Here is a 57,671-nt window from a genome sequence, read left to right as displayed (position 1 = left end):
TTGAGAAATATTGATATAATCCATATTTTCTACTAAAGCTACAGTTTTTCTAACACCTTTAGATTTTGCAACTAAACAAGACATGATATTCGTTTCAGAGTCACCTGTAACTGCTATAAACGCATCCATATCTCTAATGTTTTCTTCTTCTAGCAACTCTAGCTCTCTACCATCACCATTAATAACTAGGGTAGTTCTTAAATCTTCAGCAAGTGTTAAAGCTTTATCTCTATCTTTTTCAACTAATTTTACCTTAAAATTATCTTTACAAAGATTTCTTGCCGTTTTTTTACCGATACTACTACCACCAAGTATCATTACATTTTTAATGTCTAAATGCTCTTTTCCAATAATAGGGTATAATTTTTCTATGCTATAGTTAGGAACAGAAAAATATACTTGGTCATTCATCTTGTACTCAGTATCCCCTCTAGGGATAATTGTTTGAGCAATACCTTCTCTTTTAATTGCAATGGTAATAAAATCAACCATGTTGAATTTCTCCTTGGCTTCTTTTACAGAAAGGTTTACAATAGGTGATTTATAACCTAAAGTAGTTCCCATGACATTAAATAAGCCATTCTCAAAAGCAACAGTATCATTGAAAGAAGATTGATGTAATAAAAGTTTAATTTCTTCAGCGGCTAATTCTTCTGGAGAAATCATAAAGTCAACACCAAAATCTTGAAAGTTTATAGCTTCACTATTTAAAAATTCAGGATTTTTTATTCTAGCAATTGTTTTGTTCACTCCTAAAGCTTTACCAATTACAGAAATAGTAAAGTTTGTGTTTTGATTCTCAGTAACTGCCAATAGTAAATCAGCGTTTCCAATACCTATTTCTTTTAAAAGTTTTATAGAAGTTGCATCTCCTTTTTTTGTGATAACATCTAAGTGATTATTGATATAATTCAGCTTATCGCCATCTAAATCGACAATATAAGTATCCTGAGATTCGTATGATAGGAGTTTAGCCAGATGAAATCCAACATCACCAGCTCCGGCTATTATAATTTTCATATTAAAAATTAATGTATAGGCCACAAAGATACATTTTTAACATTAAAAAACTAGATGATTTACTTAAAACTGGAAAATAAAATGAAGAAAAAAGCAGCGAATTAATACATTAAAATCTTACGAAATCGAAATAATTCTAACTCTTTTTACAGGAGTTTTTACACATTTATTTATCAGGTTTTTTCTCTATAAATATCAGTGCTTACGCTTTATAAAGTTCTTTAAGAAGCAATTAAGTTTGTAACTGTAAAATGCATGCAAAATTACAAATGGTGGAATCTGAAAAACCTTCAAAAGAGTAAGAATTTATATTAAATCAATAATAATGAAAACTATTTTTAAACTTAAACAATTTGTAATTTTATTCGTTCTTGTATTTGCGAGTTGCCAGCAAGAACAGTTAGTCACAGAAGAGACTATTAATTCAGAAAACTCAAACGATCTACTTGCAAAGGAAAACACAGAAGAGATTGTTAAAGTTCAGCATAATTATGATTACAGAGGAAAGAAATTCTCTGTTGTTTACGTATTAAATACTATTGAGGAAGAAGTATTAGAGGTAGCTGGAGATGTTGAGTTAGCTAAAGAGATTTTTGGTAGAGAAGACGCTCCTCAAAATTTACTTTTTAAAGCTCCAGAGAAAGGAGATTTACAAAATACTATTGAAGTAAAAGTGTTTGATACTACAGAAGAAGTTGATGAATTTTCTAAAACAGTAGCCAAAGGTTTTTCTGCTAATGTAGAAGCAGAAGAAGTTAAAGGAAGATTTGTAGCTAAAAAAGATTGTTTTGATTCTAGTGTTTATGGTAATGGAAACTTTTATTTCTATTATCATAGTTTTTATAATGCTGAAATGACTGGTATTAGAAGAACTAATAGAAGATACTATCAAGATTGGTCTTTAGGAGGATATAACGATCAAATGACTTCTTTAATTGCTACAAAACCTTATGGTACACATTCTTATGTAAGATTATTCCAACATAGCTGTTACAGAGGTAGAACATTAAGTTTTTATGCGCCAACGTATTATACAGCAATGGGAGTGCCTAATTTAAGCTATTATACATTATCAGGATGGTGGTTCTGGAGAAAATCATGGAATGATAAAGTTTCTTCATACAAAGTGTGGAATTGGTAGTATTCTTCACTAAAAATCTATAAGGAAGTCAATTATTGACTTCCTTTTTTTATTTTTGATCCTAAAATTGAAAATGAAAAAGTTAAGTATAAAGTCTTGGGCTATTGATGATAGACCAAGAGAAAAATTGTTGCACAATGGAAAAACTATAGTCACCAATGCAGAATTAATTGCGATTCTGATAAGTTCTGGTAATAGAAATGAAAGTGCTGTAGAATTATCCAAACGCATTTTAGCCTCAGTAAATAATAGTTTAAATGACTTATCGAAGCTTTCCATACAAGAATTAATGAAATTTAAAGGTATTGGAGAAGCAAAAGCCGTTAGCATTATCACAGCTCTCGAATTAGGCAAAAGACGTCATTTTGAAGAAGGTAAAATTGTTCACAAGATTAAATCATCAAAAGATGTTTTTAATTTTATGCAACCCATTGTTGGAGATTTACCGCACGAAGAGTTTTGGGTATTGTATTTAAATAATTCAAATACAATTTTAGATAAATATCAAACAAGTAAAGGAGGGTTAGTAAGTGCTTTAGTCGATGTTCGGTTAATTTATAAGAAAGCTTTAGAATTAGGAGCAATTGGTATTGTTTTAATTCACAATCACCCTTCTGGTAAACTATCACCAAGTACATCAGATATTCAGCTTACAGAAAAGATAAAAAAAGCAGGTAAGGCTTTAGATATAAAAGTTCTCGATCATTTAATTATAACTGAAAAAGCTTACTTTAGCTTTGCAGACGAGGGAATACTGTAATGGCAAACAAATACAAATTGTTATTTAACAATAAAAGTTTTGGTTTGCTGAGTGATATATGTTTGCTGATGATTGATAATTGAAAACAGAGACTTGATACTAGTTTACACACATAAAGTTACCCCAAGAGTACGCTATATATTTAAACATATTTTTACGCGTACTTTACAAATAGAAGTCGATTTTACCTCTAAAGTAGAAGACTTTGTTGCTTTTGCTGGTCCTAAAATGTCCTACACTAAAGTACCTTTAGGAAATGAGTTTTTTATAAAAAGTACTAACTTATTATTTGAACAGGGCGTAAGTGATGTACAAATAGATGTTTCTGTTTGGGAAGATGTTCCTTGTTTCTTTTTTCAAGGTCAGAAATCAACCATACCATTTGATGTCTTTTCGGCAAGTTTTTTCTTGATTACAAGATATGAAGAGTACTTACCACATATTAAAGATCAATACGGTCGTTTTCCCGCAAACCAAAGTTTAGCCTTTCAAAATGGATTTCTAGAAAAACCAGTGATAGATATTTGGGCGTATAAACTTTTAGATAAAATTAAAGAACGATTTCCAGATTACGAGTATAAAGAAAGAACATACCAATACATATCTACAATAGATGTTGATCATGCTTATGCTTACAAATACAAAAGTTCAATTAGAGCCATAGGCGGTTTTCTAAAAGATATTTATAAACTTAATTTTTTACATGCAATAGATCGTATAGCTGTACGATTTAATCTACGTAAAGATCCTTACAATACTTTTGAGGAAATCATTTCTCTAAAGAAAAAATATCAAGTTAGAACAATTTTCTTTTTTTTAATTGGAGATTATTCCACTTATGATACTAACGTTTCTGCGTCAAAAAATAAATTTCGATTATTGATAAAAGATATGGTAGATTATGCAAGGGTTGGATTACATCCTTCATTTTATACCATGAATGATGTTGAAAAATTGAAAACAGAGAAAGAACGTTTAGAAGGTATTACTAATATGCCAATTTTTAGATCGAGACAGCATTATCTTCGATTCGCTTTACCAGATACGTTTCAGAAATTAATTGATTTAGAGATTCATGAAGATTATTCTATGGGATACGCAAGTCATGTTGGGTTTCGAGCAAGTACATGCACACCTTTTTATTTTTATGATTTAGATTTTGAAATTCAAACACCATTGCGAATTTTTCCTTTTGCACTAATGGATACAACATTAAATGATTACATGAAACTTACACCTAAACAATCTTTAGGAAAAATTAATGATTTAAATAATGAAGTAAAAAAAGTAAAAGGAACCTTTATTACATTATTTCATAACGAAAGTTTAAGTGGTTACATGCGTTGGAAAGGTTGGGGAAGAGTATATGAATCTATGTTGAAAATTATTACAAATTCATGATTAAATTAATATCTAGAAAAGATCTAGAGGTACAGAAATACAATAATTGTGTTGAAGCGTCAATACAATCAAATGTATTTGGTTTTTCATGGTATTTAGATCAAGTTGCTGAAAAATGGAGTGTTTTAGTTTTAAATGATTACGAAGCTGTAATGCCAATTCCTTGGAGAAGAAAGTTATTTGTAAAATATGTTTATCAACCTTTTTGGACAATTCAACTAGGTATTTTTTCTAAGGAAATTGAAGACGAGAATGAATTTTTAATAGAATTGTTTTCAGAGTTTAAATATGTGAGCATTCGTATGAATATTAAAAACTCACTAAGTATGTTTCAAGATTATGGACTTCAAAAAGAATTGCAAGTAATTCCTTTTACAAAAGAATATGCTAAAATTTTAAACAGCTATAATAGAAATAGGAAAAGAGAGTTGAAAAAAGCTAAGCAAGCCGATTTAACTGAGAAATGGGATGATTCCCCAAAAGTATTAATAGAACTATTTCAATCGAATGTAGGAAAGCGCGTACAAAAAATTAAAGATCAAGATTACTTGAAACTTTACAAATTAATGAATGTATGTATTGAAAAAAAAGTAGGAGAGTTGTTAACTGTTTATGATGAAAATAATCAATTAATATCAGGAGCTTTTTTCTTGAAGTACAAAGGAAGAGTAACAGAATTGGTTTGTTCGTCAGATTTCAACAACAGAAATAACGGAGCCAATACATTTATGAATGATAGAGCAATATTTAAATACGAACGTAATTTCGATCTGTTTGATTTTGGTGGCTCTTCTATGGAAAATATCGCAAAATATTACCATAGTTTTGGAGCTGAAGATCAATATTATTATCAGTTACACTATAACAAATTACCTTTTTTATTGCGCTTATTTAAGAAATAGAACTCTTTCTTTTATAGTATATTAAGAAGAAGATAAAAGAAGCAATTCCTGTAAACCATTGCAAACTTGCAGAAGTGATAGCAGCACCTTTAATTCCATATTCGGGAATTAATTTTTGATTAGCAAAGTAATTTATAAGTAGGGCAGCCAATGTAATGTAGAAGTTAACTTGTACTAAACCTAACGAAGAAAGTAAATTTCCAAATAATCCTCTCAAGATTAAAATTCCACAAATCCCTATGTTAAGAATTAAAAAACTTTCTTTGTAATCAACAAAAGATGTATCCAATAGATTCAAGAAAAAGTCATCAAAAGCATAAAAAAAAGAAATATAGATTATGCTAATTACTAAGAACAGCTTACAATAATTTATACAGTAGTTTTTTATAAAAGTAGTGTTATTAATCTTCTCAGTTAATGTAACAAAATCAGTAGTTATAAAAGCTCTTGGTAAGAATAAAATACTAAACGGTAATAATGAAATATACCTATAAACTGTAACTTTTTCTGGCTCTTGTAAAATATTTCCTATCAGAAGAATATCAATAGCAAAGAGTAATATAGTTGCAACATTTGAAAGTCCGCCAAATACACCATATTTCCAAAAACGGATATCGATAATATTTAATTTAGGGCGTGTTAATAACTGTAAAACGCCTTTAAATTCTTTGAAATAAAAAGCGACACAAATAGAGGGAGATAACAACAGCGCGATGATATATCCAATTTCTTGAAACGTAAAACTTAAAATAGTAACAAGAGTTACCATAATAAGCGAATATGAAATATCTATAAAAGCATGTTTTTTGTTTTTGTGAAGTAATCGAGTTTTTATTTTTAAAATTTCAAACAAGAAAAAAGGGACAAATATTAATGAGAAAATAGCTAAATACCTTCCTGAGTTATCTATTGAAAAATCGAAACTAAATCCAAATATAGCAACAAAAAAGCTCATGATTAGAGATATTAAAACTCCTCTTTTTAAAACATAAAACAGTAGTTGTTCTTTATCTTTTTTGGATTTTAATAAAGCTCCGTATCGAATGTAACTTTGGTGTAAACCTAAGCCAACTAAAGGCAGAATAAATGTTATAATATTCCAAGCATAAAGAACTTCTCCTAAAGCTTTTTTAGAAATTAATTGTAAAGCAATCCAAGAGGTAACAAAAGATAAACCTCTTGCAATTATTGTTGCGCCTAAAACAAAACCTCCTGATCGGTTAAAAAAATCTTTTATGTAATTGATAAACTTTTTCAAGATATACAGGTTTTGTAAAGTTCAGAAAAGCGTTTGCCAATGGTTTCATAATTGAAGTTTTGTTTTGTGTAGTTGTGCAAAACAGTACTGTCGATTTTTTCTTTGTTATGGTAAATATCAACTAATGCTTTAACCAGTTGATTTTCATTTTTTGACTCAATTAAAATTCCATGATCTTTCGGGAAAAATTCAGAAACACCTCCAACATTTGTGCTAATTACAGGTGTTCCACAAGCAAAACTTTCTAAAATCACACAAGGTTGATTTTCATAATTGCTAAAAAGCACAAAAACATCAGCCTGTTGCATTTGTCTTTTAACTTCTTCATGTGATACATGATCTATAAATGTAATGCGGTCAGTAATTTTTAATTCATTAGAAATCAGTTGATATTGATCAGAATTTTCTCCAACTAAAACAAGCTCAAACGGAATTTTTTGTAGCTCAAAATTTTTAATAGCTTGAATAATTCCTGAAACATTTTTATGAGAATCTACCATATTAGAAATATGGAGTATTGTGTATTTCTTGTCGGATTTTATAGTTGGTTTAAAAATATTGGTGTTTACTACATTAGGAATAACAGTATAATTTCCCTTTAAACCTAATTGCTCCATAGATGATTGAAGGTCTTTGGAAACCGGACAAATATATTGCGCTTGTTTAGCGATTATTTTAGAAAGCTTTAAAGTCGTGTGAGAAATTTTTTCAGATAAAGGTTTATGATAACCTGTCCAATGTTCTGAAACAATAAACTTCTTCTTCTTAAACCATTTTAAATACAGAGCTAACATTCCAAAAGGAAATAATTCATTTAAATGTACAATGTCAAAATTGCCAATCTTTTGGAGTAGTAACCTAAAAGCTTGATAAAAACGAAAAGCTTTTACTATTTTATTTTTTGAAGGTTTTATGTAGGCTATATGAACATTTTTGCTACTAACAATTTCTATATTCTTTTTACAATTTGAATCTGTTATGATATGTATTACAGAAACGTTGTGATACAATTGAACAGCTTTTGCATGTCGCTCAATGAAATCACCATTATTGGGTAATACCCGAGATGGGAACCATCCACAAAGAAATAATATATGTTGTTTTTTAGAATTCAAAATAATATCGGGTCTAAAATAACTAATAAAGGCTTTGTTAACATAACGCCTTTGATATAAAGTTTCGTTTTTTAGTTTTTAATACAGTATCAACTTTAGTATAAGACTAAATAAGCTGCTTTTATCTAAGTTATTTAATTAGCACTCAGACATTTTTCTCAAATTCAAATAAATACATTAATTTTGTGCAAAAGAAAAAATTGTATTGAATAACTAATTGCTAAAAGCCATCTATTTATGAGAAAATTATCATTCAGTATTTTTATGCTGTTATCTTTCGTGTTTTGCTATGGTCAAGGATCAGCTCCTGAGTTACCAACAATAATACAACCTAGTCCAGAGGCTAGAAAAATGATAGAATATGGAAATATTCCTGTTAATTATAATACGGGTATTCCTAGTGTAGAAGTTCCTATTCATTCTCTAGCTGTTGAAGGGAGTAGTTTTCCAATAGCTTTATCTTATCATGGAGGAGCTGTTCGTGTTGGAGATGTCGATGGAATGTTAGGGTTAAAATGGACGCTTACTAATGGAGGGGGAAGAATCAGTAGAAGTGTAAGAGGAAGACCAGATGAAGATAATCTTTATAATAATTCAGGTTGGTTAAAGTCAGGAGTAAATGTTGATAATCTTGATATTACTCAACTTTCTTTAGATGAGAAAACTCAGATTAAAGATGGATGTTGGGATTTACAACCAGATATATTTAATATTATGCTTCCAAATGGAAGATCTTTAGAGTTTATGTTCAAAAAGACTGGAGAGATTTTAATGATACCTTTATCTAAGGATATTAAAGTTGAGTATACTGCTAATTTAGCTTCCTGGACAGTTACAGATAATCAAGGAACGAGGTATTATTTCGCTACACCAGAGACCACAAAATCTAGTTCTTCTTGCTCCGCGTGGCAACCTATTTGTAATCCAGTAGGCTATAATTTTCCTACATCTTGGATGTTAGATAAAGTGATTTTTCCTAATGGGAATGAAGTAACATATACTTATGCTAATGAAAATTATATAGAAAAATCATGGAGCAACTTTAAATTAAGAAAAAATCAAAGTCTACTAGGTGGAATTAACAATCCTGCTACTTGGAATAATGCTATAAATACTATTTGTGGAACAAGTACTCATTATGCAAGAAAAAGATTAACTCGTGTTACATACAAGAAAACCAGAATTGATTATAGTTATTCTCTTAAGAATTCCAGCAAACCCTCAGATGGTTCCAAATTAGATCAAATATATATTACATATAATGGTCAGCACGTTAAAAAAGTTAGGTTATCATATTATATTAACGCCCAAGAGCGTATGTTTTTAGAACATGTGAAAGAAGTCTCTAAAACAAATGAAGAGTTGTTAATTAGTAGTTTTGAATATCATCAAAAAGAGTATTTTCCACATAGAAATAGTGTTGCTATTGATCATTTTGGATATTACAATGGAAGTACTTCTGCAGGAGCATATAGTTCTCAAAGGTTAGCACCAGACGACGATTTTTATTTTAGTGGAGGCATGGGGACCTATGGTGTAAACAGAAAGTTAAATGCATCTAGAATTACTTATGGAAGTCTAGTAAAACAAATTTATCCAACTAAAGGTTATACTGTTTTTGAATATGAACCTAATGAAGTTTATAGATCTGTTTCACCTGCTAGTAGGGAAGTGAAAATAAACTCAATACCAAGTGATATAACTGGCTGGAAGGATTATTATAGTGATTATTTTACACTTCCTACGACTAAAACTTTTACTTTTTCAAGTATTAACATTAGTAACTTCGATAATCTGTCTACATATGCAAATTGGACAAAACCAATCCTACAATTAATTAGTAGTGATGGTCAAGTACATTATACTAAGAGTAATTTTAAACTTGGAGAAAATGTTTCAAGTCCTATTCAGATTAATAATTTACCTAATAAGGAATTTCGGGTAAAGTTAAGGATATATAATACACCAACAGTTTCTTTAGGTGTTTTTGTTAAAGGTCACTATAGACCTGGACCCCAAGAACAAAATATTTATTTTGGAGGCTTGCGTATAAAGTCAGTTACAAATTACGATAGTAATGGAGTTAAAGCCAGAAAAAAAATATATGATTATAGTGAATTTAATAAGCCGAATGTATCTAGTGGAGATAGTTCTGCATCACTTTCATCATATTATAACCTTGTTAAGGAACCAGTTATAGAGGTTAATTCTATAGGAGTCTCTTTTGTTGCTCGTTATAATCATTTTGATGAAATTACTTCTGTAAATCCTGTTCAAGTAGATTATGTAAATAACACTCCTGTGTATTATAGAAATGTCAAGGAAACTTTTGAAAACGCTAATAATTCTTATCATATCAAAAGGACTTATAAAAATTATGGCGTAAACTTTAAAAGTAGCTTAATTACACTTGAAGGTTTTGGGTATAGTATTCCATTACAAACACCTTCCACTTTTGAAGGTTATGCTAATGGTGTACTTCAAATTGTAGAAACATTAGATACGAAAGGAAAAGTGGTTTCTAAAACTGTTTATGAAAAAGCATTTAAAAATTCTGATGGTATAGATACTCAAGTTATTCAGTGTGTTAAATATAGTCTAAATACCGATACACATTGTGTCAAACAAGAATATCCAACTATTTCACGCTGGTTTGTAGATACTAAAACTACTGAAACTAGATATGATACTAACGGAGCAACAACCACAGTAACACAGTTGGCTTATGATAATCCATCTCATAAACAATTAACTAGACAGTTAGTAACTAATAGTAAAGGAGAAACGATAATCTCTACAACAAAGTATGCTCACGATGTTAATGACAGTCGCTTAATTACTGAAAACCGTGTTGCAGAGCCCTTAGAGGTAGAAACTAAAAAAGTGATAGGTGGTACTACTGTTGTTTTAAGTAAGCAAAAAACAATTTATGATGATGATCATAATATTTCAGGGATATATCTTCCTAAAAATATAAGAGCAAGTAAAGGAACTCAAGCTTTAGAGGACCGAGTTGTATATCACAGTTATGACACGAAAGGAAACCCAACAGAAGTAAGTAAAAAAGACGGTACTCATATTGTTTATATTTGGGGTTATCGTCAAACACAGCCGATTGCTAAAATAGAAGGAGTAGATCTATCTGCTCTTTCAGAAACAACAATGGCAAATCTTCAAGACTTGTCAGATTCAGATGATGATCGAACTTTAGGTTACCAAGGAAAAGAAGGAGATTTACGAGAAGCTTTAGATGCTTTACGTAGTTTACCAGAATTATCAAAAGCTCAAATTACCACATACACTTACGATCCATTAATAGGAATCACAAGTATTACAGATCCTAGAGGCTATGTTATGTATTATGAATACGATAATTTTAATCGATTAAAATTAATAAAAGATGCCTCAGGAAATTTGATACAAGAAACAAAATACAACTACAAAAACTAATATTGCTATGAGAAAGATAATATATATGTTTTTATTGTTTTTACCATTATTGGTAAAAGCTCAGACACAAGTTCCAGACAACAGAGTAGAACGAGATTTAGAGATAAGTAGTGCTAATGGTCCTACAGTTTTAACAGCGACCAATAGCATTGTTTTACGTCCTACAACATGGATTAAGCCAGGTTCTAATTTTACAATGCGTATTGTAGCAGATGCCTATTTGCCATTATCATTAAGTAACGAGAATTACATACTCACCAGAGCATTTCAAACACCAACACAAACAGGTGTTGTTTCTAGTAATAACGATGTAATAGAATCGGTTACTTATTTTGACGGACTGGGTCGAGCTAAACAAAGTGTTGGTATAAAGCAATCTCCAGGTAAAAAAGATATTGTAACGTTTATAGGATACGATGATCTAGGCAGACAAACTCACGAATATCTTCCTTATACTGCCAATACGAGTAATGGTAGTTTTCATTCAGGAGCAAAAACAGCAACACAGCAATATTACCAATCAAACTATGCAGACGACTTTCCTGGTATTACTGATGTAGAAAGTATTAATGCTTTTTCCCAAAAGAGTTTAGAAGCTTCACCTTTAAATCGAGTTTTAAGTCAAGCAGCCCCAGGAAGTGCATGGAAAAAAGGTGCTGGTCATGAAATAGATTTTACTTATGATACTAATACAACAGGAGAAGTAAAATTATTTCGAGTAGCTTTAAATATTGGCGCAAATGAAAAAGTTTATGAGCCTAGTATAATTGGAAATGGAAGTGCTGTTTATGGAGTAGGAGAATTGTATAAAACAATTACTAAAGATGAAAACCACGACGGTACAGCAAGTAAATTACATACCACAGAAGAATTTAAAAACAAAGAAGGACAAGTTATTTTAAAACGTACTTATGCTTTGGTTAGCTCAACAGAAGAAGCTCATGATACGTATTATGTTTACGATGATTTTGGAAATTTAACTTATGTGTTTCCACCAAAAGTAAATGTTAATGATGGAGTTTCTTTAGTAGAATTATCAGAGCTAAGCTATCAATACAAATACGATTACAGAAATCGTTTGGTAGAGAAGAAAATACCAGGTAAAGATTGGGAATATATCGTTTATGATATTTTAGATCGTCCAGTACTAACTCAAGACGCAAACTTGCGTTCACAAAATAAATGGTTATTTACCAAATACGATCATTTAGGAAGAGTTGTATATACAGGTATATACACTCACAATACAGAATTAGATCAAGCTGCTATGCAGCTTAAATTTAAAGAAGATAATAATCTAGCTTCAGAACAATATGAAGATAAACTAGATACAGCAGGATCAAAAAGTATTTATTATTCGAATAGAAACTTTCCATTATCAAACATAGAAGTACTAACTGTAAACTATTACGACAATTATACTTTCGATGTAGCAGGTGCTTCAACGAGTAAAAGTTTATACAAAGGAACAGGAACTACAACAGCTCAAACCAAAGGTTTAGCTACAGGAACCAAAGTAAAAGTGTTAAGTACTAGTAGTTGGATTACAACAGTTACGTTATACGATGATAAAGCACGACCAGTGTATGTATATTCTCAAAACGATTACTTAAAAACTACAGATATTGTAGAAAGTAAATTAGATTTTGTAGGTAAAGTAGAAGAGACCAAAACGACACATACCAAAGCCGGAAAATCACCTATTGTAACGGTAGACACCTTTAGTTACGATCATGCAGCCAGATTATTAAGTCAAGAACAAAAAATAAACAATCAAGCAACAGAAACCATTGTAACAAACAATTACGATGATTTAGGACAATTAGTATCTAAAGAAATAGGGGGAGGTCTACAAAAAGTAGATTACGATTATAATGTACGCGGATGGTTAACTAAGATTAATGAAGATACAGATAATGACAACGATTTATTTAACTTTGAGATACGATATAACAATCCAACTAGTGGAACAGCATTATTTAATGGAAACATAGCGCAAACCAGCTGGCAAACTAAAAATATAGATAATAGTAAAAAGATCTATAATTATTCTTATGATGCTCTAAACAGAATCATTTCAGCTACAATGCCTACAACTTCTAATTATAATTTAGATGAAGTAGGGTATGATAAAAACGGAAATATTATATTTTTATCAAGAAATGGTCATAGTAATATTGAGGCTACATCTTTTGATACACTGGATGAATTAATGTATACTTACGATGTTGGTAATAAATTGAAAAGTGTAACTGATGTAAGTGAAAACCATTTTGGTTTCAAAGATGGAAATCTTACAGGTAACGACTATACTTATGACGATAACGGAAACATGATTTCTGATAAAAACAAAGGAATTACTAGTATTAAATATAACCATTTAAATCTACCAACTAAAGTTACTATTGGAGGTAAGAATATCGATTATATTTATGATGCGGCTGGTATGAAGTTAAAAAAAATCGTAGAAAATAATACTACAGATTACGCTGGTAACTATATTTATGAAAATGGGGTATTACAATTCTTTAACCACCCTGAAGGTTATGTAAAAGCAGATGTCACATCAAGCGGAGTCGAGATGGATTACGTATACCAATACAAAGATCATTTAGGGAATGTTCGCTTATCATATACCGACAATAACAAAGATGGTAACATTACCCAAAATGAAATTATAGAAGAATCTAATTATTATCCATTTGGTTTGAAACATAAAGGGTATAATAATGTTGTATCTTCTCTTGGAAGTTCTATTGCTCAGAGATTTGGATATAACGGAAAAGAGCAACAGTTTGGTACCGATTGGCACGACTTTGGTGCTAGAAATTATGATGCTGCCTTAGGTAGATGGATGAATTTAGATCCAAAGGCAGAAGAAATGAGAAGATGGTCTCCTTATAATGTTTCTTTTAATAATCCATTAAGATTTATAGATCCAGATGGTATGAAACCAGAGGATATAATTATTCTTTTTTATACTAAAGGAAATAATAAGGTTTTTGGAGGAGGAGATCAATCTTTTAAAGCAGCTGCGGAAACTAGAAAAAATGATATAGAAAATAAAAAGAGTTTTAATAAAGAAAAAGATATAGTTTTAATAAGAGAAATTAAAGATATTAGCGATATTAAAAAAGTAGTTGGAAGTATTGTTTCTGAATATAGTAACAAATATGGAAAAACATCTGAAGTAGGTATTTGGTCACATTCTGGTCCTTTAGAAGGACCTATGGGAACGGAAAAAACCTCAAAAAATAGAGCAGATAAATATCAAATGACTATGGAAGGATGGGGAGATATTGATTTTAACTGGAAAAATGACGGAGCAAGCTGTAATCTTTATGGTTGTAATACAGGTAGGAAGAGTTATGAGGAAAATTCATTTGCTGAAAATTTGTCAGGACTAGGTAATTTTAAAGATGTTCAAGTTAGTGGTCAATCTTCGACCTCTTATCCTTCATTTAAGCCTTATATAAGAAGCACTAATTTGGGAAGAGGTAGTGGTTCTGAATCAGTCAGAAATTTTTCATTTTCAATTGGCAGAACATATATGGTAGGTGGATCTGAAGGACAAGGGAGTAGAGCTCTAGGAGTATCATTATCAAGTTTTCCAAAAGCAAAACCATTTAATACATATAAGAATAGTAAATTAATAACAACAAGTTATTCACCAAATCAATAATTGATATAAAAATGAAAGTAAGATATAAAGCTTTAGTACTATACCTAATTTTTGTAGTATTTTCTTCATGTAAGAAAAATGAAGTTAGAGTTATCTCAGAAAGCGGGATTGATGTAAATGATTTCAGAATTGAGTTAAAGATAGATGTAGAAGGAAAAGGATATAAAAGTTTTATTGTTTATGATGAAGAAGGTATTAAAGAGGTACCTGAAGGATATATGAAAAATTATTGGGATGTTTATTTAAGGGATAGTTTGGTTTTATCCTTTACTCATTATAAAGGAAATAAAAATTATAAGCATAACTATATGTTTAACTTTGGATTGAAAAATGATACATTATTATATACAATTGATATACAAGGTAAGAATAAACTGTTGTTGAGTAATAGATGATTTTTATGTATAACGAGTTCTAGTAATGATTTCTCGGTTCCTGAATGATTGTATCATATGGTTAAGTAAGAGTAAGATCCCCGCTAGTGCTCGAATCCTTTCGAGTGCCAAGGAATAGTAAGCAAGAACAATAATTAAATATAACAGCCACAATATTTTTAAAAGTGTTGTGGTTTTTGTTTTTAGATACGGGTAACTTTTAATTGCATAGAACAACTAGATATAAGAAGAAGTTGATGTTTTTACCATCAAATTTCAATAGTAACTATAGGAGCAGTACAATAAGTAGATACGCACCCCGCTAGCGCCCGAATTCTTTCGGGTGCTAATCATGAGTATGTAATAACAATAATTAAATATACTAACTATAGCATTTTTACAAGTGTTGTGGTTTATTATTATTTCAGGTTTTATATCTTTATGTTTTAATTTATGTGATTATATCACTCGATAGGAATCGAGCGCTAGCAAGGTAAATTACAAATTAATGATTCTTTAAAAAAAGATGTACATAAGATAGATAGTGATTTAGAGGGAATAATTAATATTCTGAATAAAAACTTAGAATCTAATTTAGATTTCTTTTGTTTAAAATATTAACTAGATAGCTCAGATGGCAGTGTCCCCCCCCCCCCGCTAGCCCCCATCTGGCGCCAGAATCATTTCGGGTGCCAAAAAAGAGTATGCAATAACAATAATTAAATATACTAACTACAGCATTTTTATAAGTGTTGTGGTTTTTTGTTATTTCAGATTTTATATCTTAATGTTTTAATCTATGTTGTTATCTCACTCGATAGGAATCGAGCGCTAGCAAAAGAGTTTTGTTAAACTACCAAAAAATAATTGATATGAAATCATTAATAGTATTGTTAGTCATATTCTTTTCATTTACATCTCAAAAGTGTTCTTCACAAGAACAAGAAAATTTAAAAATAAGATTTATTAAAAAATTTATAGAGACTAATAAAAATGATAAACTTTATTTTAATAGTGAAGAGTTGTTTTTTATGGGGTATGATCAAAATTTTGAATATGAGAGTTTTAAAGTGATTTTTTTGGATTCTGAAAAACTTAATGAATTAATTAAAAACAAGAAAAAGTTATATGTATTTTCAATGTCTGAACCATATATAAAAGAGGGGAAAATTAAAGTTTTTTTTGACTATTTGATCGCTTCTAAAAAGCCCGATAATGAATTAGACTTAGTATCTCTTCATAATATGAATGCAATATATTGTATGATTTTTGATTGTAAATTAAATAAATATATTATAGAATGGTGTGGAACACCCCTCGCAGATTAATATTTAGCTTTAGCGTAATGGTAATATTAAAAGCCCCGCTCCCACACGAATCCCCCGGCTAGCGCTCCAATCCTTTCGGGTGCAAGCAAGAGTAAGCAAGAACAATAATTAAATATAATAACCACAATATTTATCAGAAATATTGTGGTTATTTAATAATATACTTTTTCCGTAAACTAAAATCGTTTTCCTATTGAAATTTCGATTCTTGGGTAAAACTTGGAAAAATATGTGTTACAATTATTCCACAAGAAAATGAAATAAGAATATATTTTATTGTTTAGAATTTCCATTTAGCAATTCTTTTAAGCAATTTTCCCTTATTTATTTGTACTGGTTTTAATTTTCATGACTTCTTCTAAAAGAGGAGGTAAGCCACTTTTTCGAATAGCATCATTGTTCCAAAAACTCAATACACAGCTTACATAGTGGTTTCTTACTTTACAAGCGACATAATACACATTTAAGGTCTTAGCTCCAGACAAGCTAATGAGAAATGAAGTTCCTCCTTTGGTAACATATTCAATTTTAGTAGCCTTTGTAGTTACACCTTCAAATTCTATAGAAACTTGTTCTTCAGATTTCAAACGGATGTCACTTTTAAGTTTTGTTATAGTAAGTTGGTAATGTAAGGCTTGTTGTGCACTTTTTAAGTTTTCGTGAACCGACCAATTCATTTGTCCATAACCAGGACATTGAACATTATTAATATCCATCCAGTTGCAAGAACTTCCGAGTTTAATAAATCGACCAACAAAATCAATCATAGTTATTTTCGGTTCAGCAAAACAGCGTTTAGGAATTTTATTATGTAGTGCCAGATTAATAAATTCTCTTTCAAGTATTCGATCTTTTTTATAGCTATTAAAGTAAATAACCGAAATTCCTTTTTTAGGATTCTCTATGAAGTAAATTGCACTATATTGATTATATTCTTCATTTATTTTTGTTTTAGTTGTTACTAATACATGTTTGTATGGTAATAAGCTGTCTTTTGTTTTAACTTCTTTTCTTTTGATACGATATTTTCTGTACGCTTTTCTTAATCCTCTTTTATCAAAACTATAATTAAAGTTTTGCTTGGTAATTCTAATCCCTTCAATATCATAAAAAGTAAGATCATTATTTTCAATTGCTTGAAGACGATCAAAAACAATTTTCTTTTGAGCAAAAGAATACGTTAAAATGGAAGTAAATATGATTAATAATTTAAGTTTCATTTTTTCAATTAAGATTTATTATTTGAATTTTTACTGTTATGAATAACTACTGAGTCTTAAGAAACTTCATCATTAAGAAGTGTATTACGTTTAAATGTTATTCCTTTTCGAATCAAATATGCATGATATGAACTAGGAATATCATGATGCCATTTAGGAAGTATGAGAATGATTAAAATAACATCTATGTGTGAAATTAATCCCATAACAATAGCTAGTTTAAATGGAAATCCAGCATGATTAAATCCAATTAAGCTAGTAAATGCAATTAATAATGTAATTCCCCAGAGTTTTGATAAGAAGGCGTGTGTGCAAGTTTCTTTTCCAAATTTTAAAATACTTATTACATAGCAGGATACTTCCATACCAAGTATTATCCATACGGCATAAATATTTTCTGAAATTATATTAGGATAAAGTAACCAAGTTGCTAAACCAATGGAAAGCCAAAAAACCAAATCTGTTTGACTATCAAATCGTCTTAATTTCTCTGATGAGACACCTAGTTTTCTAGCAACAATACCATCTAAAATATCAGAAAGTAGTCCAAGGTACATGAAGAGTATAATGTAAAGTTTTGCATTAATTCCAAAACAATAAGCCAAGCCTACGATTAAGGGAGCTAATCCTAATCGAAATATAATTAAAGAAATAGGTATAAGATTTTTCATGATTTTTAATTAAAAATTCCAGTTAATAAAAGGCATGTTTCTCTTTGAGTTCTTATTCCAAAGACCGATTTGTAATCCTTTAAGATTCTCACATTCATTCACGAGTCCTATTTGTATTCCACGACACTTTTTACTTCTATTTCTAAGAATTCCTAAGCTTATACCACTTATTTTGTAATGCATGTTTACTAATCCAACAGACATACCGTTGGTCACCGTTCCTCTACTTCCAGAGACATTAATTTCTAAACCATTAATTTTACTAATGTTGGGATCAAACAGCGTGAGATTAATACCATTAATAATATTATCGTATTTAAAATCATAAGTCAAATCATCTCCTGTAGCTTCCATGAAAGGAGCATGAATAATGGTTAAAAATGGCATGAACATAGAAAATGGCTCTACACTTAATCGAATACCATTTACATTAGTATGTTGTTTTTCAAAAGCTAAAAAAGAGTAGCTAATTCCTAAGCCATTAATAGTTTCGTAGCTAGATGATGGAGTAAGACCTATGAAATAAGTGTTATCTGTTACTTGTGCGTTTGATTTTAAGAATAACAAAACATGTAATAGAATTACAATTGGTAAACTATGAATGAAAAATTTTGATTTTTTTTTCATGATTTTAAAAGATTAAAAAGTTTCTTCAAAAGTATTTTCAAGCAGAAGTAATGATGTCCAAAATTCTATGTTATCCTTAAAACAGGAAAGATTTGCTAGTTTCAGGACAAATAAAAACAGCTTCTAATTTGTATTAAAAGCTGTTTCTTATGGTTGAAATATAAAAGGATATATCAAAAGAGTTTTACCAATTGATCTCTTTGTCGTCGGTATTTACGTCTTCCTATCCAAAAGGGAATTGATATACCTCCGTAAACAATGGCGGATGTAAAATAAACTCCTTTACCTAGATCAGAAAAAATAGAATTATCATCTTTTGAAGTGAGACCGCCTATTAATGAAACTAATGAAAACCCAGAAAAAATATAGGCAAAAATTTCATTAGAACGCTGTCTCTTATCATACTGTAGAATTAAATTTAATTTTAAAAGATCTTCTTGACTTTCGAAGTCAATACTTTTATAATCGACACCTAAAAATTGTAATTTATTCTTAGATCTTTGCGTAAAAGTAGCATTTACTAAAGAAGAAGTATCTTCAATTTGAGATTGAGAATAACTAGTGAAAGTGAAGCATATCATCACTAAAATAACATAGGTTTTAAAGAGAATTGTAATACGTTTCATTATAGTTTTTTTTAAAATTAGAAAGCTTCGACAAAACTATTTTTGGAAATGTTTCTATAGTCCAGAAACATGGTTTATGCTGAATTTTGGACAAAATAAGATTAATCTGGACTAAGAATTTTGGTGTTGTAATCTAAAATCAGAAGGAGTTATTCCAGTATGCTTTTTAAAAGCATTGTAAAATGTAGACTTTGAGTTAAAACCCGATTCTAAAGCAATTGAAGTGATAGTGTAGTTTTTATAATCATCATCTAATAACAAAGCTTTAGAGAAATCTATCCTGTATGTATTAATTAAATGATTAAAATTTTGAGAAGTTTCTTCATTAATCACTTTGGACAATTGGCTACTGCTTATTTGAAGTTCGTTAGCTAGGGTTTCTAAGCTTAAAAGATTATCTAAAAAACGTCTGTTGTCTTTAATGTATGATGTAATTCGTAAAAACTTTTTAGAGGTACTTTGTTTTTCTTTTTGAGGTTTGAATGTTATTTTTTTACGGATAGATTTTCTTTCTTTTATCTGTTTTAAAACAAAAACAAGTTCATAACCTAACCAGTAGATTAAAGTAGTTGTCATGATTCTTAACGGATAATAAAAAACAATAAAATTATCGAAGTTTAAGTAGAATTTGATAGTTAAAGCTACAATCCATAAGATATAACTAATCCCAGCTAAATAAATAAAAGTGTTTAACCACTTTAAGTTATCAAAGCTTAAAATTTCTTTAAACAAATGATTTTTATATTTCAGAATATGATAACAGCAAAAAAATAAATAAAGAGAAATGATTAAGCTAGCAGCTTCTTCTATAGCCGTATACTTTTCATAGAATAAATGATAGTTCTCATTATTTATATCATTTACAAAAGACAAATAGACAACTTGTATGATGATGCTTAAAACAAAAATGGGAATAAAGACCTTTAGAACATTTAAAAAACGTCTTTTAATTTCTAAATAATTGATTAAAAAAGTATAGAATAATGGAGCTATTAAAAAATGCCAAGGAATTTGAATATACTTTAAAACAAAGAAGTTTTTTAGTAATAACCACGATTGTAAATTATTTAAAGCAATAACTAAAATCATTAAGTTGAGGTATAAAATCCCTTTGTTTTTAATTTTTTTCTGAAATAAAAAGAAATTAAAAGCAAAGCCATGAACGGCACTTATGACAAGGAATAAATTAAAAAGTTCAGTTAGTCCCAATTGCTTATTTTTAGTATTGGCAAGATATATTTTTTTAACAATTAAATTCAAGCTTCGATGATTTATATCCTTATTTTTGGTTTATGACCGGGATAGCACATATTTTCTTTGATTTAGATCATACACTCTGGGATTTTGACCAGAATTCATCATTAACATTTCAGCAAATATTTAAAGAACAGAATATTACTCTTGACTTAAATGAATTTTTAGAAGTGTATATACCTTTAAATCTTCAGTATTGGAAACTGTATAGAGAAGAAAAAATAGCTAAAGAAGAATTGCGTTACCGAAGATTGAAAGATGTTTTTGATACTTTGAATTTTAATGCAAGTGATGCATTAATAGATCAAGTTTCTGAAGATTATATAAAATATCTATCCGATTATAATTTTCTAATAGATGGAACTCTAGAAATCCTTGAATATTTAAAGCCAAAATATAAACTTCATATTATTACCAATGGCTTTAAAGAAGTTCAACATAAAAAATTAATGAAATCTGGAATTAGGGATTTTTTCGACTTAATTGTTACATCTGAAAGCGTAGGTGTAAAGAAACCAAACCCTAAAATTTTTAATTTTGCGTTAAAAGAAGTGAATTCTAAACCAGAAAATTGTATTATGGTGGGCGATAGTTTAGAAGCAGACGTAATGGGAGCTAAAAATTTAGGGATACAACCTATTTTTTATGACCCAAAACAAGAAGAAACTGTAGAGAATAATGTTTTAACTATAAGAAGCTTGTTAGAAATTAAACAATTTTTATAAGATATAAACGTTTCAAAATGAACATAATTAAGAGGTATGAGATTAATTTTTAGAGTAGTATTATGTAGTTTTTTATTGATGATGAGTTCTTGTGTAGAGGACGTAAATTTTAGTCAGGCTGAAGATTTAGAAATAACTCCTGTGGTATTAGCTTCTTTAGTGAATTCGACAATAACCCAGAATGAACTTGTTTTTGGTGGAGTTGAAATAAATAGACCAATAGAACAAACATCGCTATTTACTATTTTTAATAATGAGCAAACTAGAGATAACTTAGAACGTATTGTTTTACAGTTCGCTATTAACAATCAATTTAATAGAGGTTTTAGAATAGAGTTTTTCTTTTTAGATGGTGCTGGAAATGAGACATTAAGTCCAATTACATTAAACGTTAATCCAAATCAATCTGATTTTAATCAGGAAGAAGAAATTATACTAGCAAATGAGCCAGCTTTCACAAATACTAGAAATGTTAGAACCAGAATTGAATTGTTGCCTAGTTCAGACGGCTCAATAATAGATGTTAACGTACCTACCTCCCTAACTTTTAGATCAGCAGGAACATTATATTTCAGAGTAAACTAAACTAATGAAAAAGATTTTTATACTTTTCTTTTTAACCTTTTCAGGGTTAATTTTTGCACAGAATAAGCAAGTTTTATATGGTTTTGATAATATTCCTCAAGGATTACTATTGAATCCAGGAGCTAAAACAGACTACAAATATCATGTTGGTGTACCAGTACTGTCTGGAATTTCAGCAAGTGTAAGCACATCTGGATTTACAATAGCTGATTTGTTTCGAGAAGATAATGTTGATTTTACGACAAAATTTAATAATGTCATTAATAATCTAGATAATAACGATTATGCATATATTAATTCACAAGTAGAAGTAATTAATGCAGGATATAAACTAAATAAAAGAGATTATTTAAGTGTAGGATATTACACTGAATTCGATGCATTTTTAAAAATACCAAAAGAGTTTTTAGAACTTATTAAAGATGGAAACGCACCATTTATAAATAGAAATTTTCTTTTTTCTAATCTAGCGACAAAAGCAGATGTACTAGGAGTAATTCACGCAGGTATTACTAGAAAGTTCAATGAAAAATTTACAGCAGGAGCTAGGTTAAAGATTTATTCTGGAGCTTTAAATGTAACTTCTACAGGAAATACAGGAAGTTTTACAACACGTTTAGGAACCACTAGTCTTTATCAACACTCTTTAACAAATTTAAATGTAAATGCATATAGTTCTGGTTTATACAATGAAAATGATGAATTTGATTTAACCGCAGATGATATTACTGGGAATATTTTCTTAGGCAGTAATTTAGGTTTAGGTTTTGATATAGGATTTACTTATGCAATTGATGATCAGACCGAGATTTCAGCAAGTTTATTAGATGTAGGTTTTATTAGCTATTCAAATAAGGTAAGAAATGGAAACGTTGAAGGAGATTATACTTTTAGTGGAATAGAGTTCTTATTTGATAATTCTAATCCTGATTATTGGAGGAACCTGAATGATGAAATTAATGCAAGAATTCCAAGAAACGAAAACAGAGAATCGTACGCAGTAATGCGACCTTTAAAATTAAATTTCGGAGGAAGATACAGCTTTGGAAAATCTAGAAGAGAAGAGAACTGTTCTGATATGACTTATAATGATTATTATGACAATGCTTTAGGAGGACAAATTTTTTCTGTATTAACTCCTATCGGTCCTAGATTTGCCTTAACTGGTTTTTATGAAAGAAAATTTTCGAAACGACTCAATACAAGAATAACTTACACGGTAGATGATTTCTCTAATTCAAACATTGGTTTAGGAATTTCAGCTAATATTTGGAAAATCAATGTATATACAGCAGTAGATAATGTTTTACAATTAACAGATTTAGCTGCATCTAATAGTGCATCTTTTCAATTTGGAATCAATTTTATTTCAAGATAATTGATACGAATTCTAGCTTTAATAGCTTTTTTACTATATTGTGATGTTTGATTAATTTACCAAAAAATGAAAAAAATACTTTTACTTTTATTCATAACTACTTCTGTTTTTGCTCAAAAAAGTGTAAACGATTACAAATATGTTATTGTACCAAAACAATACAATGGTTTTAAGAAAGCAGATCAGTATCAAACAAGTTCATTGATTAAATTTTTATTAAAGAAGAACAATTTTAATGTCTTTTTTGATGATGAATCTTTACCTGCAGATTTAGTATCTGATAGATGTAAAGCGTTAACTGCAGATTTATTTAATGATTCAGGTATTTTTGTTACAAAAGTTCAAATACGATTCAAAGATTGTTTTAATAAAGAAGTATACAGTTCTAAATTTGGAAAAAGTAAATTAAAAGAGTACAAAAAAGCCTACCATAAAGCTATTAGAGAAGCTTTTAATTCAATTAAACAATTGAATTATAAATATGTTCCAAAAACTACAGAAACCATAGTAACCAAAAATATAGAAGTATCTACAGAGAGAGAAAGAAATTACAATTTGCAGAAAGAAGATAAAGTTGTAGAAGTAAAACAAACATCAGACGAATTGTATACTAATATAACTAATGTTCTGTATGCACAACCAAAAGACTATGGATATCAGTTGATAAACGATGTTCCTGAAGTTGTTTTTAAATTGTTGAAAACAAACCGTGAAAACTCGTTTATTATAAAAGACAAAAATGGAACTTTTTCTAAGAAAAGTGGAGACGTTTGGTCTGCAGAATATTACGAAAATGATAAACTGGTTACAAAGTTATTTAGGGTGAAATTTTAATAATTGTATTTATCCTTCCAGCGTTTTTTTAAGGTTTCCCTAAAGTTATTCTCTCTGGCATTATTACCAGGTTCATATAGTTTAGTATTTACGATTTCATCAGGTAAATATTCTTGATGTACAAAGTTTTCGTTGTAATTATGAGCGTATTGATAATCTTTACCATAGTCTAAATCTTTCATTAATTTAGTAGGTGCATTCCTCAGATGCAAAGGAATTGATAAATCACCAGTTTTCCTCACTAATTCTTGGGCTTTACCTATAGCCATGTAAGAAGCATTACTTTTAGCAGAGTTAGCTAAATACACTGCGCATTGGCTTAATATTATTCTAGATTCTGGATATCCTATGACAGAAACCGCTTGAAAAGTATTGTTAGCTAAAATTAAAGCAGTAGGATTTGCATTTCCTATATCTTCTGAAGCAAGAATAAGTAATCTACGAGCAATAAACTTCACATCTTCTCCTCCTTCTATCATTCTAGCCAGCCAATATACAGCAGCATTAGGGTCACTACCCCTTATAGATTTAATAAAAGCTGAGATAATATCATAATGTTGTTCACCAGTTTTGTCGTAACGAACTGTATTTTTTTGAACTTTTTCTAGAACAAGTTTATTCGTTATCTCAATTTCATCTTCAGACGAAACAAGTAATTCGAAAATATTTAAAAGCTTTCTCGCATCTCCACCAGAAATTTGTAACAAAGCATCTGTTTCAGATAGTATTATTTTCTTTTTTGATAAAATTTCATCTTTTTCAATAGCTCTTTGTAATAGAGCAATAAGATCATCTTTATCAAAAGAGTTTAAAATGTAAACTTGACATCGAGATAGGAGGGCAGGGATTACTTCAAAACTAGGGTTTTCAGTTGTTGCTCCTACCAATGTAACCCAGCCTTTTTCTACTGCACCTAGTAAAGAATCTTGTTGAGATTTACTAAACCTATGAATTTCATCAATAAATAAAATAGGATTTTTCTGAGTAAATAAACCACCACTTTTCTTTGCCTTTTCAATTACTTCTCTAACATCTTTTACACCAGAACTAATCGCACTTAATGTATAAAAAGGTCTATCTGAAACTGTAGCTATAATATTGGCTAACGTCGTTTTACCGATTCCTGGAGGTCCCCAAAATATTAATGAAGGTATAATTCCTTGTTTGATATGATTGGTTAAAATACCATTTTTACCAACTAAATGTTGCTGACTTATATAGTCGTCTAAGGTTTTCGGTCTAATTCTTTCTGCCAAAGGTGCACTCATAGAGTAAAAGTAGCAAAGATTTATGACAGATTAACAAGAAATATAAAATGGTTATCTTTTTGATGTTAAAAATCATATGGAGCCAGAAGATCAGTTTAAATTTAAGAACTATATACTAACCATACCAATACTCTTTATTTTCATTATTTGGTTTGTTTATTGGATAGAAATAAGGTTTGGTTTTAATTTTAATAGATTAGGTGTTTTACCTAGAACATTAAAAGGAATAAGAGGTGTTTTTCTATCTCATTTCATTCATAGTGATACAAAACACCTTTTTAATAATTCAGTGCCGTTAATAGTCCTCTTAATGTCGCTATTTTATTTTTATAAAGAAGTTGGAACAAAATTGTTAATTTATGGAGGACTATTAACTGGAATACTAACTTGGAGCATTGGTAGAGAAGCATATCATTTTGGTGCAAGTGGAATTGTTTATTTATTATTTAGTTTTATTTTTTTTAGCGGTATCATCAGAAAACACTTTCGATTAGTAGCTATGTCTTTAATTGTAATTTTTCTTTACGGAAGTATGATTTGGTATCTTTTTCCTATTGAAGAAGGAATATCATGGGAAGGCCATACAGCAGGTTTTATTGTCGGATTGTTTTTTGCATACAGATACAGAAATATAGGAATTGTAAAAGAAGCATTTGTATTTTCAAAAACAGAATTTGATGATATGTTTGATGAAGAAGGAAATTACAATCCACCACCTCCAGATGAAGAAATAGAGGCACATGAAGAATCTGAAATTAAAGAAATTACATACCGATATATTTATGTAGATCATAAAAATATGGTTGATGAAAATATATCTGAAGAAGAGGAATAAAAAAAGACGCTTTTAAAGCGTCTTTTTTTATTCTAAATTAGGTTGTGGAGTCATTCTTAAATAAGGTTTAATCTCCTTATATCCTTTAGGAAATAATTCAGCTATTTCTTCATTTTCAACAGCTGGAACTATAACACAATCATCACCATTTTTCCAGTTAGCAGGAGTAGCGACTTTATGATAAGTAGTTAATTGTAAAGAATCAATTACTCTTAAAAGTTCATCAAAATTTCTTCCTGTTGAAGCTGGATATACAATAATCAATTTTACTTTTTTATTAGGATCTATAATAAAAACAGATCTTACAGTAAGATTATTATCAGCATTAGGATGAATCATATCATAAAGATTTGACACTTTTTTGTCCTCATCAGCAATTATAGGAAAATTAACTGAAGTGTTTTGTGTTTCATTTATATCTTGAATCCATCCCTGATGAGATGTTAAACCATCAACACTCAACGCAACAACTTTAACTTTGCGTTTTTCAAATTCACTTTTATATTTTGCAACAGTACCTAATTCAGTAGTACAAACAGGAGTATAATCTGCAGGGTGAGAAAATAAAATTCCCCAATTATCGCCTAACCATTCATGAAAGTTGATTGTTCCTTCAGAAGTTTCTGCTGTAAAGTTTGGTGCTTCATCACCGAGTCTAATAGTGCTCATTTTAAAGATTTATAGGTTTAGTCTTAAATTTACTAAAACCTAACTAGTATTCTGTTAAATTTATATGAGCATTAAGCTAATTATTGTTTTATTCTTTGTCTAACTGTTTCATATAAGAAAGCTCCACAAGCTACAGATACATTTAATGATTGAATTTCTCCAAGTAATGGAAGTTTTGCTTTGTAATCGACCATTTTTAGAACAGAATTACTCACTCCTTTGTGTTCTGAACCCATTACTATAGCTATAGGTTGATTTAACGCTACATCATAAATTGATTCTTCTGTTTTTTCAGTAGCTGCAACGAGTTTAATATCCGCTGCTTGAAATTGAAATATAGCATCTTTAATATGATCAACCTTACAAATTGGAACTTTAAAAGCAGCTCCAGCAGATGTTTTTATAGTTTCAGCATTAACAGGAGCACTACCACTTTTTTGAATAATAATTCCATGAGCACCTGTACATTCTGCAGTTCTAATAATAGCCCCAAAATTTCTAACGTCAGAAAGTTGATCTAGAAGAATGAATAATGGAGTAGTATCAGCGTTTAAAGTTTGCTCTATCAATTCATCTAATTCATAAAACTTAATAGGAGATATTTTAGCCACTGCTCCTTGGTGATTATTATGCTTAGATAAACGATTTAATTTTTCAACAGGAACTAAACTAGTAGATATTTTATTTTTTTTGATTAGTTTTTCAAGCTCAAAATAAAGGTCACCTCTTAATCCTTTTTGTAAATATACTTTATCAATTGTAGAGTTACTTTCTATGGCTTCTATAATAGCTCTAATACCAAATATTGTTGTCGTTTGTTCCATGCTACAAAGGTATAATAACTATAATAAAAAAACCATCTCTTTAGGAGATGGTTTTATTTATTTTGAGTAAAATGAATTTTTACATTTTAACTAATCTAATTTGTACTTCTACTGGAGCTCCTCCACCAGCACATTGACCTCTAGCGTCGTCAATAAAGTTGATAACTAATTCAGAATCATCGTTAGCTGTGTAAGTAGAAGCATTAGCAGTTGAAGGTGCAAAAGCATTTCCACCACTACATCCAACACCTATATCATCGATAGGACTGAATACGATATCATCACAAATTAAACTAAATCCGATATTTACAGGACTAAAAGATCCTAAACCTGGGTAAGGAATTGAAGTAAATACACGATCAGCTACAGTAGCTCCTTGAGAAATTGTAACAACTCCATCAGTTAAAGTTGTAGAACCAAATATACCTAATACTTGAGTTTCTAAACGATAATCACCTAAGAATGTTGCTCCATTTTCGAAAGGACAGAATCTAAAGAAACTAACTTTGTTAGATAAATCTTCTTCTAATTCAGCTCCTTCTACACCATCAATATTAACTACTAAATCAGCGAAACCTGTAACAGGTACTCCTGTAAAGTTAGCATCAATTTCGATGTTAGCAATATACTCACCTGCTGGAATAACAGCTGTAGCATCATTAATTGTATAAGCTGCTGTAGTAGCAGTAGTGTTAGCAGCATCAATAGATAATGTAACTCTTCTGTCAGTATCACTTACAGTCGAAACACCAACTGATATGATAGCTGTTGCACCTGAATCTGGAACTGGGATAGTCTGATCTCCAGTAGTGAATTTAGCTAATGACTGTCCGTTATTAACATCAAATATAACATTCTCAGTAGGGTCACATCCAGCTAAAATTGTACTTGCTAATACAAGTATATATAGACTTATTTTTTTAATCATAATCTTTAAATTTTAGTTATTAGTACCCAGGGTTTTGTACCATTTCTGGGTTAGCATTAATTTCAACAGAAGGGATTGGTAATGTAAATCTCTGATCTGTAGAAGTTAATTGACATGCATTACTTAAACCACCACAATCAGCATTAGCTCTGTTTAAAGTTCTAGATAATCTCTTTAAGTCTAAGTAACGGTGACCTTCAAAAGCTAATTCAACTCTTCTTTCATCTAAAATAAAATCTAAAGCATCGTTAAGAGTAGTATATGTTGGTTGAGGTGTATCTGCACCAAAACGCGCATCTCTTAATCCTTTTATTGTTTCTTGAGAAGCAGTAAAGTTTCCAGCTCTAGCTTCAGCTTCAGCTTTGATTAAGTGCATTTCTGATACTCTAAATATTTTAAAATCAGCTAAAAATCTTTGTGATGTACCAGGGTATTTATTAATTAAGTGTACGTTAGCAGCAGGATCACTTTCTGCAACATTTAAGTTTGTAGAAAATCTGATATCAGCTGGGTCTAAAAGATTAAAAAATGAATTAGACATTTCTATGAATGGGTTACCACTACCAAAGTGCCAGATACCACCAATAGTACCATCTCCATTAACTCTAGCAGCTTTAAATATAACTTCAGTATTATCTTGATCTAAGAACATTGCTCTATACTGAGCTTGATCTGCTAAAGGATAATCAGCTATTAATTGATTAGCTAAAGTTAAAGCTGTTGCATATTCACCAGAGAATAAAGCAATTCTTGCTCTTAAAGCAGTGATGAAATCCTCAGTAATAAACCTATTATCTGTTTGACTTGCATCAATAAGACCAGAAGATCTTACTAAATCAGCTTCAATAGCAGCTAGTACTTCTGAAACAGTATTACGAGGTAAATTCTCTACAGTTACTGGAAAATCTACTGCTGGTACAGATAATCCGTTAGGATCTGAGTAATCTGGAGTATAGTATTGGTATAATCCAAAATGAGCAAAAGCACGTAAAGCATAAGCTTGAGCTAAAATGTTATTCACCTCTTGTTCTCTACCTGTTCTGTCTATAATATCAGCAGCTTGAATAACTCTAGAAGCTCTGTTGATAATTGTATATCTATTTTGCCAAATAGTTTGAGCTACACCTACATTGGGAGTTAGTACCCATGAGTGTAAGTTAACTTCTTGTCCACCACTATCTTTACCAACTTTAGTGTTGTCACTAAAAATTGAGTTGAATCGTATAGATTGTGTATCTACGAAAGAATAAGTAGCATTTAAAGCATTTTGTAAATCATCAACCGATTGGAAAGCTACATCTGGTAATATAGCATCGTTTGGTATAACGTCTAGTTTTTCTTCACAAGATGTAAGAAAAAGCGATGAAACTAAAAGTGCTCCACCAAATATTTTTTTAAGTATTTTCATTTTATTAAAGTTTTAAATCAACACCTAATGTTACGATACGTGAGTTAGGGAATGAGAAGAAATCATTAGCTTGAAAAGGATCAAATTCAGGATCGAAACCTCTCCATTTTGTCCAAGTTAATAAGTTTTCTCCTTGTAAATATAATTTCACTGAACTAAAAGGACTTTTCTTAATTAAAGAGTTCGTTAATTCATATCCAATTGCAACATTCTTTAATCTTATATACGATGCATCTTCAAGATATCTTGTAGTTGCTAAGTTTCTTATAGAACCCGTATTTAATGCAGGGATACCAGTAATATCTCCTGGCTGTTGCCAAGCACCTAATAAATCAGAAGTAACATTGATGATATTTAATAAAGTTGGATCTTCAGCAACTCCTAAAGTACCATTATTTCTATATACTTCAGCTGCAAATGTAAATTGAGCATCTAAAGAAAACCCTTTATGATAGAAAGAAGTATTGAATCCACCCTGGTATTTAGGAATAGTAGACTTACCAGTAAATACTCTGTTAGCATCACTAAACTGTTCTGTTAAATTCCCATCTCTATCTAAATAAAGTGGACTACCATTAGCTGGATTAACACCAGCCCATCTTACCATATAGTATTCGTTAAAAGCGTGACCTACTGCTTCAGGTGAAAATTGAGTATCATCTAATATAATCTCTCCGTTAGCGTTAGCTTCAATACCATTTAATTCTGTAATTAAGTTTTCGTTGTAAGAACCATTAACACCAACAGACCAAACTGTATTTTCGTTTTGAATTAACTTATAATTTAAGATAGCTTCAATACCTTGGTTTTGCATAGTTCCAACATTATCGTTTATTACAGAAAATGTAGATAAGTTAGTTGCTGGTCTTTGAGCAAATAAGTCAGTTGTAATATTTTTATAAACATCAAAACTACCAGTTAATTTATTTTGTAATAATCTAAAATCAACACCAATGTTTGCCTTTGCAGTTTCTTCCCACTTGATATTTCTATTACCTAGCTGAGTAGGAGCTAAACCAACACTACCGTTGTATCCTCCAACAGCACCAAATTGATCAAAAGGAACATCTAATCCTGCATAGTATCCACCACCTAATCTGTCGTTACCAGTGATACCGTAACTACCTCTTAATTTAATATCATTTACAAAATCAGAAGGATCAAATAAAGACTTTGTTAAATTTACAAAACCTCCAACAGACCAGAATATACCAAAACGATTGTCTCCTTGGAAACGAGAAGAACCATCACGACGGATAGTAAAATCAGCTCCAGCAATCTTGTCATAGTCATAAGTAGCCTTACCAATTAAAGAAAACTGAGATACGATGAATTTACGAGAAAATAAAGTCGGAATATAGAAAAAGTCAGGTTCACCATTACCATCTGGATCTTCAGTAGTATTACCAGCAACAAACCCAGCGCCAACACCTTCTAAACCAGGTGTTAAACCAACTTGGTCGAATCCGAAATCATTAAACTCAGCATAATTAAATTCTGTAATACCTAATACAGAGTAGTTATGTTTTTCTCCAATAGTATCATCATAACTTAATCTTAAATCAGTAATCATTCTTGTATCTCTAGCGAAATCTTGCCTTTGTCTACCAGTAAACTGTGCATCTGGATTACCTCTAACATCTTCACTAACTCTAGATCCTCTAATACTATTAGTTGGCTCTAATCTAAAACGGCTCTCTTCGATCATATCAAGACCAAATCCAACGTGAGCTCTAAACTTATCAGTGATATTGTAATCAGCACTTAACGCACCAGTAATTCTTAATTCAGTATCTCTATCTATATCAAATCTAGCAACGTTTTGAATGATATAAGGAGTATTTAAGAAGCCTCCACTGTTGTTAGGATCAGTATCACCAACTACATTTAATGAACCATCTGCATTATATGCAGGTAAATAAGGCTTAGAAACGAATGGTCCTAAGAAAGGATTACTTAATGAACCACTTGTACCTCCAGTTCCAATACCACCAGCAATATCAGATCTACTAAATCCAATACCTATACTTGAATTGAAAGTAAACTTATCTGTTTTGTAAGTCGTGTTATTTCTAACAGTCATTCTTTGTAACTTAGATCTTAGAGTAATACCTTCTTGCTCAAAGTAACCTAATGAAGTATAAGAAGTAATGTTATCAGATCCAGTTGATAACGATATATCATGAGAGTTGAAGTTACCAACTCTTAATAAGATATCAGTCCAATCAGTATTTGTTTGTGAAGCAGTTGCAATTTGAGCATCTGTAAGTGGTATAGCTGGAGAACCAGGAGTTCTAACAGGAAGTCCCGTAACTGAACCAACGAAAGGGTTGTAATTACCAGCACCAGTACCTACACCTGCTATTCTTTCAATTTCTAAAATTTCTCTAGAATTCGCTAAAGAAAAGTTTGGATCTGGCTTAAATGTAAAACCACTTCTTCCAGAATAACGAATTTGTAATTTTTGACCAGACTTACCTTTCTTGGTAGTAATAACGATAACACCACCAGTTGCTCTGTTACCATAAATAGCTGTAGCAGATGCATCTTTTAAAACACTTACCGAAGCGATATCGTTTTGGTTGATAGATCTAAAGTTGTCTTCATCTACAGGTACACCGTCTACGATAAATAAAGGCTCAGAGTTACCTGATAAAGAGTTGATACCTCTTAATAAGATAACACTATTTCCACCTGGCTGACCATTACCAGTAGAAATATTTAAACCTGGAGACTGAGATTGTAATGCTTGTACTAAAGATGCTGTAGGTCTTCCTTCTACATCTTCTGCACTCAATACAGTAACAGAAGAAGAAACAGTTTCTCTACTTTCAGTACCGTAACCAGTTACTACAACTTCTTCAAGAACATTATCTCCTTCCATAGTGAAACTGATATTGTTTGAAGAACCAACAACTTTCTCTACGGTTTTCATACCAACAAAACTAAAAACTAAAACATCTCCTGTTTTTGCTTTAATTGAGTACTTTCCATCAAAGTCAGTTTCAGTACCAGAAGTGGTACCTTTTTTTAATACACTAACTCCAGGTAATGGCCCGGTTTCATCCGAAACAGTTCCTGAAATTGTTCTGTCTTGCGCAAACGAAATTTGCACAACCAACGCCAAAAGGAGCGTTAAAATCCCATTAAACTTTGTTTTCATTGTATAATTGTTTGAATTAATCAATCGCTAAAATCTTAATTTTATCTTAAATAAACAATTTTTTAACATAAAAAACCAAATAAGATTGAACAAAGTAAACCTGAGTTAATGGATTAATATTATAAAATCAATGTGTTGTTCTTACTGTTGAAAATATCATAATTATGGTTGATAACTATAACTTATTTTTGTTTTATGGTGTTCTGACATAAGTATTCCTTGACTTAAACCTAATTCTATTGCGGATTTATAATGTATACCTCCGTAAAGTCTACTTATGGCAGCTTCTTTTGCAGCACTTCTAAATGAAGAGAATTTTCTCGCCGGAAGTCCAAAAGGAACTTCAGTAGTATCTAAAAAGTTGAAGTTGTCACCAAAAATTAAAGTCAATGTTTCTGAGGCCGCTCCAGAAACAACAGAGTGACCACTAGTATATTCTGGGAATGGAGGTGTTTGTAATATTGGCTCCCATGTTTCATCAATGTATTTATTGATTAATGTTTCAGGTCTAACTAAATTGCTTCTGTATTTTTCATCCCAACAACTAATAAATGCATCTGCAATTGAAATAGAAGTTCTAGTATGAGCATAAATTGTTTTATAAAAATCTGCATTATCTTTTTTGCAAGCAATTTTACAAATCCCCATCCAATGTGCACCTGGTGTTATTTTTTTTGAGGCAAACATAAAATGTCCTTTGTTTACTGAAACATAAGGGTTGCAATCCCAAAATCTAGCTATTTCTATTTCTTCGGAAGAATCCCCTTTTTGTATAATTTGTTGTCCAGTTTTATAAACATGAATTAGTTCTTTATAAAAAGGACTATTTTTTTCTAAAGAAAATTTAGGAGGTGGTATTGGTTTAAATTGAGATGCAGAATCTAAAGTGAATGGTCGTATTTTATTCCAATGAGGCTCTATGGCATCCATGTAAGCTGGTGGAGTAGGTTTCCATTGTGAAGGATCATCAGTATTACCATTATGTTCTGGATATGTTCTCGTTTGTGAATAATTATCTTTATTCATCCATTCTAAAATTTGTTTAGAATATTGAGTAGCATATTCCTTGGATTTTTTAAATATTGTTGGGTTTGTTTCTTTCCAGATCTTATATAAACTATCCTTGTAAACTTCTAATTTATCTTTTGAAAAAATTAATTCTTTTGAAACTTGTATATGAGCAATTAATGAAGCTAATTTTTTGTTTACATTATCCGTTTTTTCTGGATTTTTTAATTTTAATCCATTTAATTGTCCTGATAAAGATTTATATTTTTTACTACCTCCATTAAGCGCTTCATAAGCTGCAATATTAGGGTACGCATATATTCTGCTTGCAACAGGTGGAGAGAATACATCATGAATCATAATTTCTGTTATTCTATCTACAAGGTGATTGTAATCTTCAGAAGAAATTTTGATTTCGTTAGCTTCTCTTTTGCAAGAAACACATATAAAGATGGCTGCTAGTAGTGTAAAAACGAAATTTGAATGATTATTTCTCATTAATGATAAAAGATTGAATTTGGTTGTTATTGGGTAATATTAGTAGTACTTTTTTATCTTTAAATTTTATGACTTCAGCTTTTCTTACTTCGGAATCTAAAGGAGGGATACCTAGTTTTGATGCCTGAGAAAAGTTATTGCTATCAGATAATAGTAATCCTTTAAGATTTTCATATCCGCCGTGATAAGTATTTACACTTTTAGAATTGCCTAAAAATAAAAGATGTTCTTTTTGCTCTAAACTTAGGTTTACTGTCGTATTCACAGGTGATAATTGAAATGGTTTTGCTAGCTTTTTAAAACTAGAAAAATTACCATTATCATTTATTAAATAACCTGTAGATAATGTATTTATCGTGTATTTAGTAGCTTTAGAGAGTTGTTCTTTTGTTAAAATATCTTCTATAGTTTTTAAAGCATAATCTTTATAGTTTACAAATCTTTTCTTTATGATATTCATTTGTGAGGCTAATTCATCTTTAGAATATATTGGATAATACTTATTCTCTAATTTGTATGCGATTACAGTTTCCTTTTTTCCATTAGAATCAAAGTCTGAATGATACATTACTATAGGATCAGAATTTTCAGTACTAAATTTTGTATTCTCTCCCCAATTACCTAAGATTAAATCTTTGTCTCCATCTTTATCGATATCAAAAGCATTAACGGTTTGCCACAAACCATTTAAATTACTCAGTTTGTTTTCTTCCGTTAGTTTTCCATTTGAATTAATAAATATTTTTGGTTGATCCCATTCTGTAGTTACTACTAAATCTTTTACAGTATCATTATTAAGGTCTATCCATAGCGCATCTGTTACATGCGATAAAATTGAGAAGTTTGTGTCAATTTTAAATTGTCCTTCACCATCATTTTTTAATAAATAAGAAGTTACTTTTTCGCCATAATCATCAGGGTTAGATCTGTTGCCTACAAATAAGTCAGTATCTCCATCTTGATCATAGTCATATGCTTTTATGCAGGCAGTAATGTTTTTGTTTAAGGGTATTGAATTAGATTTTGTGAAGTTATTCTTTGTATTGAGATATAATCGATCAATTTCGTTTGATTTGTTTCTATTTTGATGAATTCCTGAACCTACATACAAGTCTAAATCTCCATCATTATCCGCATCAAAAAAAGTAGCGCAAACATCTTCATAATTGATGTCTTCATTAAACACATTTATGTCTTTTTTTGATAATTTGACACCATCATTCAGGTATAAAGCAGCGGCTTTACCTGAACCGTTGCCGATAAATAAATCATCAAATCCATTTTTGTCAATGTCAGCAACAGCTATAGCAGGACCTGTAGTTGAAACTTTGAATGGAATTAATCTTTCAACATGAAAATCATTATATTTATCTTCATCATGTTTAAAGTCAATAATTTCTTTAGTAGGCTTAAATATTTTTTCAGTTTCAGTTGTATTAGCTATACAATTCTTACTTTTTTCTTCATTATATTTTATTAGCAATTCTTTATTGATACTTATATCTTTAATTGTTTGTTTGGTGTTGTTAGGCCAAATTATTTCAATAGAATCTACCTTTTTTATTGTGTCTAATCCAAAGTGAAGTTTATTACTAACTGAAGATAAAAATCCTCTTGAGTTAAATAATTGTTTTAATTGTTTAGTTTGTTTCTGATATAATATAGCTTTTACTCCTATAGCATTTTTATTCTCACTCTTGTAGTCAAAGTTTAATGAGATGTAGTTTTTGTTTTTTGTGGTATTTTCATATATGAAAGCCTCTTCGTTAATGTTGTTTGTAACTAAATCTAAATCGCCATCTAAATCTAAATCTGAATAAATAGCACCATTTGATAACGAAGGTGTATTGTCAATCCATGAAGTATTTTCATTCTTAAATTGTTTTGAATTACCTCGGAATATTTGATTAGGAACTTTTCCTGAAGGCATTTCTTTTAAAGCTTCTAAAAGCCATTGATCTTTAGATTTGTTTCTGCTTCTGTATTTGTAGTTGCTTGAAACATACATTTTAAAATCTAAATTATTAGGTCTTTTGATGATACCATTTGATATGAATAAATCTTGATTTCCATCATTGTCAAAATCAGCTATTAACGGACTCCAACTCCAATCTGTATTTGCTACATTATTATAAAGTGCTTCTTCATGAAAATAAGCTCCGAAATTATTAATCTGTAGCATGTTTCTAGAATATTGATCTTGATAACCAAGGTTTTGTAGTTGAATTTGTACGTTCAACATGGTGTCGTCACCTTCAGATTCTTTTAAAGCTCTTTCGTCTTTAGGTAACATATCTAAGGTAATTAAATCTTGGAAGCCGTCTCCATTTAAATCTGCAGCATCACTACCCATAGAAAACCTACTAATAGTTGAAAAGTTTTTAGCTAATGCTTCTGTAAAAGAGCCATCTTTATTGTTAATATAGTAATAGTCATCTTCGTGGAAGTCGTTACAAACATAAATGTCATCCCAACCATCATTATTAAAGTCAGCTATAGAGGCACTAAGTCCATAACCATTTACACCTCCATAAATATTGGCTTTTTCGCTACTGTCTTCAAATTTATTATTCTTATTCTCTAAAAGAACATCACCAGTTAAATCGGTTCTTTTAGCTCTCAAAAAAGCGGGGCCATGTGAATTTTTTGTATGAACAGCATGATTTACTATATATACATCTAAATCCTCGTCTTTATCATAATCAAAGAAATAAGCTTGAGTAGAATACCCTTTATAGTCTAAGTTATATTCTTTTGATTTTTCTGTAAATGTATTATCGCCATTGTTAATGTAAAGTTCGTTGTGTCCTTTAAAATCCAATAATCCAGAAACAGCACAAACATATATATCTAAAAAACCATCATTATTTATATCGATAGTTGTTACACCAGTTTGCCAGTCAGCTTTTCCTTTTACGCCAGCTTTTTCAGAAATATCTTCGAAATTTAAATTGCCTTTATTTATATATAATTTGTTTTCGCCTTTGTTTGATACAAAATAAAGATCATCTAAATTATCATTATTGAAATCACCAACGCTAACTCCGGCGCCATTGTAGTAATATAGGTAACTAATGATATTTTCCTTCAAGTTGTCCTTGATCTTATTGTTAAATGTAACACCAGTTCTTTTTGAAGAGAGTTTATTGAATAAAAAATTTTGTTCGCTTTTTGTTTCTTGTTTTTTACAGAAAACAAGTGTAAAAAGAAGACATAGAAGAGGAATTCTTTTCATTTTATAATCCAGAAATGTTTTAAACAAAAAAATGGGGTTACAAAAGTAACCCCATTAACTTATTGATATTAAATTAGTTTTGAGTTCCAGGAGCGTTGAAATCACTTTCAAAAGCTGGTACTGGCCAATACTCTAAATAATTATAGTTGATAGTTGCATTGTTGTATATAGGAGTATAAGTTCCGTCTGTAACACCTACTACCCAAGCACCTGTTCTTGATCCAGATGCAATTCCATAACGTCTTGCGTCATAGAAAGCTACTGACCTTAAGATTAGACCTAATCTTCTTTCTTTACGAATTTCTTCTAAAGCTTGTGCTTCAGTTAATCCAGTACCTACTGTTGCAGGTAAACCTGAATTTTGGAAAGTTCTTGCAGCGTCTAAGTTACTTAGACCACCTTCAATGTCTCCTGTTCTAACTTTAGCTTCAGCTAAGAATAATTGGTTCTCTTCATATGTTCCAGCATAATACATAGTAACGTTACCTGGAGTAGTAGAAGCGATTGGAGTTTCACTTTTCCAGAAATAGTTACTACCATATTGCCATCCTCTTCCTCTTGGGTTAGGGAAAACGTCTGCCTCAAAATATAAATCTAAACGGTTATCTCCCATGTTGATATCTTGAATTAAACGTGGGCTTGGGAAATACCAAGATCCAGTAACTCTACCAGGTAACCATGCGTCATTAACCCATGTAGCTTCAGATTTCATAATGAAAGCATTATCATTACTAGAAACTCCAGAGTTACACCATGTGATTACATTATTCCAGTCGGCAGAAGTCATAGCTGTTACACTAGTGCTATAAACTAAGTTTCTTGCTTTTAATGTATTAGAATTTTCTCTCATAGAAGCGATATCTAATACTAAGCCAACGATATCTAATTGCATTGCTTCTAAAGCAGAGTTAAACTCTCCAATATTAGTAACACCAGCAATTACAGTATCTAACTCTCCTAATAAACGGTTAGATTCAGCAATAATATCAGTATTAGGAACATAGTTGTTATTAGTAGAACCAAATGAATCTACTATTAAACCTTCTTCATATAATAAACCAATTCTATTGTAAGAATATGCTTTCCACCATAAAGCCCATGCTTTGATAGCAGCTATTTCACTTGGAGAAGCATCAACTTCGTCTGCAATACTTAATATTAAGTTGGTTTGTCCTATAGCATCATAACCTGAAGCCCATTCATATTGAGTTGGGTTATCTGATCCAGCAGCTCTTGTATTTCTAATGTTAATTTCAACTGGTTGATCGCCTCCTTCTGGTGGAGTAATTCTCTGAGTTGGAGGAATAGTGATTCCTGCTGGAGGAGGATTAAGAACATTGTTGTCTAAATCTATTGAAGATGTTTGGTTTACCCATCTACCTCCAAAGTTACCCCAAGGCATTACTAAATTGTCTCCCATTGTTTCATGGTAACCATATCCAAACCATAAATATGGAAAGTTAAATGGTTCGTATAAACCCTGTCCGAAAGAGTACATTGTTGAAGGGATTTTTAAATCGTCTGCAACAGGTAGATTTGGATTAACTGGGTCAATGTTGGTTTCTAAAAGATTATCTTGACAAGACATAATCATACCTGAAACCAATAGGAATAATATTGCTTTAAATTGTATTTTTTTCATCGTTTTAAGTTTTTTAGAAAGTTACTTTTAAACCTAAATTATAACTCTTAGTGTTTGGATGAGTAAATTCATCAAAACCTCTTTGGAATGGATTTCCAAAATTTCTCGCAGCTTCAGGATCTAAACCAGTATAGTCAGTAATTGTAACTAAGTTTCTACCAGATAATGTTAATGTAATATCTTGTACATTCTTAAATTTAACTAAATCGTTTAATTTAAATTTGAAACTTACATTACGTAATCTAATAAATGAAGCATCTTCAATAAAGTGAGATGTTGGTACGTTTGTGTTATATAAACCAGTGTAGTAAGATACGAAAGCTCCAGTTCTATCTACTCCACTTGGGTCTTCGATAGTTACAGGTACAGAAGTTTCTTGGTGTAAACCATTGTTATATAACCATTGTTTTGCTCTGTTATAAACATCCATTCCTTGGAACCAATCTACTTGAGTAGAAATTTCGAAGAATTTATTGATTTTGAAATCATTAAAGAAAGACATAACAAAGTCTGGTTGAGTACTACCTCCAGCAGTTTTCTCTTGCGTGAATACTGGCTTACCAGTGTTTTTATTTACAACATAACCTGTGCTAGCAACAGTAAAGTTATTAGCATCTGCAGCAGGAATGATTAAGTTTCCTTGAGAATCCTCTTGGTCAATACTTCTTACAATATCAAACACAGAGAAAGAACCAATTTCTTGACCTTCTTCTAAAGTAAAGAAATCTCCTACAACCAATGCTTGACCATTAGCTATACGATCTAAAACAGTTGTAGATTTTGTGAATCTTGTTCCGAAATTCCAGCTAAAGTTATCGCTTTCATAAACACCAAGGTCTAAACTGAAGTCGAAACCATCACTTGATAAATCATAAGCATTAGTTCTAATTTGAGGAGCACCTGTCGATGGAGCTAACTCAGCAATAGAGATTGCACCTTCAGTTTCGTTAGTAAAGTAGTTTACACTACCTCTAAGATTTGTGAACCAGTTCTTGTTGTTAGTCTTAATACTGTAGTCAAGACCAACTTCTAATTCTGTATTAACAGCAGGAGCTAAACTTGTGTTACCTATAGTTGTTTGACTAAAAATAGGAGCTTCGTTACCAATAGTAACAACGTCAAAAGCTTCTAAGTTACTACCAAACGGAGGCTGAATACCAGCTTGTCCCCATGCAGCTCTAATTTTAAGTTGTTGTAAAGGATCACTTTCAATAACATCAGCAATGTTGAAATATCCATTGAATCTTCCAAAAGTTCCAGTTACATCATTACCAAATCTACTAGATACGTCACTTCTGAAACCACCACCGATTCCGAATAAACCGTCATAAAAGTCTAATTTTTGGTTTACTAAAATACCATAAGTTCTAAATGGAACAAAAGTAGCGTTACCAATAGAGTTTAATGTTTTAGTTTTACTTTGGTTTATTGTAAATGATCCAAAACCAGTAAAAGGGTTATCTGTACCTTGAACAGAAGTAGAAGAAGCTTCTTCATCTCTCCAGTCAAATGTAATTGATGTTGTAGATTCTAAAGGTAAACCTTCTTTTAATTCAAATTTTAAGTTAGCATTTGCTAATAAGTTTTGGAAAAAGAAGTTTGTGTTAGTCTCAGTTAAGATACCAGAATTATTAGTGATTTGATCAGCTTGTTGGTGATCATCTTCTCTATTCTGGAAAAAGTTGAAAGTTTGACTATACGTATCAAAACCATACTTTAAATTAACATTTAAGAAATCAAATGGATCATAATTTAAAGTGAAATTCGTAATTGTTCTGCTAATCTCATCTTGTCTAACTTGAGCATCTCTAAAGAAAAACGGGTTAGTAGAGTTAGGATCAGTAGCATCAGGAGCAACTACTAAGTCTCCATCAGAATTTCTTACATTTAAATTTACGTGAGGTAAATTTTGATATACACCATTGATTAAGTTATTATCAGCAGCTGCGTCAGTGTCTGTACCAGTTGTGTTTCTACTTGAAATATAATCAATTCTTGTATCGAAGTTTAACTTATCAGATAACTTAATACCTAATTTTAAACGAGAGTTATATCTAACATAGTCTCCATTAATTAAAACACTTTCATTTTCAGTTCTACTACCAGAAGCTAAATAAGTGATGTTTTCGCTACCACCAGAAACAGTAGCGCCATATGTAGTATTGAATGCAGTATTAAATAATTCATCAACTGCATCAAAAGTTTGTTCAGCATAAGGGATGTTGTTAATACCTTCAGCACCTAATTGTGTTCCGTTAACATCAACTATATTGATTGCAACAGGTAAGAACTGTGATTCAGCATTTAATTGAGTTACTCTTGTTCCAGTACCATCAACTAAAAAACCATTAGTGTCAGTTTGATATCTATGTAAACGAGTTCTTCTTGCGTCTTCGTTAGAGATTACGTTAGAAAAACCAACGCTAGTATTTAAAGTTACTCTAGGAGCGCCTGATTTTCCTTTTTTAGTGATGATGTTAATTACACCATTCGCACCCTGTGCACCGTAAATTGTAGCACCAGAAGCACCAGTTACAACTTCGACTCTAGCTACGTTAGAAAAATCAATATCAGCTAAACGCGAACTTAAGTTAGAAGCACCACCAATAGATGAACTTCCAGTATCTACAGCTAATCCATCAATTAATACAAGAGGATTAGTTCCTTGTAAACTCGCAATAGATCTTAATACGATATCTTGTTGTTGACCAGGTTGACCTGAATTAGACTGGATAATAGCTCCTGCTACTTTACCTTGTAAAGCTTGTTCTACAGAAGGTGTACCTAAGTCAGCTAATTTCTCTGCATTTACAGAAGAAACACTAACCCCTAATTTTTTTCTAGAAGTTCCTGTAGCTACCCCAGTTACTACAACTTCATCTAAAACACTTGAGTCTTCGCTTAAAATAGCATTAACAGTGCTTCCACTACCAACTACTTTTTCAATAGATTTCATACCAACAAAACTGAAAACAAGAACATCACCAGTTTTGGCCTTAATAACATACTTACCATCAAAGTCTGTCTCAGTTCCTATTTTAGTTCCTTTTTTAATAACACTAACTCCTGGTAGTGGTTCAGAACCATCTGTAACCTTACCGGAAATAGTCTTGTCTTGTGCATAGGAAACATGCACAAGCAACGCCAGAATCAGCGTCAAAATTCCATTAAATTTTGTTTTCATTATGTAATTATTTGAATTAATGTGTGCTAAAATCTTAAATTAAACTTAAAAAAACAACAAAAAGAGTTAATAAAATGTAAATAGCTTACCGTAGGTGTTAAAATAAGTGAAGTTTTCTTTTTAGAAGTAGTTTTTGAAAATGATTGATAAATTTAAAGGTGTATTATTGCGAATCTTTGAAATTCCGCTAGAAATAGATAGATTAATTAAGGAGTTTCTTCTTTTGAAAGCATACCCAATTCCGTAACCTAATACAAAAAGATTGTTGTTTTTAATATCTTGAAAGTATCCGGGATCAACAATACTGTATAAGAATGAGTCTTTAGATGTTGAAAATCGGTATTCTGTATTTAGGAAAGTGAATTTTTTAGCGAAGATACTCTGCGGGTCAAATCCTCTAATAGAATTAATTCCTCCAATTCGATATAATTCATTAAGGAAAAAATTGGGAGAAAAAAGTAATCCTGTGTGATTTTTTAAAGCTATCGAGCTTCTGTTATTTAGGTCAAATGTGAGGCCTGCTATTATTTCAGTTTTTATTTGGTTAGAAGAATCGTTGTTAATGTCTCTTTGTCCATAAAGTGGAGTAAAATGGAAAAATAATTTTGGAAGAAAATATTTGTCTAATTTTAGACTTCGGTATGAGAAATTTAATCCAACAAAATATGAAGAAAAATCAGGCGTATTAAGGTTAGTTGTAGAAGTTTCATTTGAGTCTTGATTCTCAAATTGAATTCCTGCCTTTATTCTGCTATTAATGTCATACAAGAAAGAGGTTTTAAAGTTAGAATTTAAAAATGTACTGTCTTGGCGATATATTTCAAAAGAGCTTTCATTAGAAATAGCTGAATTGAAAAGATAAGGAATCGAACTTTTTAAAATCAAATTTTGTCTGTCATTACCGTTGGCATTCCAGTTCAAATGTAGTTGTTCTCCTGTGTTTAATAGGTTGTTTAATTCTAAATTTACGTTTCCGTTGATTTCTATATTATCAGAATTTTCTGAGTTGAAATTTATCAGACCGTCAAAATTGCTGTTTTTTGTTTTTTCTACATATATATATAGTAGTGTAGAATCCTTGCTGAATAAAAGTTCTGGTTCTTTTTTTTGTTTTATAAAAGGAATTGCATTAATCCTATTTGATATTTGTTCTATTAAGTTTTTATTGATCATTGATTTCGGTTTTACTTTTACGAAATGCTTTAGGTAGGATTTTGGGAATTTATCATATCCTTTGATTAAAATCTTATCAAGAGTTCTTTTTTTGGATTCTTTAATATTTAAGGTGGCGTAAATTTTATTGTCTATTAGTTTGATTTCTTCTAAATGAGATTTGGAGAAAGGTCTACCTTGTGATTCAAGTCTTGAATTGATTTTTTTTAAAACTTCAGGTAGTTCTTCAGTGCGGATTTCTTTTCTGGTATTTGAGTAAGTGGGGTTGGTGTCAGGTATAGTTATGATTACAGAATCAATTTTCTTTCCGAAATAGAGGTAAACAAGTTTTTGTTTTTTATTGTCTACAATAGAATCAATTTGGTTGTAGAAATATCCTTTTAATTTTAATGCATAAGAAATCGAATCTAAAGTTTTTTTGAATGACTTATTCGATTTTATTTGATTGAGTTTGTTGAGTTGGATGTATTTTTCTTCTGAAGCATTTCTAAAAACAAATTTAAATTCTTGTTCCTGAGAAAAAACAAATGAATTGATTACAAGTAGTATGTATGCTAGTAAAAATAGTGTTTGCTTCACAATTTAAAATTAAATGCTAAAGTATATTAAAATCAGTAGATTCCCCATCTTTTATTGTGTTGATGTAAAAATAACTTGCTGATATTTGAATAATTAGAAATTAATCGTACATTTGCACACTCTTAAAAATAGAGATTAATATTAATAAGTACAAACGAAAACAAGTAATTAATTAGTATGCCAACTATTCAACAATTAGTTCGTAAAGGAAGAACCAAAATAACTAAGAAGAGTAAATCGGCTGCATTGACGGCATGTCCTCAAAGACGTGGAGTTTGTACGCGTGTATACACTACAACACCAAAAAAACCTAACTCAGCTATGCGTAAAGTAGCTCGTGTTAGATTAACAAATGGTAATGAGATCAACGCGTATATCCCAGGAGAAGGGCACAACCTACAAGAGCACTCGATAGTATTAGTTAGAGGTGGAAGGGTAAAAGATTTACCAGGGGTTAAATATCACATCGTACGTGGTGCATTAGATACTGCAGGTGTTGAAGGAAGAACTCAACGTAGATCTAAATATGGAGCAAAACGCCCTAAAGACAAAAAGTAATTATTCAGTAACTTTTTTAATGTAAAGACATGAGAAAAAGAAGAGCGAAAAAAAGGATTTTATTACCAGATCCAAGATTTAATGATCAATTAGTAACACGTTTTGTAAACAACTTAATGTGGGATGGTAAAAAATCTGTAGCGTTCAAAGTGTTTTACGATGCAATTGATATCGTAGACCAAAAGAAAACTGACGAAGAAAAGTCAGCTTTAGAAGTATGGAAAGATGGTTTGTCAAATGTAATGCCTCACGTAGAAGTTCGTTCACGTCGTGTGGGAGGTGCTACATTCCAAATACCAATGCAAATCCGACCAGATCGTAAAGTGTCAATGGCGATCAAGTGGATGATAAGTTATGCACGTAAGCGTAATGAAAAAACTATGGCACAACGTTTAGCAGCTGAGATTTTAGCAGCAGCTAAAGAAGAAGGAGCTGCAGTTAAAAAGAGAGTTGATACTCACAAGATGGCTGAAGCTAACAAGGCATTCTCACACTTTAGATTTTAATAAAAATGGCTAGAGATTTAAAATTCACGCGAAACATTGGTATTGCCGCTCACATTGATGCAGGTAAAACTACAACAACAGAACGTATCCTTTATTACACAGGAGTTTCTCACAAAATTGGAGAAGTACATGATGGTGCTGCTACAATGGACTGGATGGAACAAGAGCAAGAAAGAGGTATTACAATTACTTCGGCTGCAACTACTTGTACATGGAACTTCCCAACTGAAAATGGAAAAGCAGTTTCAGATACAAAAGGTTATCACTTCAATATCATTGATACTCCAGGTCACGTTGACTTTACAGTAGAGGTAAACCGTTCTTTACGTGTATTAGATGGTTTAGTATTCTTATTCTCTGCAGTTGATGGTGTTGAGCCTCAGTCAGAAACTAACTGGCGTTTAGCTGATAACTATAAAGTACCTCGTATCGGTTTTGTAAACAAAATGGATCGTCAGGGGTCTAACTTTATGGCAGTGTGTCAGCAGGTTAAAGATATGTTAGGTTCTAATGCAGTGCCAATTGTAATGAATATTGGTGATGAAGCTGATTTTAAAGGTATTGTAGATTTAGTAAAGAACCGTGCTATTGTATGGCATGATGAAACTCAAGGATCTACTTTTGATGTTATCGATATTCCAGAAGATTTAAAAGAAGAAGCAGCAGAATTAAGAGGTAAACTTATAGAGGAAGTTGCAGCTTACGATGAAAATCTTTTAGAGAAATTCATGGAAGATGAAAATTCTATTACAGAAGAAGAAGTGCATGCTGCTCTTCGTGCTGCTGTAATGGATATGTCTATCATTCCTATGATTTGTGGATCGGCGTTTAAAAATAAAGGAGTTCAGTTTTTATTAGATGCAGTATGTCGTTATTTACCTTCACCAGTAGATAAAGATGCTATTGTAGGAACTGATCCAAATACAGGTGATGAAATTACTCGTAAGCCAGATGCAAAAGAGCCTTTCTCAGCATTAGCATTTAAAATTGCTACAGATCCTTTCGTAGGTCGTTTAGCTTTCTTCCGTGCTTATTCTGGTCGTTTAGATGCAGGTTCTTATGTTTTAAATAACCGTTCAGGTAAAAAAGAGCGTATTTCACGTATCTACCAAATGCACTCTAACAAGCAAAATGCAATTGAGTTTATTGAAGCTGGAGATATTGGAGCTGCTGTAGGATTTAAATCTATCAAAACTGGTGATACATTATCAGATGAGAAGAATCCAATCGTTTTAGAATCTATGGACTTCCCTGATCCAGTAATCGGTATCGCGGTAGAGCCTAAAACTAAAGCAGATGTAGATAAATTAGGATTAGCTTTAGGTAAATTAGCTGAAGAAGATCCAACGTTTACAGTAAGAACAGATGAAGCTTCAGGTCAAACTATTATATCTGGAATGGGTGAGTTACACTTAGATATTATTGTAGATCGTTTAAAGCGTGAGTTTAAAGTAGAAGTTAATGAGGGGCAACCTCAGGTAGAATATAAAGAAGCTATCACAGCTGCTGCAGAACACAGAGAAGTTTATAAAAAACAATCTGGTGGACGTGGTAAGTTTGCTGATATCGTATTTAAAATGGAGCCAGCTGAAGAAGGAACTCAAGGTTTAGTTTTCGAATCTGTTATAAAAGGAGGAAACGTACCTAAAGAATTTGTTCCTTCAGTAGAGAAAGGTTTCAAAGAAGCAATGAAGAATGGTCCTTTAGCAGGATACGAGATGGATTCGATGAAGGTGACTTTAATAGATGGATCTTTCCACCCTGTAGATTCTGATCAATTATCATTCGAACTAGCTGCTAAAATGGGTTACAAAGCTGCTGCAAAAGCTGCAAAAGCTAAGATTATGGAGCCTATAATGAAGTTAGAAGTGTTAACTCCTGAGGAAAACATGGGAGATATCGTAGGAGATTTAAATAGAAGACGTGGACAAGTATCAGATATGTCTGATAGAGCAGGTTCAAAAGTTGTAAAAGCTACTGTGCCGTTATCTGAAATGTTCGGTTATGTAACAGCTTTAAGAACTATGTCTTCTGGTAGAGCAACTTCTACAATGGAATTTTCACACTATGCTGAAACTCCTTCTAATATTTCAGAAGAAGTTATCGCTAATGCAAAAGGTTAATTAAGATGAGTCAAAAAATTAGAATAAAATTAAAATCTTACGATTATAATTTAGTTGATAAATCAGCTGAGAAAATCGTTAAGACAGTAAAAAGTACAGGAGCGGTAGTAAACGGACCAATCCCTTTACCAACTCATAAAAAGATTTTTACAGTATTACGTTCACCACACGTAAACAAAAAATCGAGAGAGCAATTTCAATTATCTGCTTACAAGCGTTTATTAGACATTTATAGTTCTTCTTCTAAGACTATTGATGCTTTAATGAAGCTTGAGTTACCTAGTGGAGTTGAGGTAGAGATCAAAGTATAAGTATATTTAGTGCTTAATAAAGAAAAGGCTTTTACAATTTTGTAAAAGCCTTTTTTGTTGTAATTACAGATTTGATTGAAAAGAGTTAACTAGATAACAATGAAATTTGTTTTAATATATAAATTGAGATGTTATTAGATAATAAAAGAAAAGAGAACCTAACTATCATGAAATCATTTAAATAATTGAAATTATTTTGGTTATGTGTTTGTTTTTTTATACTTTCGCAGTCCGAAATTGAGTGTTAATCAGTTTTTTACACGATATTTTGATAACATGTCCGGAGGGTTTCGCGAAGGAAAAACGGTAGAACACAATAAGTTAAGAGCTAAAATCGTGTTTTACGCTCTTTTTTTTTGAGTGGAATTTTAAAGACTAGAAACTTTTGTTTCAAATAAATATTTATGAATAGACGCGCTGGATAAATTAAAAATCTAATCGTCTTAAAATTAACAGATATGTCTGGGTTAATAGGAAAAAAAATCGGAATGACCAGCTTATTCGACGAGAATGGGAAGAATATCCCATGTACTGTGATCGAAGCAGGTCCTTGCGTAGTTACCCAAGTCAGAACCGAAGAGGTTGATGGCTACAATGCTTTACAACTTGGTTTCGATGACAAAAAGGCAAAAAGCTCTAATAAAGCTTTAGACGGTCACTTTCAGAAAGCAGGTACCGTTGCTAAGAAAAAAGTCGTTGAGTTCCAAGGTTTCGAAGGAGAGTTTAAATTGGGTGACTCAATTACAGTTGAGCACTTTGCTGAAGGAGAGTTCGTGGATGTTTCGGGAACTTCTAAAGGTAAAGGTTTTCAAGGGGTTGTTAAACGTCACGGATTTGGTGGTGTTGGACAAGCAACTCACGGTCAACATAACCGTTTAAGAGCGCCAGGTTCTATTGGTGCTGCTTCTTATCCTGCAAGAGTATTCAAAGGAATGCGTATGGCAGGACGTATGGGAGGCGAAAAAGTTAAAGTTCAAAATTTAAGAGTATTAAAAGTGGTTCCAGAAAAGAATCTTTTAGTAATAAAAGGTGCTATTCCAGGTCATAAAAACTCTTATGTAATTATTGAGAAGTAATGAAGGTAGCAGTATTAGATATTACAGGAAAAGATACTGGTAGAAAAGTTGAACTTTCTAACGAAGTATTCGGAATAGAGCCAAACGATCATGCAATTTACTTAGATGTAAAGCAATATTTGGCTAATCAAAGACAAGGTACTCACAAATCTAAAGAGAGAGGTGAGATTGCAGGAAGTACAAGAAAGATTAAAAAACAAAAAGGAACAGGTACAGCTCGTGCTGGTAGTATCAAGTCTCCTGTATTCAGAGGTGGAGGACGTATCTTCGGACCAAGACCAAGAAATTATTCTTTCAAATTAAACAAAAACTTAAAGCGTTTAGCTCGTAAATCAGCTTTAAGTATTCAAGCAAAAGATAGCAATTTAGTAGTAGTTGAAGATTTCAATTTCGAAACTCCAAAGACTAAAGAATTTGTTAATGTATTAAAAGCTTTAGAATTAGATACTAAAAAATCTTTATTCGTGTTAGGAACTGAAAGTAAAAATGTTTACTTATCATCTCGTAACTTAAAGAATTCTAAAGTAGTAAGTGCTACAGGAATAAATACTTACAACGTTTTAAACGCAGGTAAAGTAGTTATTGCTGAAAGTACTTTAGAAGGAATTGAATCTAACTTAAGTAAATAGGATTTTCAGATATGAGTATTTTAATAAAACCTATTATTACGGAAAAAGCAACAAACGATAGCGAAAGATTCAATCGTTACACTTTTGTTGTAAACAAGAAAGCTAACAAAATTCAAATCAAAGATGCTGTTGAAGCTGCTTACGGAGTAACAGTTGAAAAGGTGAGAACTTTAAATCACCCAGCATTAAGAAAAACTAAGTATACTAAAAAAGGTTTAGTTTCTGGTTTAACAAGCGGTTATAAAAAAGCGGTTGTTCAGTTAGCAGAAGGCGAAATTGATTTTTATAACAATCTATAAGAATAAGCAAGACAAATGTCAGTTAGAAAATTAAAACCAATAACACCAGGTCAGCGTTTTAGAGTTGTGAATGGGTTCGACACCATCACTACTGATAAGCCGGAAAAGTCATTATTGGCACCGAGAAAAAGAACTGGAGGTCGAAACAATCAGGGTCGTATGACTACTCCTAACAGAGGTGGAGGTCATAAGAGAAGATATCGTATTATCGATTTCAAAAGAAATAGATATAACGATCCTGCAACAGTATTAACTATTGAGTACGATCCAAACCGTACAGCGTTTATCGCTTTAGTTCAATATGCTGATGGAGAAAAGCGTTATGTGATTGCACAAAACGGATTAAAAGTAGGACAAACTATCGTTTCAGGAAAAGAAGCTACACCAGATGTTGGTAACGCTATGTTCTTAAGTGATATTCCTTTAGGAACAACTATTTCTTGTATCGAATTACGTCCAGGTCAAGGAGCTGTAATGGCTCGTTCTGCTGGATCTTTTGCTCAGTTAATGGCAAGAGATGGAAAATATGCTACAGTTAAGTTACCTTCTGGAGAAACAAGATTAATCTTACAAACTTGTTTAGCTACTATTGGAGTTGTATCTAATTCAGATCATCAGTTAATCGTTTCTGGTAAAGCTGGTAGGTCTAGATGGTTAGGTAGAAGACCAAGAACTAATGCAGTTAGAAAGAACCCAGTTGATCACCCAATGGGTGGTGGTGAAGGACGTTCTTCTGGAGGACATCCAAGATCTAAGAATGGTATCCCAGCTAAAGGATATAAGACTAGATCTAAGACTAAGGCTAGTAATAAGTATATTATCGAACGTAGAAAGAAATAATAAATCATGGCAAGATCATTAAAAAAAGGACCTTACGTTCACTACAAATTAGAAAGAAAAGTGTTAGCTAACGTTGAATCAGGTAAGAAATCTGTAATCAAAACTTGGTCTAGAGCTAGTATGATTACTCCTGATTTTGTTGGACAAACGATTGCTGTTCATAACGGACGTCAGTTTGTACCTGTTTACGTTACTGAAAACATGGTAGGTCATAAGTTAGGCGAATTTTCACCAACGCGTTCATTCCGTGGACACGCAGGTGCTAAAAATAAAGGAAAAAAATAAGTAGGATATGGGAAGTCGTAAACATAACATGGCAGAACAGTTAAAAGAAGCTAAGAAGCAAAGAGCTATCGCTAAGCTTACAAACTGTCCTACATCACCAAGAAAAATGCGTTTAGTAGCGGATCAAATTAGAGGTGTTGAAGTTGAAAAAGCTTTACAAATCTTAAAATTCAGTCCAAAAGAAGCATCTCGTAACTTAGAAAAGTTATTATTATCTGCAATTGCTAACTGGCAAGCGAAGAATGAAGATGCAAGTATCGAGGATGCTGGATTATTCGTACAGTCTATTTATGTAGATAGCGCAGGAATGTTAAAGAGATTAAGACCAGCTCCACAAGGTCGTGCTCATAGAATTCGTAAGCGTTCTAATCACGTAACTTTAGAGTTAGGAACTAAAAATAACAGTAATTAATCATTAGTAGAAATGGGACAAAAAACAAATCCAATAGGAAATCGTTTAGGAATCATCAGAGGATGGGAATCTAACTGGTATGGTGGAAATGACTACGGTGATAAAATTGCTGAAGATGACAAGATAAGAAGGTATTTAAAAGCCAGATTATCTAAAGCAAGTGTTTCTCGTATTATCATCGAGCGTACTTTAAAACTTGTAACCGTTACTATCACTACTGCACGTCCAGGTATCATTATTGGTAAAGGAGGTCAAGAGGTAGACAAGTTAAAAGAAGAGCTTAAGAAGATTACAGGAAAAGAAGTTCAAATTAACATTTTCGAAATTAAGCGTCCAGAATTAGATGCAAACTTAGTTGCAGCTAGTATTGCTCGTCAAATTGAAAATAGAATTTCATATAAACGTGCTACTAAAATGGCTATCGCGGCTGCAATGCGTATGAACGCAGAAGGTATTAAAGTACAACTTTCTGGTCGTTTAAACGGAGCTGAAATGGCGCGTTCTGAACACTATAAAGAAGGAAGAATTCCTTTATCTACTTTTAGAGCAGATATCGATTATTCACTTGTTGAAGCGCATACTACATACGGAAGAATCGGTGTGAAAGTATGGATCATGAAAGGTGAGGTTTATGGAAAACGTGAATTATCTCCGTTAGTTGGATTATCTAAGCAAAAAGGTAATTCGAACAACAAAGGTGGAGGTGGTAGACGTCAACCTCGCAGAAGAAAATAATTTTAAAAGAAATTTGAGATGTTACAGCCAAAAAGAGTAAAATTTCGTAGAGTTCAGAAGGGTAAAGGTAATATGAGTGGAAACTCTGGAAGAGGAACTCAATTATCAAACGGAATGTTTGGTATCAAATCCTTAGATCAGAACTTACTTACTTCTCGTCAAATAGAAGCTGCTCGTATCGCGGCAACTCGTTACATGAAAAGAGAGGGACAACTTTGGATTAAAATTTTCCCAGACAAGCCAATAACAAAGAAACCGTTAGAGGTACGTATGGGTAAAGGTAAAGGTGCACCTGATCATTTTGTTGCTGTTGTTAAGCCAGGAAGAATATTATTTGAAGTTGGTGGAGTACCAATGGAAGTAGCTAAAGAAGCATTACGCTTAGCTGCACAAAAACTTCCAGTGAAAACAAAGTTTATCATTGCAAGAGATTTTGATTATAACGCTTAATTCTAATATATCATGAAACAATCAGAAGTAAAAGAATTATCAACAGCTGACTTACAAGGTAAGCTTGGAGCGTTGAAGAAAAACTATACTGATCTTAAGATGGCTCACGCTATAACTCCATTGGAAAATCCTTTGCAGTTAAAAACCTTAAGAAGAACTGTAGCAAGAATTGCTACAGAGTTAACTAAAAGAGAATTACAATAAATTCTAGTCAGTTTTAAAGATGGAAAAAAGAAATCTTAGAAAAGAGAGAATAGGTGTTGTATCAAGCAACAAGATGGAGAAGTCTATCGTAGTTAGCGAGGTAAAAAGAGTAAAGCACCCAATGTACGGAAAGTTCGTATTAAAGACTAAGAAGTACGTTGCACATGACGAGAATAACGATTGCAACATTGGAGATACAGTTAAAATAATGGAAACTCGTCCATTAAGTAAATCTAAGCGTTGGAGATTAGTAGAAATCCTAGAAAGAGCTAAATAATATGTTACAAACAGAATCAAGATTAAAAGTAGCAGACAACACTGGAGCTAAAGAAGTTTTAGTGATTAGAGTTTTAGGAGGAACAAAAAAGCGTTACGCTAGCGTTGGAGATAAAATAGTTGTTACTGTTAAGTCTGCAACTCCAAACGGAACTGTAAAGAAAGGACAAGTTTCTCGTGCAGTTGTTGTTCGTACTAAGAAAGAAGTTAGACGTAAAGACGGATCATATATCAGATTTGATGACAATGCTTGTGTACTTTTAAACCCTTCTGAGGAAATGAGAGGAACACGTGTATTCGGTCCTGTGGCTCGTGAATTACGTGAGAAACAATTTATGAAAATAGTATCATTAGCACCTGAGGTGTTATAAAATCAGATTTTAAGATGAAGAAATTTAAAATTAAATCAGGAGATACTGTTAAAGTTATCGCAGGAGATCACAAAGGATCTGAAGGAAAAGTTTTACGTATCTTAAAAGATAAGGATAGAGTAGTAGTAGAAGGTGTAAATATGGTTTCTAAGCATACTAAGCCAAACGCTGCTAACCCTCAAGGAGGTATCGTAAAGCAAGAAGCTCCATTACACATTTCAAACGTTGCTTTAGTAGAGAACGGTGAAACTGTAAGAGTAGGTTATAAAGTTGAAGGAGATACTAAAACTAGAATCTCTAAAAAAACTAAAAAAGCAATATAATCATGAGTTACGTACCAAGATTAAAAGAGGAATACAAAGCTAGAGTGATGAAAGCTCTAACTGATGAGTTCGGATATAAAAACGTAATGCAGGTGCCTAAATTACAAAAGATAGTTGTAAGTAAAGGTGTAGGTGCTGCTATTGCTGATAAGAAATTAATTGATTATGCAATTGAAGAATTAACTTCAATAACAGGTCAGAAAGCAGTTCCAACTGTTTCTAAGAAAGACGTTGCAAACTTCAAATTACGTAAAGGTATGCCAATCGGTGCTAAGGTTACGTTAAGAGGAGATATCATGTACGAATTTTTAGATCGTTTAGTTACTGCATCTTTACCTCGTGTAAGAGATTTTGATGGAATTAAAGCAAATGGTTTTGATGGTAGAGGTAATTACAACTTAGGTATTACTGAGCAAATCATCTACCCAGAGATTAATATTGATCAAGTGAAGAAAATTAGTGGTATGGATATTACTTTTGTAACATCTGCACAAACTGATAAAGAAGCTAAATCATTATTAGGAGAATTAGGTTTACCATTTAAAAAGAATTAAAAGATGGCTAAAGAATCAATGAAAGCGCGTGAGCGTAAAAGAGCTAAAACTGTAGCTAAGTATGCTGAAAAAAGAAAGGCTTTAAAAGAAGCTGGAGATTACGAAGCATTACAAAAGTTACCTAAGAACGCTTCACCAGTTAGAATGCACAATCGTTGTAAATTAACTGGACGTCCAAAAGGATATATGCGTCAGTTTGGTATTTCACGTGTTACTTTCCGTGAAATGGCTAACCAAGGTTTAATTCCTGGTGTAAAAAAAGCAAGCTGGTAGAATTTATCAGTTTATCAAATAATAAAAAGGTGCACAACTTGTATAAGTTTGTGTGCCTTTTTTTATTTTGCAAAAAAAACATATTGAGAAAATATTTCAATCTTTCTTATCCATTTTACTACGACATAAAAACTGCTATCTTAATTTCAATACTAGTTTTTGTTCTTTCTACTTTATTCTCAATTTTATTCGAACCTTTTGATGTCAATTATGAAGAGTTAAAATTTAGTTTCCTATCTATATCTATTACCCATTCTGCAGTATCATTCACTGTTTTTATGTCTTCAGTCATAGTTTTGAATTTTTTTAGAGATAATAAGAATGATTGGATACTCAAAAATGAATTCTCTTTTTTCTTTCTAGTTTTATTAACTATTGGAGTTTCTCAGTTTTTAATCAGAGACATTATTTACTTAAAAGATGATAATTGGTCATTTAAATATTTAGTTGAAGAAATTAGGAATACTATTTTAGTAGGCGGACTCTTGATTTTTGTTATAACATCAATTAATATCGAAAGACTAAAAAATATCTATATAAAGAAGAGCAAAGATTTAGATTCAACTTTAAATGCAACTCTAAATGAAGTTGAGAAACATATTGAAATAAAAACTCAGGTCATAATCAGATGATTTTACTCTTAATCTGAATAATTTCCTTTATGCAAAATCAGATAAAAATTATCTAGAAATCTATTTAGAAGATAATCTAGTGTTATTAAAAAGGATCACAATTAAAAGTTTTGAAAAACAATTGTCTGATTGTGCTAATATTTGCCGTGTACACAGATCATATATCATTAACTTAAAAGTTATAAAAAAAGTGATAGGTAATTCACAAGGATTACAACTTTGGATTAATGATAAAGAGTATATACCTGTGTCAAGAAAATTAATACCCGAATTCGAATACAAGTTTAAAAATCAAAATCTATAAGTTATTGATAACATTTACTATGTTACTCGTCCCAAACTCATAATAATTAATCAATAATTGTTTTCTTGAAATTAGTTTCGTGAAAAATTTAACGACTAATAATGATAAAACAAAGACGATACGATTTAGATTGGTTACGAGTTATTTCTGTTTTTGCAGTGTTTCTACATCACGTTCTAATGCCTTTCAATGGAGATAATTTCCATATTATGAATAATACTCATAGTAAATTGTTAGATGATATTATGGTGTATTTTGAACAATTCAGATTACCTCTTTTATTTTTTATCTCAGGAGTAGGAACTGTATTTGCCTTTTCAAAGAGAAATTGGATTTCTTTTATAAAAGAAAGATTGCTTAGGCTTTTAATTCCTTTAGTCTTTGGTATATTATTTTTAATACCACCTCAAACATTTTTTGAAAACACATCAAAATATAAAAGTTATTTTTCTTCTTATCCTGTTTTAGTATCGAAACTAAAAGTTAATCATTTATGGTTTATTGAAAATCTTTTATTGATGTCGATTTTTTTTATTCCTTTCGTGATTTTTATAAAATCGAATAAGAGCAAAAACTTTAAAAAATGGATAAGAATTAAAACTGATAAGTATGGTATAATGTTTTGGGGGATATTTTTAATTGCTATTAGAATAATAACGAAAGAGTTTTTTCCAAGTGATTCTAAAAGTTTTTTTAATTTATCTACTACATTTTACTTTGGTTTCTTTTTTTTCAGCGGGATTCTAATTTCTAATGTAGATCAATTATGGAGTTTATTATTAAATAAAAGAAAATTAAACTTCAAACTCACTATAATTTTCTCATTATTATTTTACGCTTATTACTTTTTGCCTAGTGAATTTATAAAGCCATATGTTACTTTATCTAATAGATGGAGACTGTGGTATCTCGTTTGCACCTTGTTATCTTGGTCAACAATTATAACAATATTAGGTTATAGCCAAGTCTTACTAAATAAAAAAAGTAAATTATTGATTAAACTTAATGAAGCTGTTTACCCATTTTATTTACTACATCAAACTATAATTATTGTATTTGGGTATTATATTATTAAGTTTAATGTTTCAATCACAATCAAAATTATATCTCTTTTTAGTGTTTCCTTATTAGTTTTATTGTTTTTTTATATGTTTTTAATATCTCGAATTAAAGTGCTGCGTTTTTTATTTGGGATGAAGTCAAGGAGTAATTAGTTTAAGTAGTGCTTCTTTTATGATTTATATTGTTTTGTTTTAGAGGGAATTATTGTTTTGTTTTGTTTTTTTTTAAATTTTTATTGGAAAAAGTTTGTGTAGATTAAAAAGAGGGTGTAGTTTTGCACCCGCAAACGGAAAAACGCAGTTTAGAGTTTGTGTAAGTTCATTAACAGATTGTGAAAAAAGAGTAAAATTAGGGTTAAAAAATAATTAAGATTTTACTTGCGGGAATGAGATTAAAGTTTCTATATTTGCAGTCCGTTTTTGACACGGAGTTCATTGATTTTTTGGTTGTAAAATTTAAATTAAAACAGGCGAAAAAAAACTTAAAAAAGTTTTGTCAGATTAAAAAAAGTTTATAGTTTTGCATCCGCTTTCAGAAATGAAACGAAGTTCTTTTAAAGGGTTTGAGATGTGAAAATAAAAATTAAAAAAAAACTTAAAAAAGTTTTGTCAGTTTAAAAATAGTTTATAATTTTGCATCCGCTTTCAGAAATGAAAGCAACGATCACTAGAGATTTTGGAATA

53 protein-coding genes (1 of these 53 running past the window's edge) are annotated in these 57,671 nt (G+C 31.1%); 34 read left to right on the top strand and 19 right to left on the bottom strand.

Features of this window, described 5'->3' with window-relative positions:
- Positions 1–1,020, bottom strand: partial view of a Trk system potassium transporter TrkA gene (trkA, locus tag AQ1685_RS16960; protein ID WP_095074096.1) — the 5' portion only. The gene continues 327 nt to the left of window position 1, outside the view; only the first 1,020 of its 1,347 coding nucleotides appear in the window; it begins with the start codon at positions 1,018–1,020; the stop codon falls past the left edge of the window.
- Positions 1,021–1,345: 325 nt separating this feature from the next.
- Here trkA and AQ1685_RS16955 point away from each other — a divergent pair, with 325 nt between their 5' ends.
- From AQ1685_RS16955 to AQ1685_RS16940, 4 genes are all read left to right on the top strand, one after another.
- Entirely contained in the window at positions 1,346–2,161 is an 816-nt protein-coding gene (locus AQ1685_RS16955) for a hypothetical protein (protein WP_095074094.1), read from the top strand.
- A 73-nt stretch (positions 2,162–2,234) separates the two neighbouring features.
- Complete coding sequence (gene radC / locus AQ1685_RS16950; protein WP_095074092.1) at positions 2,235–2,921, top strand: RadC family protein; 687 nt, start codon at positions 2,235–2,237, stop codon at positions 2,919–2,921.
- Between the two features lie 93 nt (positions 2,922–3,014).
- Positions 3,015–4,322, top strand: a complete 1,308-nt coding sequence (locus AQ1685_RS16945; RefSeq protein ID WP_095075104.1) for a polysaccharide deacetylase family protein — start codon at positions 3,015–3,017, stop codon at positions 4,320–4,322.
- Entirely contained in the window at positions 4,319–5,224 is a 906-nt protein-coding gene (locus tag AQ1685_RS16940) for a hypothetical protein (RefSeq protein WP_095074090.1), read from the top strand. Before AQ1685_RS16945 ends, AQ1685_RS16940 begins: the two co-directional genes overlap by 4 nt.
- Here AQ1685_RS16940 and AQ1685_RS16935 read toward each other — a convergent pair.
- The gene (locus AQ1685_RS16935) at positions 5,214–6,482 is read right to left on the bottom strand and encodes an MATE family efflux transporter (RefSeq protein ID WP_095074088.1); all 1,269 of its coding nucleotides are present in this window, start codon (positions 6,480–6,482) and stop codon (positions 5,214–5,216) included. The two genes, AQ1685_RS16940 and AQ1685_RS16935, sit on opposite strands and share 11 nt — an antisense overlap.
- Complete coding sequence (locus AQ1685_RS16930) at positions 6,479–7,597, bottom strand: glycosyltransferase family 4 protein (RefSeq protein WP_157730267.1); 1,119 nt, start codon at positions 7,595–7,597, stop codon at positions 6,479–6,481. Before AQ1685_RS16930 ends, AQ1685_RS16935 begins: the two co-directional genes overlap by 4 nt.
- 237 nt (positions 7,598–7,834) lie before the next feature.
- On the opposite strand from AQ1685_RS16930, the gene AQ1685_RS16925 reads away from it, so the two are divergent.
- The 4 genes from AQ1685_RS16925 to AQ1685_RS16910 all read left to right on the top strand — a co-directional run bounded on the left by AQ1685_RS16925 (position 7,835) and on the right by AQ1685_RS16910 (position 16,431).
- Positions 7,835–11,047 (top strand): RHS repeat domain-containing protein, encoded by a 3,213-nt coding sequence (locus tag AQ1685_RS16925; protein ID WP_157730266.1) that lies wholly within the window; start codon positions 7,835–7,837, stop codon positions 11,045–11,047.
- Positions 11,048–11,054: 7 nt separating this feature from the next.
- Positions 11,055–14,729, top strand: coding sequence for a DUF6443 domain-containing protein (locus AQ1685_RS16920; RefSeq protein WP_095074081.1), 3,675 nt, complete (start codon positions 11,055–11,057; stop codon positions 14,727–14,729).
- Between the two features lie 11 nt (positions 14,730–14,740).
- A complete protein-coding gene (locus tag AQ1685_RS16915) occupies positions 14,741–15,124 on the top strand; it encodes a hypothetical protein (protein WP_095074079.1) in 384 nt (127 codons plus the stop codon).
- Positions 15,125–15,975: 851 nt separating this feature from the next.
- Positions 15,976–16,431: a hypothetical protein gene (locus tag AQ1685_RS16910; RefSeq protein ID WP_095074077.1), complete on the top strand. Its 456-nt coding sequence runs from the start codon at positions 15,976–15,978 to the stop codon at positions 16,429–16,431.
- Positions 16,432–16,751: 320 nt separating this feature from the next.
- Here the strand turns inward: AQ1685_RS16910 and AQ1685_RS16905 are convergent, their stop codons facing one another.
- From AQ1685_RS16905 to AQ1685_RS16885, 5 genes are all read right to left on the bottom strand, one after another.
- Positions 16,752–17,651, bottom strand: coding sequence for a hypothetical protein (locus AQ1685_RS16905; protein ID WP_095074075.1), 900 nt, complete (start codon positions 17,649–17,651; stop codon positions 16,752–16,754).
- A gap of 56 nt (positions 17,652–17,707) precedes the next feature.
- A complete protein-coding gene (locus tag AQ1685_RS16900) occupies positions 17,708–18,322 on the bottom strand; it encodes a CDP-alcohol phosphatidyltransferase family protein (protein ID WP_095074073.1) in 615 nt (204 codons plus the stop codon).
- A 9-nt stretch (positions 18,323–18,331) separates the two neighbouring features.
- Positions 18,332–18,949, bottom strand: a complete 618-nt coding sequence (locus AQ1685_RS16895; protein ID WP_095074071.1) for an LA_2272 family surface repeat-containing protein — start codon at positions 18,947–18,949, stop codon at positions 18,332–18,334.
- A gap of 173 nt (positions 18,950–19,122) precedes the next feature.
- Positions 19,123–19,575 (bottom strand): hypothetical protein, encoded by a 453-nt coding sequence (locus AQ1685_RS16890; protein ID WP_095074069.1) that lies wholly within the window; start codon positions 19,573–19,575, stop codon positions 19,123–19,125.
- Positions 19,576–19,686: 111 nt separating this feature from the next.
- Complete coding sequence (locus AQ1685_RS16885) at positions 19,687–20,664, bottom strand: helix-turn-helix domain-containing protein (protein ID WP_095074067.1); 978 nt, start codon at positions 20,662–20,664, stop codon at positions 19,687–19,689.
- A 203-nt stretch (positions 20,665–20,867) separates the two neighbouring features.
- On the opposite strand from AQ1685_RS16885, the gene AQ1685_RS16880 reads away from it, so the two are divergent.
- From AQ1685_RS16880 to AQ1685_RS16865, 4 genes are all read left to right on the top strand, one after another.
- Positions 20,868–21,554, top strand: coding sequence for a YjjG family noncanonical pyrimidine nucleotidase (locus tag AQ1685_RS16880; protein WP_095074065.1), 687 nt, complete (start codon positions 20,868–20,870; stop codon positions 21,552–21,554).
- Positions 21,555–21,590: 36 nt separating this feature from the next.
- On the top strand, positions 21,591–22,139 hold the full coding sequence (locus AQ1685_RS16875; protein WP_157730265.1) for a hypothetical protein: 549 nt from the start codon (positions 21,591–21,593) through the stop codon (positions 22,137–22,139).
- 4 nt (positions 22,140–22,143) lie between these two features.
- Positions 22,144–23,517 carry a DUF5723 family protein gene (locus AQ1685_RS16870; RefSeq protein ID WP_095074061.1) on the top strand — a complete coding sequence of 458 codons (1,374 nt, stop codon included), beginning with the start codon at positions 22,144–22,146 and terminating at the stop codon, positions 23,515–23,517.
- A gap of 66 nt (positions 23,518–23,583) precedes the next feature.
- Positions 23,584–24,351 carry a hypothetical protein gene (locus tag AQ1685_RS16865; RefSeq protein WP_095074059.1) on the top strand — a complete coding sequence of 256 codons (768 nt, stop codon included), beginning with the start codon at positions 23,584–23,586 and terminating at the stop codon, positions 24,349–24,351.
- Here AQ1685_RS16865 and AQ1685_RS16860 read toward each other — a convergent pair.
- The gene (locus tag AQ1685_RS16860) at positions 24,348–25,619 is read right to left on the bottom strand and encodes a replication-associated recombination protein A (RefSeq protein ID WP_095074057.1); all 1,272 of its coding nucleotides are present in this window, start codon (positions 25,617–25,619) and stop codon (positions 24,348–24,350) included. The two genes, AQ1685_RS16865 and AQ1685_RS16860, sit on opposite strands and share 4 nt — an antisense overlap.
- A gap of 76 nt (positions 25,620–25,695) precedes the next feature.
- On the opposite strand from AQ1685_RS16860, the gene AQ1685_RS16855 reads away from it, so the two are divergent.
- Positions 25,696–26,454, top strand: coding sequence for a rhomboid family intramembrane serine protease (locus AQ1685_RS16855; protein WP_095074055.1), 759 nt, complete (start codon positions 25,696–25,698; stop codon positions 26,452–26,454).
- Between the two features lie 27 nt (positions 26,455–26,481).
- Here the strand turns inward: AQ1685_RS16855 and AQ1685_RS16850 are convergent, their stop codons facing one another.
- The 10 genes from AQ1685_RS16850 to AQ1685_RS16805 form a co-directional block, all read right to left on the bottom strand.
- Positions 26,482–27,123 (bottom strand): peroxiredoxin, encoded by a 642-nt coding sequence (locus AQ1685_RS16850; RefSeq protein WP_095074053.1) that lies wholly within the window; start codon positions 27,121–27,123, stop codon positions 26,482–26,484.
- Between the two features lie 80 nt (positions 27,124–27,203).
- Entirely contained in the window at positions 27,204–27,947 is a 744-nt protein-coding gene (gene rlmB, locus AQ1685_RS16845) for a 23S rRNA (guanosine(2251)-2'-O)-methyltransferase RlmB (RefSeq protein ID WP_095074051.1), read from the bottom strand.
- Positions 27,948–28,026: 79 nt separating this feature from the next.
- Positions 28,027–28,875 carry a hypothetical protein gene (locus AQ1685_RS16840; RefSeq protein WP_095074049.1) on the bottom strand — a complete coding sequence of 283 codons (849 nt, stop codon included), beginning with the start codon at positions 28,873–28,875 and terminating at the stop codon, positions 28,027–28,029.
- Between the two features lie 19 nt (positions 28,876–28,894).
- On the bottom strand, positions 28,895–30,283 hold the full coding sequence (locus AQ1685_RS16835; RefSeq protein WP_095074047.1) for a RagB/SusD family nutrient uptake outer membrane protein: 1,389 nt from the start codon (positions 30,281–30,283) through the stop codon (positions 28,895–28,897).
- Positions 30,284–30,287: 4 nt separating this feature from the next.
- On the bottom strand, positions 30,288–33,446 hold the full coding sequence (locus AQ1685_RS16830) for a SusC/RagA family TonB-linked outer membrane protein (protein ID WP_095074045.1): 3,159 nt from the start codon (positions 33,444–33,446) through the stop codon (positions 30,288–30,290).
- A gap of 162 nt (positions 33,447–33,608) precedes the next feature.
- Positions 33,609–34,952: a vanadium-dependent haloperoxidase gene (locus AQ1685_RS16825; RefSeq protein WP_095074043.1), complete on the bottom strand. Its 1,344-nt coding sequence runs from the start codon at positions 34,950–34,952 to the stop codon at positions 33,609–33,611.
- Entirely contained in the window at positions 34,942–38,187 is a 3,246-nt protein-coding gene (locus AQ1685_RS16820; RefSeq protein ID WP_095074042.1) for a VCBS repeat-containing protein, read from the bottom strand. Before AQ1685_RS16820 ends, AQ1685_RS16825 begins: the two co-directional genes overlap by 11 nt.
- A gap of 73 nt (positions 38,188–38,260) precedes the next feature.
- Positions 38,261–39,829, bottom strand: coding sequence for a RagB/SusD family nutrient uptake outer membrane protein (locus AQ1685_RS16815; protein WP_157730264.1), 1,569 nt, complete (start codon positions 39,827–39,829; stop codon positions 38,261–38,263).
- 13 nt (positions 39,830–39,842) lie between these two features.
- A complete protein-coding gene (locus AQ1685_RS16810; protein ID WP_095074039.1) occupies positions 39,843–43,013 on the bottom strand; it encodes a SusC/RagA family TonB-linked outer membrane protein in 3,171 nt (1,056 codons plus the stop codon).
- A gap of 120 nt (positions 43,014–43,133) precedes the next feature.
- On the bottom strand, positions 43,134–44,765 hold the full coding sequence (locus AQ1685_RS16805) for a BamA/TamA family outer membrane protein (protein WP_095074037.1): 1,632 nt from the start codon (positions 44,763–44,765) through the stop codon (positions 43,134–43,136).
- Positions 44,766–44,942: 177 nt separating this feature from the next.
- Between AQ1685_RS16805 and rpsL the strand changes: the two genes are divergently transcribed.
- The 21 genes from rpsL (at position 44,943) to AQ1685_RS16700 (ending at position 57,140) form a co-directional block, all read left to right on the top strand.
- A complete protein-coding gene (gene rpsL, locus AQ1685_RS16800) occupies positions 44,943–45,323 on the top strand; it encodes a 30S ribosomal protein S12 (RefSeq protein ID WP_075342596.1) in 381 nt (126 codons plus the stop codon).
- Between the two features lie 29 nt (positions 45,324–45,352).
- Entirely contained in the window at positions 45,353–45,829 is a 477-nt protein-coding gene (gene rpsG, locus AQ1685_RS16795; RefSeq protein WP_095074036.1) for a 30S ribosomal protein S7, read from the top strand.
- 5 nt (positions 45,830–45,834) lie between these two features.
- Positions 45,835–47,952 (top strand): elongation factor G, encoded by a 2,118-nt coding sequence (gene fusA / locus AQ1685_RS16790; protein WP_095074034.1) that lies wholly within the window; start codon positions 45,835–45,837, stop codon positions 47,950–47,952.
- A 5-nt stretch (positions 47,953–47,957) separates the two neighbouring features.
- Positions 47,958–48,263 (top strand): 30S ribosomal protein S10, encoded by a 306-nt coding sequence (gene rpsJ / locus AQ1685_RS16785; RefSeq protein ID WP_075342599.1) that lies wholly within the window; start codon positions 47,958–47,960, stop codon positions 48,261–48,263.
- 458 nt (positions 48,264–48,721) lie between these two features.
- On the top strand, positions 48,722–49,339 hold the full coding sequence (rplC, locus tag AQ1685_RS16780) for a 50S ribosomal protein L3 (RefSeq protein WP_095074033.1): 618 nt from the start codon (positions 48,722–48,724) through the stop codon (positions 49,337–49,339).
- Positions 49,339–49,968 carry a 50S ribosomal protein L4 gene (rplD, locus tag AQ1685_RS16775; RefSeq protein WP_095074032.1) on the top strand — a complete coding sequence of 210 codons (630 nt, stop codon included), beginning with the start codon at positions 49,339–49,341 and terminating at the stop codon, positions 49,966–49,968. The genes rplC and rplD overlap by 1 nt, the downstream gene beginning before the upstream one ends.
- An 11-nt stretch (positions 49,969–49,979) precedes the next feature.
- Positions 49,980–50,267 carry a 50S ribosomal protein L23 gene (rplW, locus tag AQ1685_RS16770; protein WP_095074030.1) on the top strand — a complete coding sequence of 96 codons (288 nt, stop codon included), beginning with the start codon at positions 49,980–49,982 and terminating at the stop codon, positions 50,265–50,267.
- Between the two features lie 15 nt (positions 50,268–50,282).
- Entirely contained in the window at positions 50,283–51,107 is an 825-nt protein-coding gene (gene rplB, locus AQ1685_RS16765; protein ID WP_095074029.1) for a 50S ribosomal protein L2, read from the top strand.
- A 6-nt stretch (positions 51,108–51,113) separates the two neighbouring features.
- Positions 51,114–51,392, top strand: coding sequence for a 30S ribosomal protein S19 (gene rpsS, locus AQ1685_RS16760; protein ID WP_075342604.1), 279 nt, complete (start codon positions 51,114–51,116; stop codon positions 51,390–51,392).
- Between the two features lie 7 nt (positions 51,393–51,399).
- Positions 51,400–51,804, top strand: coding sequence for a 50S ribosomal protein L22 (rplV, locus tag AQ1685_RS16755; RefSeq protein ID WP_095074028.1), 405 nt, complete (start codon positions 51,400–51,402; stop codon positions 51,802–51,804).
- Between the two features lie 12 nt (positions 51,805–51,816).
- On the top strand, positions 51,817–52,539 hold the full coding sequence (gene rpsC / locus AQ1685_RS16750; RefSeq protein WP_095074026.1) for a 30S ribosomal protein S3: 723 nt from the start codon (positions 51,817–51,819) through the stop codon (positions 52,537–52,539).
- Between the two features lie 18 nt (positions 52,540–52,557).
- Positions 52,558–52,989: a 50S ribosomal protein L16 gene (gene rplP, locus AQ1685_RS16745; protein WP_075342607.1), complete on the top strand. Its 432-nt coding sequence runs from the start codon at positions 52,558–52,560 to the stop codon at positions 52,987–52,989.
- A gap of 12 nt (positions 52,990–53,001) precedes the next feature.
- Positions 53,002–53,193, top strand: a complete 192-nt coding sequence (gene rpmC / locus AQ1685_RS16740; RefSeq protein ID WP_095074025.1) for a 50S ribosomal protein L29 — start codon at positions 53,002–53,004, stop codon at positions 53,191–53,193.
- 19 nt (positions 53,194–53,212) lie between these two features.
- A complete protein-coding gene (gene rpsQ, locus AQ1685_RS16735) occupies positions 53,213–53,470 on the top strand; it encodes a 30S ribosomal protein S17 (RefSeq protein WP_075342609.1) in 258 nt (85 codons plus the stop codon).
- A gap of 1 nt (position 53,471) precedes the next feature.
- Complete coding sequence (rplN, locus tag AQ1685_RS16730; RefSeq protein ID WP_028890735.1) at positions 53,472–53,840, top strand: 50S ribosomal protein L14; 369 nt, start codon at positions 53,472–53,474, stop codon at positions 53,838–53,840.
- Between the two features lie 14 nt (positions 53,841–53,854).
- Positions 53,855–54,163 carry a 50S ribosomal protein L24 gene (gene rplX, locus AQ1685_RS16725; RefSeq protein ID WP_095074024.1) on the top strand — a complete coding sequence of 103 codons (309 nt, stop codon included), beginning with the start codon at positions 53,855–53,857 and terminating at the stop codon, positions 54,161–54,163.
- A gap of 2 nt (positions 54,164–54,165) precedes the next feature.
- Positions 54,166–54,717, top strand: a complete 552-nt coding sequence (rplE, locus tag AQ1685_RS16720; protein ID WP_095074022.1) for a 50S ribosomal protein L5 — start codon at positions 54,166–54,168, stop codon at positions 54,715–54,717.
- Positions 54,718–54,720: 3 nt separating this feature from the next.
- Complete coding sequence (gene rpsN / locus AQ1685_RS16715; protein WP_068363324.1) at positions 54,721–54,990, top strand: 30S ribosomal protein S14; 270 nt, start codon at positions 54,721–54,723, stop codon at positions 54,988–54,990.
- Between the two features lie 83 nt (positions 54,991–55,073).
- Entirely contained in the window at positions 55,074–55,622 is a 549-nt protein-coding gene (locus AQ1685_RS16710) for a hypothetical protein (RefSeq protein ID WP_095074021.1), read from the top strand.
- A gap of 13 nt (positions 55,623–55,635) precedes the next feature.
- Entirely contained in the window at positions 55,636–55,926 is a 291-nt protein-coding gene (locus tag AQ1685_RS20655; protein WP_095074020.1) for a LytR/AlgR family response regulator transcription factor, read from the top strand.
- A 101-nt stretch (positions 55,927–56,027) separates the two neighbouring features.
- Positions 56,028–57,140 (top strand): acyltransferase family protein, encoded by a 1,113-nt coding sequence (locus tag AQ1685_RS16700; protein ID WP_095074018.1) that lies wholly within the window; start codon positions 56,028–56,030, stop codon positions 57,138–57,140.
- Positions 57,141–57,671 lie beyond the last annotated feature (531 nt).

It is taken from the genome of Tenacibaculum jejuense (assembly GCF_900198195.1).
Classification (GTDB): domain Bacteria; phylum Bacteroidota; class Bacteroidia; order Flavobacteriales; family Flavobacteriaceae; genus Polaribacter; species Polaribacter jejuensis.
Note: the sequence above shows the minus strand (reverse complement) of the source record. Positions and strands in the feature narration are given on the sequence as shown.

What these genes read in the sequence shown, in the direction of transcription:
- AQ1685_RS16955 (WP_095074094.1), top strand. Translation starts at nt 1,346, where the DNA reads ATGAAAACTATTTTTAAACTTAAACAATTTGTAATTTTATTCGTTCTT.
- radC (WP_095074092.1), top strand. Translation starts at nt 2,235, where the DNA reads ATGAAAAAGTTAAGTATAAAGTCTTGGGCTATTGATGATAGACCAAGA.
- AQ1685_RS16940 (WP_095074090.1), top strand. Translation starts at nt 4,319, where the DNA reads ATGATTAAATTAATATCTAGAAAAGATCTAGAGGTACAGAAATACAAT.
- AQ1685_RS16925 (WP_157730266.1), top strand. Translation starts at nt 7,835, where the DNA reads ATGAGAAAATTATCATTCAGTATTTTTATGCTGTTATCTTTCGTGTTT.
- AQ1685_RS16920 (WP_095074081.1), top strand. Translation starts at nt 11,055, where the DNA reads ATGAGAAAGATAATATATATGTTTTTATTGTTTTTACCATTATTGGTA.
- AQ1685_RS16915 (WP_095074079.1), top strand. Translation starts at nt 14,741, where the DNA reads ATGAAAGTAAGATATAAAGCTTTAGTACTATACCTAATTTTTGTAGTA.
- AQ1685_RS16910 (WP_095074077.1), top strand. Translation starts at nt 15,976, where the DNA reads ATGAAATCATTAATAGTATTGTTAGTCATATTCTTTTCATTTACATCT.
- AQ1685_RS16905 (WP_095074075.1), bottom strand. Translation starts at nt 17,651, where the DNA reads ATGAAACTTAAATTATTAATCATATTTACTTCCATTTTAACGTATTCT.
- AQ1685_RS16900 (WP_095074073.1), bottom strand. Translation starts at nt 18,322, where the DNA reads ATGAAAAATCTTATACCTATTTCTTTAATTATATTTCGATTAGGATTA.
- AQ1685_RS16895 (WP_095074071.1), bottom strand. Translation starts at nt 18,949, where the DNA reads ATGAAAAAAAAATCAAAATTTTTCATTCATAGTTTACCAATTGTAATT.
- AQ1685_RS16890 (WP_095074069.1), bottom strand. Translation starts at nt 19,575, where the DNA reads ATGAAACGTATTACAATTCTCTTTAAAACCTATGTTATTTTAGTGATG.
- AQ1685_RS16885 (WP_095074067.1), bottom strand. Translation starts at nt 20,664, where the DNA reads ATGATTTTAGTTATTGCTTTAAATAATTTACAATCGTGGTTATTACTA.
- AQ1685_RS16880 (WP_095074065.1), top strand. Translation starts at nt 20,868, where the DNA reads ATGACCGGGATAGCACATATTTTCTTTGATTTAGATCATACACTCTGG.
- AQ1685_RS16875 (WP_157730265.1), top strand. Translation starts at nt 21,591, where the DNA reads ATGAGATTAATTTTTAGAGTAGTATTATGTAGTTTTTTATTGATGATG.
- AQ1685_RS16870 (WP_095074061.1), top strand. Translation starts at nt 22,144, where the DNA reads ATGAAAAAGATTTTTATACTTTTCTTTTTAACCTTTTCAGGGTTAATT.
- AQ1685_RS16865 (WP_095074059.1), top strand. Translation starts at nt 23,584, where the DNA reads ATGAAAAAAATACTTTTACTTTTATTCATAACTACTTCTGTTTTTGCT.
- AQ1685_RS16860 (WP_095074057.1), bottom strand. Translation starts at nt 25,619, where the DNA reads ATGAGTGCACCTTTGGCAGAAAGAATTAGACCGAAAACCTTAGACGAC.
- AQ1685_RS16855 (WP_095074055.1), top strand. Translation starts at nt 25,696, where the DNA reads ATGGAGCCAGAAGATCAGTTTAAATTTAAGAACTATATACTAACCATA.
- AQ1685_RS16850 (WP_095074053.1), bottom strand. Translation starts at nt 27,123, where the DNA reads ATGAGCACTATTAGACTCGGTGATGAAGCACCAAACTTTACAGCAGAA.
- rlmB (WP_095074051.1), bottom strand. Translation starts at nt 27,947, where the DNA reads ATGGAACAAACGACAACAATATTTGGTATTAGAGCTATTATAGAAGCC.
- AQ1685_RS16840 (WP_095074049.1), bottom strand. Translation starts at nt 28,875, where the DNA reads ATGATTAAAAAAATAAGTCTATATATACTTGTATTAGCAAGTACAATT.
- AQ1685_RS16835 (WP_095074047.1), bottom strand. Translation starts at nt 30,283, where the DNA reads ATGAAAATACTTAAAAAAATATTTGGTGGAGCACTTTTAGTTTCATCG.
- AQ1685_RS16830 (WP_095074045.1), bottom strand. Translation starts at nt 33,446, where the DNA reads ATGAAAACAAAGTTTAATGGGATTTTAACGCTCCTTTTGGCGTTGGTT.
- AQ1685_RS16825 (WP_095074043.1), bottom strand. Translation starts at nt 34,952, where the DNA reads ATGAGAAATAATCATTCAAATTTCGTTTTTACACTACTAGCAGCCATC.
- AQ1685_RS16820 (WP_095074042.1), bottom strand. Translation starts at nt 38,187, where the DNA reads ATGAAAAGAATTCCTCTTCTATGTCTTCTTTTTACACTTGTTTTCTGT.
- AQ1685_RS16815 (WP_157730264.1), bottom strand. Translation starts at nt 39,829, where the DNA reads ATGAAAAAAATACAATTTAAAGCAATATTATTCCTATTGGTTTCAGGT.
- AQ1685_RS16810 (WP_095074039.1), bottom strand. Translation starts at nt 43,013, where the DNA reads ATGAAAACAAAATTTAATGGAATTTTGACGCTGATTCTGGCGTTGCTT.
- rpsL (WP_075342596.1), top strand. Translation starts at nt 44,943, where the DNA reads ATGCCAACTATTCAACAATTAGTTCGTAAAGGAAGAACCAAAATAACT.
- rpsG (WP_095074036.1), top strand. Translation starts at nt 45,353, where the DNA reads ATGAGAAAAAGAAGAGCGAAAAAAAGGATTTTATTACCAGATCCAAGA.
- fusA (WP_095074034.1), top strand. Translation starts at nt 45,835, where the DNA reads ATGGCTAGAGATTTAAAATTCACGCGAAACATTGGTATTGCCGCTCAC.
- rpsJ (WP_075342599.1), top strand. Translation starts at nt 47,958, where the DNA reads ATGAGTCAAAAAATTAGAATAAAATTAAAATCTTACGATTATAATTTA.
- rplC (WP_095074033.1), top strand. Translation starts at nt 48,722, where the DNA reads ATGTCTGGGTTAATAGGAAAAAAAATCGGAATGACCAGCTTATTCGAC.
- rplD (WP_095074032.1), top strand. Translation starts at nt 49,339, where the DNA reads ATGAAGGTAGCAGTATTAGATATTACAGGAAAAGATACTGGTAGAAAA.
- rplW (WP_095074030.1), top strand. Translation starts at nt 49,980, where the DNA reads ATGAGTATTTTAATAAAACCTATTATTACGGAAAAAGCAACAAACGAT.
- rplB (WP_095074029.1), top strand. Translation starts at nt 50,283, where the DNA reads ATGTCAGTTAGAAAATTAAAACCAATAACACCAGGTCAGCGTTTTAGA.
- rpsS (WP_075342604.1), top strand. Translation starts at nt 51,114, where the DNA reads ATGGCAAGATCATTAAAAAAAGGACCTTACGTTCACTACAAATTAGAA.
- rplV (WP_095074028.1), top strand. Translation starts at nt 51,400, where the DNA reads ATGGGAAGTCGTAAACATAACATGGCAGAACAGTTAAAAGAAGCTAAG.
- rpsC (WP_095074026.1), top strand. Translation starts at nt 51,817, where the DNA reads ATGGGACAAAAAACAAATCCAATAGGAAATCGTTTAGGAATCATCAGA.
- rplP (WP_075342607.1), top strand. Translation starts at nt 52,558, where the DNA reads ATGTTACAGCCAAAAAGAGTAAAATTTCGTAGAGTTCAGAAGGGTAAA.
- rpmC (WP_095074025.1), top strand. Translation starts at nt 53,002, where the DNA reads ATGAAACAATCAGAAGTAAAAGAATTATCAACAGCTGACTTACAAGGT.
- rpsQ (WP_075342609.1), top strand. Translation starts at nt 53,213, where the DNA reads ATGGAAAAAAGAAATCTTAGAAAAGAGAGAATAGGTGTTGTATCAAGC.
- rplN (WP_028890735.1), top strand. Translation starts at nt 53,472, where the DNA reads ATGTTACAAACAGAATCAAGATTAAAAGTAGCAGACAACACTGGAGCT.
- rplX (WP_095074024.1), top strand. Translation starts at nt 53,855, where the DNA reads ATGAAGAAATTTAAAATTAAATCAGGAGATACTGTTAAAGTTATCGCA.
- rplE (WP_095074022.1), top strand. Translation starts at nt 54,166, where the DNA reads ATGAGTTACGTACCAAGATTAAAAGAGGAATACAAAGCTAGAGTGATG.
- rpsN (WP_068363324.1), top strand. Translation starts at nt 54,721, where the DNA reads ATGGCTAAAGAATCAATGAAAGCGCGTGAGCGTAAAAGAGCTAAAACT.
- AQ1685_RS16700 (WP_095074018.1), top strand. Translation starts at nt 56,028, where the DNA reads ATGATAAAACAAAGACGATACGATTTAGATTGGTTACGAGTTATTTCT.